Annotated in this window: 51 protein-coding genes and 2 pseudogenes; 30 read left to right on the top strand and 23 right to left on the bottom strand. The window is 72.9% G+C overall.

The genetic code is table 11. The annotated features are described in order from the left end of the window. Positions 1–28: 28 nt before the first annotated feature. The 8 genes from ACIOJE_RS09710 to ACIOJE_RS09675 form a co-directional block, all read right to left on the bottom strand. Complete coding sequence (locus ACIOJE_RS09710; protein WP_280681163.1) at positions 29–814, bottom strand: ABC transporter ATP-binding protein; 786 nt, start codon at positions 812–814, stop codon at positions 29–31. Between the two features lie 188 nt (positions 815–1,002). Then, a complete protein-coding gene (locus ACIOJE_RS09705; protein ID WP_280681161.1) occupies positions 1,003–1,722 on the bottom strand; it encodes a response regulator transcription factor in 720 nt (239 codons plus the stop codon). Further along, positions 1,719–3,443, bottom strand: a complete 1,725-nt coding sequence (locus ACIOJE_RS09700; protein WP_400774730.1) for a sensor histidine kinase — start codon at positions 3,441–3,443, stop codon at positions 1,719–1,721. The genes ACIOJE_RS09705 and ACIOJE_RS09700 overlap by 4 nt, the downstream gene beginning before the upstream one ends. 138 nt (positions 3,444–3,581) lie before the next feature. Beyond that, positions 3,582–3,971 (bottom strand): hypothetical protein, encoded by a 390-nt coding sequence (locus ACIOJE_RS09695; protein ID WP_280681157.1) that lies wholly within the window; start codon positions 3,969–3,971, stop codon positions 3,582–3,584. A gap of 44 nt (positions 3,972–4,015) precedes the next feature. Further along, positions 4,016–4,303, bottom strand: a complete 288-nt coding sequence (locus tag ACIOJE_RS09690; protein WP_400774727.1) for a glutaredoxin domain-containing protein — start codon at positions 4,301–4,303, stop codon at positions 4,016–4,018. Next, positions 4,300–6,459 (bottom strand): protein kinase, encoded by a 2,160-nt coding sequence (locus ACIOJE_RS09685; protein ID WP_400774725.1) that lies wholly within the window; start codon positions 6,457–6,459, stop codon positions 4,300–4,302. Before ACIOJE_RS09685 ends, ACIOJE_RS09690 begins: the two co-directional genes overlap by 4 nt. A gap of 115 nt (positions 6,460–6,574) precedes the next feature. Beyond that, positions 6,575–7,543 (bottom strand): alpha/beta fold hydrolase, encoded by a 969-nt coding sequence (locus ACIOJE_RS09680; RefSeq protein WP_400774723.1) that lies wholly within the window; start codon positions 7,541–7,543, stop codon positions 6,575–6,577. Between the two features lie 380 nt (positions 7,544–7,923). Beyond that, the gene (locus ACIOJE_RS09675; RefSeq protein ID WP_280681148.1) at positions 7,924–8,682 is read right to left on the bottom strand and encodes a dienelactone hydrolase family protein; all 759 of its coding nucleotides are present in this window, start codon (positions 8,680–8,682) and stop codon (positions 7,924–7,926) included. 105 nt (positions 8,683–8,787) lie between these two features. On the opposite strand from ACIOJE_RS09675, the gene ACIOJE_RS09670 reads away from it, so the two are divergent. After that, positions 8,788–9,159, top strand: a complete 372-nt coding sequence (locus tag ACIOJE_RS09670) for a DUF6191 domain-containing protein (protein ID WP_280681143.1) — start codon at positions 8,788–8,790, stop codon at positions 9,157–9,159. Here ACIOJE_RS09670 and ACIOJE_RS09665 read toward each other — a convergent pair. Both ACIOJE_RS09665 and ACIOJE_RS09660 read right to left on the bottom strand, forming a co-directional pair. Next, positions 9,120–9,521, bottom strand: a complete 402-nt coding sequence (locus ACIOJE_RS09665) for a VOC family protein (RefSeq protein WP_280681141.1) — start codon at positions 9,519–9,521, stop codon at positions 9,120–9,122. The genes ACIOJE_RS09670 and ACIOJE_RS09665 overlap by 40 nt on opposite strands. Before the next feature lie 116 nt (positions 9,522–9,637). Beyond that, positions 9,638–10,426 (bottom strand): (2Fe-2S)-binding protein, encoded by a 789-nt coding sequence (locus ACIOJE_RS09660; RefSeq protein ID WP_400774718.1) that lies wholly within the window; start codon positions 10,424–10,426, stop codon positions 9,638–9,640. Between the two features lie 155 nt (positions 10,427–10,581). Here ACIOJE_RS09660 and ACIOJE_RS09655 point away from each other — a divergent pair, with 155 nt between their 5' ends. The 10 genes from ACIOJE_RS09655 to ACIOJE_RS09610 all read left to right on the top strand — a co-directional run bounded on the left by ACIOJE_RS09655 (position 10,582) and on the right by ACIOJE_RS09610 (position 22,964). Further along, positions 10,582–11,625 carry a FecCD family ABC transporter permease gene (locus tag ACIOJE_RS09655; RefSeq protein ID WP_400774716.1) on the top strand — a complete coding sequence of 348 codons (1,044 nt, stop codon included), beginning with the start codon at positions 10,582–10,584 and terminating at the stop codon, positions 11,623–11,625. Next, on the top strand, positions 11,622–12,656 hold the full coding sequence (locus tag ACIOJE_RS09650) for a FecCD family ABC transporter permease (protein ID WP_400774713.1): 1,035 nt from the start codon (positions 11,622–11,624) through the stop codon (positions 12,654–12,656). The genes ACIOJE_RS09655 and ACIOJE_RS09650 overlap by 4 nt, the downstream gene beginning before the upstream one ends. Then, positions 12,656–13,498 carry an ABC transporter ATP-binding protein gene (locus ACIOJE_RS09645; RefSeq protein ID WP_280681138.1) on the top strand — a complete coding sequence of 281 codons (843 nt, stop codon included), beginning with the start codon at positions 12,656–12,658 and terminating at the stop codon, positions 13,496–13,498. Before ACIOJE_RS09650 ends, ACIOJE_RS09645 begins: the two co-directional genes overlap by 1 nt. Positions 13,499–13,569: 71 nt before the next feature. Further along, on the top strand, positions 13,570–14,571 hold the full coding sequence (locus ACIOJE_RS09640; RefSeq protein WP_400774711.1) for an ABC transporter substrate-binding protein: 1,002 nt from the start codon (positions 13,570–13,572) through the stop codon (positions 14,569–14,571). Positions 14,572–14,794: 223 nt separating this feature from the next. Further along, positions 14,795–16,003 carry an acetyl-CoA carboxylase biotin carboxylase subunit family protein gene (locus ACIOJE_RS09635; RefSeq protein WP_400774709.1) on the top strand — a complete coding sequence of 403 codons (1,209 nt, stop codon included), beginning with the start codon at positions 14,795–14,797 and terminating at the stop codon, positions 16,001–16,003. Beyond that, complete coding sequence (locus ACIOJE_RS09630) at positions 16,000–17,715, top strand: IucA/IucC family protein (RefSeq protein WP_280681132.1); 1,716 nt, start codon at positions 16,000–16,002, stop codon at positions 17,713–17,715. Before ACIOJE_RS09635 ends, ACIOJE_RS09630 begins: the two co-directional genes overlap by 4 nt. Then, positions 17,712–18,932 (top strand): MFS transporter, encoded by a 1,221-nt coding sequence (locus ACIOJE_RS09625; RefSeq protein WP_400774706.1) that lies wholly within the window; start codon positions 17,712–17,714, stop codon positions 18,930–18,932. Before ACIOJE_RS09630 ends, ACIOJE_RS09625 begins: the two co-directional genes overlap by 4 nt. Beyond that, on the top strand, positions 18,929–20,728 hold the full coding sequence (locus ACIOJE_RS09620) for an IucA/IucC family protein (protein WP_400774704.1): 1,800 nt from the start codon (positions 18,929–18,931) through the stop codon (positions 20,726–20,728). Before ACIOJE_RS09625 ends, ACIOJE_RS09620 begins: the two co-directional genes overlap by 4 nt. After that, on the top strand, positions 20,725–21,939 hold the full coding sequence (locus ACIOJE_RS09615) for a type III PLP-dependent enzyme (protein ID WP_400774702.1): 1,215 nt from the start codon (positions 20,725–20,727) through the stop codon (positions 21,937–21,939). Before ACIOJE_RS09620 ends, ACIOJE_RS09615 begins: the two co-directional genes overlap by 4 nt. A 227-nt stretch (positions 21,940–22,166) precedes the next feature. Beyond that, positions 22,167–22,964 carry an inositol monophosphatase family protein gene (locus tag ACIOJE_RS09610; RefSeq protein ID WP_400775116.1) on the top strand — a complete coding sequence of 266 codons (798 nt, stop codon included), beginning with the start codon at positions 22,167–22,169 and terminating at the stop codon, positions 22,962–22,964. An 82-nt stretch (positions 22,965–23,046) separates the two neighbouring features. Here ACIOJE_RS09610 and ACIOJE_RS09605 read toward each other — a convergent pair whose 3' ends face one another. From ACIOJE_RS09605 to ACIOJE_RS09590, 4 genes are all read right to left on the bottom strand, one after another. After that, a complete protein-coding gene (locus tag ACIOJE_RS09605) occupies positions 23,047–24,612 on the bottom strand; it encodes a pyridoxal phosphate-dependent decarboxylase family protein (RefSeq protein WP_400774700.1) in 1,566 nt (521 codons plus the stop codon). Next, positions 24,609–25,988 (bottom strand): diaminobutyrate--2-oxoglutarate transaminase family protein, encoded by a 1,380-nt coding sequence (locus ACIOJE_RS09600; RefSeq protein ID WP_400775114.1) that lies wholly within the window; start codon positions 25,986–25,988, stop codon positions 24,609–24,611. Before ACIOJE_RS09600 ends, ACIOJE_RS09605 begins: the two co-directional genes overlap by 4 nt. Positions 25,989–26,277: 289 nt before the next feature. Next, positions 26,278–27,027 (bottom strand): response regulator, encoded by a 750-nt coding sequence (locus ACIOJE_RS09595; RefSeq protein WP_400774698.1) that lies wholly within the window; start codon positions 27,025–27,027, stop codon positions 26,278–26,280. Then, positions 27,024–28,781, bottom strand: a complete 1,758-nt coding sequence (locus ACIOJE_RS09590) for an ATP-binding protein (protein WP_400774695.1) — start codon at positions 28,779–28,781, stop codon at positions 27,024–27,026. The genes ACIOJE_RS09595 and ACIOJE_RS09590 overlap by 4 nt, the downstream gene beginning before the upstream one ends. A gap of 124 nt (positions 28,782–28,905) precedes the next feature. Here ACIOJE_RS09590 and ACIOJE_RS09585 point away from each other — a divergent pair, with 124 nt between their 5' ends. Continuing rightward, positions 28,906–30,309: a cation:dicarboxylate symporter family transporter gene (locus tag ACIOJE_RS09585; RefSeq protein WP_400774693.1), complete on the top strand. Its 1,404-nt coding sequence runs from the start codon at positions 28,906–28,908 to the stop codon at positions 30,307–30,309. A 153-nt stretch (positions 30,310–30,462) separates the two neighbouring features. Here ACIOJE_RS09585 and ACIOJE_RS09580 read toward each other — a convergent pair whose 3' ends face one another. Beyond that, complete coding sequence (locus ACIOJE_RS09580) at positions 30,463–31,428, bottom strand: hypothetical protein (RefSeq protein WP_400774690.1); 966 nt, start codon at positions 31,426–31,428, stop codon at positions 30,463–30,465. A 45-nt stretch (positions 31,429–31,473) separates the two neighbouring features. Further along, positions 31,474–32,220, bottom strand: coding sequence for an RNA polymerase sigma factor (locus ACIOJE_RS09575; protein ID WP_400775112.1), 747 nt, complete (start codon positions 32,218–32,220; stop codon positions 31,474–31,476). 228 nt (positions 32,221–32,448) lie between these two features. On the opposite strand from ACIOJE_RS09575, the gene ACIOJE_RS09570 reads away from it, so the two are divergent. Then, entirely contained in the window at positions 32,449–32,814 is a 366-nt protein-coding gene (locus ACIOJE_RS09570; RefSeq protein WP_280681116.1) for a hypothetical protein, read from the top strand. Between the two features lie 217 nt (positions 32,815–33,031). Here ACIOJE_RS09570 and ACIOJE_RS09565 read toward each other — a convergent pair whose 3' ends face one another. Continuing rightward, positions 33,032–34,099: an RNA ligase (ATP) gene (locus tag ACIOJE_RS09565; protein WP_280681114.1), complete on the bottom strand. Its 1,068-nt coding sequence runs from the start codon at positions 34,097–34,099 to the stop codon at positions 33,032–33,034. 430 nt (positions 34,100–34,529) lie between these two features. Here ACIOJE_RS09565 and modA point away from each other — a divergent pair, with 430 nt between their 5' ends. From modA to ACIOJE_RS09550, 3 genes are all read left to right on the top strand, one after another. Then, positions 34,530–35,387: a molybdate ABC transporter substrate-binding protein gene (gene modA, locus ACIOJE_RS09560; RefSeq protein ID WP_400774687.1), complete on the top strand. Its 858-nt coding sequence runs from the start codon at positions 34,530–34,532 to the stop codon at positions 35,385–35,387. Positions 35,388–35,485: 98 nt separating this feature from the next. Next, positions 35,486–36,307, top strand: coding sequence for an ABC transporter permease (locus tag ACIOJE_RS09555; protein WP_280681218.1), 822 nt, complete (start codon positions 35,486–35,488; stop codon positions 36,305–36,307). Between the two features lie 73 nt (positions 36,308–36,380). Further along, positions 36,381–37,481 carry an ABC transporter ATP-binding protein gene (locus ACIOJE_RS09550; RefSeq protein WP_400774684.1) on the top strand — a complete coding sequence of 367 codons (1,101 nt, stop codon included), beginning with the start codon at positions 36,381–36,383 and terminating at the stop codon, positions 37,479–37,481. A gap of 74 nt (positions 37,482–37,555) precedes the next feature. On the opposite strand, the gene ACIOJE_RS09545 is transcribed toward ACIOJE_RS09550, so the two are convergent. Then, positions 37,556–38,215: a response regulator transcription factor gene (locus ACIOJE_RS09545; RefSeq protein ID WP_280681217.1), complete on the bottom strand. Its 660-nt coding sequence runs from the start codon at positions 38,213–38,215 to the stop codon at positions 37,556–37,558. Between the two features lie 44 nt (positions 38,216–38,259). Beyond that, entirely contained in the window at positions 38,260–39,516 is a 1,257-nt protein-coding gene (locus ACIOJE_RS09540) for a sensor histidine kinase (protein WP_400774682.1), read from the bottom strand. A 225-nt stretch (positions 39,517–39,741) separates the two neighbouring features. Here ACIOJE_RS09540 and ACIOJE_RS09535 point away from each other — a divergent pair, with 225 nt between their 5' ends. From ACIOJE_RS09535 to ACIOJE_RS09520, 4 genes and pseudogenes are all read left to right on the top strand, one after another. Next, positions 39,742–40,680, top strand: a complete 939-nt coding sequence (locus ACIOJE_RS09535; protein ID WP_400774680.1) for an ABC transporter ATP-binding protein — start codon at positions 39,742–39,744, stop codon at positions 40,678–40,680. Continuing rightward, positions 40,677–41,450, top strand: a complete 774-nt coding sequence (locus tag ACIOJE_RS09530; protein WP_400774678.1) for a hypothetical protein — start codon at positions 40,677–40,679, stop codon at positions 41,448–41,450. Before ACIOJE_RS09535 ends, ACIOJE_RS09530 begins: the two co-directional genes overlap by 4 nt. A 17-nt stretch (positions 41,451–41,467) precedes the next feature. Further along, positions 41,468–42,220, top strand: a complete 753-nt coding sequence (locus tag ACIOJE_RS09525; protein ID WP_280681100.1) for a hypothetical protein — start codon at positions 41,468–41,470, stop codon at positions 42,218–42,220. 63 nt (positions 42,221–42,283) lie between these two features. After that, a pseudogene (locus ACIOJE_RS09520) lies at positions 42,284–43,193 on the top strand (IS982 family transposase). Positions 43,194–43,249: 56 nt separating this feature from the next. Here ACIOJE_RS09520 and ACIOJE_RS09515 read toward each other — a convergent pair. Beyond that, positions 43,250–44,077 (bottom strand): MerR family transcriptional regulator, encoded by an 828-nt coding sequence (locus ACIOJE_RS09515; protein ID WP_280681098.1) that lies wholly within the window; start codon positions 44,075–44,077, stop codon positions 43,250–43,252. A 117-nt stretch (positions 44,078–44,194) separates the two neighbouring features. Here ACIOJE_RS09515 and ACIOJE_RS09510 point away from each other — a divergent pair, with 117 nt between their 5' ends. The 3 genes from ACIOJE_RS09510 to ACIOJE_RS09500 all read left to right on the top strand — a co-directional run bounded on the left by ACIOJE_RS09510 (position 44,195) and on the right by ACIOJE_RS09500 (position 47,056). Beyond that, on the top strand, positions 44,195–44,926 hold the full coding sequence (locus ACIOJE_RS09510; RefSeq protein WP_280681097.1) for an SDR family oxidoreductase: 732 nt from the start codon (positions 44,195–44,197) through the stop codon (positions 44,924–44,926). A 108-nt stretch (positions 44,927–45,034) separates the two neighbouring features. Next, positions 45,035–45,445, top strand: a complete 411-nt coding sequence (locus ACIOJE_RS09505; protein ID WP_400774674.1) for a VOC family protein — start codon at positions 45,035–45,037, stop codon at positions 45,443–45,445. 495 nt (positions 45,446–45,940) lie between these two features. Then, positions 45,941–47,056 carry a DNA alkylation repair protein gene (locus tag ACIOJE_RS09500; RefSeq protein ID WP_400774671.1) on the top strand — a complete coding sequence of 372 codons (1,116 nt, stop codon included), beginning with the start codon at positions 45,941–45,943 and terminating at the stop codon, positions 47,054–47,056. Positions 47,057–47,792: 736 nt separating this feature from the next. Here the strand turns inward: ACIOJE_RS09500 and ACIOJE_RS09495 are convergent. Further along, complete coding sequence (locus tag ACIOJE_RS09495) at positions 47,793–48,611, bottom strand: MerR family transcriptional regulator (protein ID WP_280681094.1); 819 nt, start codon at positions 48,609–48,611, stop codon at positions 47,793–47,795. 129 nt (positions 48,612–48,740) lie between these two features. Here ACIOJE_RS09495 and ACIOJE_RS09490 point away from each other — a divergent pair, with 129 nt between their 5' ends. The 5 genes and pseudogenes from ACIOJE_RS09490 to ACIOJE_RS09470 all read left to right on the top strand — a co-directional run bounded on the left by ACIOJE_RS09490 (position 48,741) and on the right by ACIOJE_RS09470 (position 52,233). Beyond that, a complete protein-coding gene (locus ACIOJE_RS09490) occupies positions 48,741–49,115 on the top strand; it encodes a nuclear transport factor 2 family protein (protein WP_280681093.1) in 375 nt (124 codons plus the stop codon). A 93-nt stretch (positions 49,116–49,208) separates the two neighbouring features. Further along, positions 49,209–49,535, top strand: a complete 327-nt coding sequence (locus tag ACIOJE_RS09485; protein WP_400774668.1) for a putative quinol monooxygenase — start codon at positions 49,209–49,211, stop codon at positions 49,533–49,535. A gap of 379 nt (positions 49,536–49,914) precedes the next feature. Beyond that, a pseudogene (locus tag ACIOJE_RS09480) lies at positions 49,915–50,466 on the top strand (IS5 family transposase); the annotation flags it as partial. Positions 50,467–50,621: 155 nt separating this feature from the next. Continuing rightward, positions 50,622–50,900: a hypothetical protein gene (locus ACIOJE_RS09475; protein ID WP_400774665.1), complete on the top strand. Its 279-nt coding sequence runs from the start codon at positions 50,622–50,624 to the stop codon at positions 50,898–50,900. Positions 50,901–50,976: 76 nt separating this feature from the next. Further along, complete coding sequence (locus tag ACIOJE_RS09470) at positions 50,977–52,233, top strand: MFS transporter (RefSeq protein ID WP_400774662.1); 1,257 nt, start codon at positions 50,977–50,979, stop codon at positions 52,231–52,233. Positions 52,234–52,355: 122 nt separating this feature from the next. On the opposite strand, the gene ACIOJE_RS09465 is transcribed toward ACIOJE_RS09470, so the two are convergent. After that, complete coding sequence (locus tag ACIOJE_RS09465) at positions 52,356–52,946, bottom strand: DUF6262 family protein (RefSeq protein ID WP_400774660.1); 591 nt, start codon at positions 52,944–52,946, stop codon at positions 52,356–52,358. Between the two features lie 428 nt (positions 52,947–53,374). Continuing rightward, a complete protein-coding gene (locus ACIOJE_RS09460) occupies positions 53,375–54,472 on the bottom strand; it encodes a MerR family transcriptional regulator (protein ID WP_400775109.1) in 1,098 nt (365 codons plus the stop codon). Between the two features lie 170 nt (positions 54,473–54,642). On the opposite strand from ACIOJE_RS09460, the gene ACIOJE_RS09455 reads away from it, so the two are divergent. Both ACIOJE_RS09455 and ACIOJE_RS09450 read left to right on the top strand, forming a co-directional pair. Next, positions 54,643–54,954, top strand: coding sequence for a transposase (locus tag ACIOJE_RS09455; RefSeq protein WP_400774657.1), 312 nt, complete (start codon positions 54,643–54,645; stop codon positions 54,952–54,954). Further along, the coding region (locus ACIOJE_RS09450) for an IS3 family transposase (protein ID WP_400774655.1) at positions 54,951–55,629 on the top strand (679 nt) is incomplete at its 3' end. The genes ACIOJE_RS09455 and ACIOJE_RS09450, both read left to right, overlap by 4 nt.

Here is a 55,629-nt window from a genome sequence, read left to right as displayed (position 1 = left end):
AGTCCGGTCGGGGAGCGGGCGAGCGGGGTCAGCTCGTGCGGGCCCTGGCGTCGAAGCGCCTCATCCGGTCCAGGACGCCCTCGGCGGTCGGTGCGAGCAACTCGTCGGTGAGCCGGCCGTCGGCGAGGAAGACCACGCGGTCGGCGTAGGCGGCGGCCGCCGGGTCGTGGGTGACCATCACGACGGTCTGGCCCAACTCCCTTACGGATTCCCGCAGGAAGCCCAGGATCTCGGAGCCGGCGCGGGAGTCCAGGTTGCCGGTCGGCTCGTCCGCGAAGATGATCTCCGGCCGGGACGCGAGGGCGCGCGCCACGGCGACACGCTGCTGCTGGCCGCCGGACAGCTGGGCGGGGCGGTGGTTCAGCCGTCCGGAGAGGCCGACGGTCGCCACGACCGTGTCCAGCCACTGCCGGTCCGGCCTGCGGCCCGCGATGTCCATCGGCAGCGTGATGTTCTCCAGCGCCGTCAGCGTGGGCAGCAGGTTGAACGCCTGGAAGACGAAACCGACGCTTTCCCGGCGCAGCCGGGTGAGCTGTCGGTCGTTCAGACTGGACAACTCGGTGTCGCCGATCTGCGCGGAGCCTTCGGAGACCGAGTCGAGACCCGCCATGCAGTGCATCAGGGTCGACTTGCCGGAGCCGGACGGCCCCATGATCGCGGTGAACCGGCCACGTCCGAACTCCACCGAGACCGCGTCCAGAGCGACCACCCGGGTCTCGCCCTGGCCGTAGAACTTGCTCAGCCCGGTGGCCCGGGCGGCGGCGGAGCCGGTGGAGGAGTGGGCGGGCACGGGGGCGGCTGCCTGCATTGACATGTCAGCTCCGGGAGTACGGGGAGGAGGATGTGCGGCTGCCTCTCATCCTCGATGTGCCGTACTGCCGAACCGTCGGCCTCAGGGCGTGAATGAGGCGTCTGTCAAAGGTCCGGCGCGAGGTCGCGCGTAGTCCTCGGGGCGGACGGCCGTCTCTGTCCTACGGCAGAGACGGTGTGCGGGGCCGCTGCTCAGGACAGCAGCCCCGTCCGGTAGGCGAGGACCGCCGCCTGGACCCGGCTGTCCGTGCCCGTCTTCACCAGCACGGCGCTGACGTGGGTCTTCACCGTGCCCACGCCGATGCCCAGATGACGGCCGATCTCCGCGTTGGCCAGGCCCCGGCCCAGCAGGGTCAGGACGTCGCGCTCCCGGCCGGTGAGCGCTGCCAGGCGCTGTTCGGGGACGGATTCGGCGGCCGGTGCTGACGCCCCTTCGGGTCCCGGCGCGCCGGCACCGGCAGCGCCGTCGAGCATGCGCTCGATGACGGTGCGGGTGACCTTGGGTGAGAGCACCGCGTCGCCCGTAGAGGCGGCCCGTACCGCGCTGATCAGCTCGTGCGGGCCCTCGTCCTTGAGGAGGAAGCCGGTGGCGCCGGAGCGCAGCGCGCGCGTGACGTTCTGCTCGTCGCCGAAGGTGGTGAGCATGACGACCTGCGGCCGGGGGCTGAGGGCGAGGAGCCGCTCGATCGTGGCGAGCCCGTCGAGCACGGGCATCCGGATGTCGATCAGGGCCACGTCGGGACGGGTCTCGGCGGCGACCCGCACGGCCTCCTCACCGTTCGTCGCCTCGCCGACCACCTCGATGCCCTCGGCATGGCGCAGGATCAGCCGGACGCCGTGCCGGATCAGCTCCTCGTCGTCGGCGAGCAGGACCCGGATCGGGCGGTGGTCGGAAGCGGGGAACTCGGTCATGGGGACTCCCACGGTGGCGTGCGCGACACCACCGGTACGGTGAAGCGGTCGATCGTGGCCAAGGTATCGCCACGGAAGCAGAACCGGGTGATCCTGAGGTGATCGGGGTCCTTCTCGGCGCCCGCGGCAGCGGCGTCCCCGGGGCCGGCGCCCTCGGCCGGCGGCGTGGAGTCCTCGAACTGAAACGTCGAGTACATGCAGCTCGTCACGGACTTCGGATGGGCCGGCTCCCGACCCGTCGCCGCCGCGCGCGCCGATGTGCTGTCCCCGTACAGGGCCTCCTCCACCATCTTGCGGGACATCCCGATCCGGGGCTGCTCGGGTTTGCGGGGGGCGGGGTCCGGGAACCCCTGGGCGACCAGGAAGAAGCCGCACATCATCATCACGCCCACGCCGATGAGGCCGAGGAGCCCGCTGAGGGCACTCACGACACGGCGTTGGACACCGGCGGGTGAGTCGTCGGAGCGCGGCTCGGACGGCGATTCACGCGGCGGGGCGCCCACGGCGGCCAGGCTCGCTCCCGGGTCCGGCTGCGCCGGGATCCGTGCCGTCACCGCGAAACCACCGGCCGGCGTCGGGCCCGCCTCCAGGGTGCCGCCGAGCAGTGCCACCCGTTCCCGCAGCCCGACGAGGCCACGCCCCGAGCCCAGGCCGGTCGCCGCTTCCGGGGCCACGGGCGGCAGTCCGTTGCGTACGAGCACCTCCACACGGCTGTCGGTGTGCGTGACCACCACGGTGACACGGGCTCCGGCGGCGTACCGGTGCACGTTGGTCAGCGACTCGCGCACCACCCGGTGCACCGCACGCCGCACCTGGGCCGCGCGGTCGGTCAGGTCGGGGCCGTCCCAGGTGAGATCGACGGGTATGCCGCCGCCGCGCGACTCCTCGGCCAGCGCCTCGACGTCGGATCGGGTGCCCGTGCTGCCGGTCAGGGCGTCGGTCCCGGTGTCCCGCCCCAACGGGCCCAGGACGCCGAGCACTTCACGCAGCTCGCGCATCGCGTCCCCGGTGGCCCGGCGCACCAGGACCGCCTCGTCGCGCAGTTCGGGCGACTCCTTCTGCAGTGCCATCTCCAGGCCGCCCGCGTGCAGCGAGATCAGGCTGAGCCGGTGGCCGACCAGGTCGTGCATCTCGGCGGCGATCCGGGACCGCTCATGCATCTTGGACTCGCTGTCCGCGAGCCGGCGGGCCGCCTCCGCGGCGTCGGCACGATCCCGGAGCGCCCGCAGCAGCCGCACCTCCTGTCCGCCCGACATTCCGAGCAGTCCCGGCACCACCAGCGTGGTGGCGGCGAGTACGGCGCCGAGCGCGAACCCGAACGGGTGGCTGCCGAGCCCGAGGCCCGGGGCGAAGGCGGCACAGGCCAGCGTCGACAGAACGGTCGGTGCCAGCAGCACGGCGCTCCGGCGCCGGGGGACCACCAGGTGCTTGGCCGTGGTGTACGCGGTCATGGCGGCCGGCAACCCGGCGGCGGGCAGCAGGCCAAGGACGGCGGAGATGCCCAGCAGGCTGATGACGGGGAAGCGGCGGCGGACGGCGAGCAGGGCGAGGGCGACGGCACCGAGGAGGAGCTGGACCTCTCCGGACGGGCCCCGGCCCCGTAGGACCTCCTGGGTGAGGAGCATCAGCCACGCGCCGCCGGTCACTTCCGCGAGCGCGCGCCACAGCCCCCGGCCCTGTTCGCCAGGGGCCGTGAACGGATTTCGGGAGGTGGGGGCCATCGGCCAATTGTCGGCGGCCGTGGTGCGTGTCTGCATACGACCTGGGGATGAGGTACTGCTCTGTCGAAAGCCAGAGGCGTGGGTCAGGCGTCAGCCTGGTCGCCGTGCTTCCTGCTTCCTGCTTCCTGCGATCGGCGATCAGCCCTTGACTCCACGACCACAGCCCAGGGCGAAAGGGTCCCAGCCCTCGGCGGTCAGCAGGAGGGCGACGTCCTGGAGCGGCTGCGGCTCGTCGAGCACGACCTGCAGGATCTCCCCCGCCGGGGACAGCCCGTCGGAGCGGTCGAGTACGCGGCGCCCGGGGATCGGCCCGCAGCGGCCGGCCCCCGCGTCCGGCAGGTCGGGGGCGAGCCCGCCGAAACGGTCCAGCAGAGCGAAGACGGCCTCGGTCGTGTCCGGGACGTGCCGGGCCGTCTCCTCCTCGGTGGCCTCGGGGTTGAGCTCCCGAAACGCCGCGCGGGCCGCGGCCAGGAAGCGCTCGGGGTCGACCACCACCACGTCCCTGCGGATCCGGAGGCTGATCGTCATCCCCGCCCGGGGGAGCCGGGGTTCGTCCGCCCCGCGCGGGCCCGTCAACGTGACTTCCCCGAGCCGGCTTCCGGCGCGTACTCCCGGACGGCCGCCAGCAGTTGGCGGACCGACGGGTTCACCATCGGGCGACCGGCCACGGTGACCGTCGGCACGGTCTCGTTGCCGTCCGCGACCGAGCGCACGAAGGCGGCGGCGTCCGGGTCCTTCCAGATGTTCACCATGGTGAACCGCCGGCTGTAGCGCAGGCGGGTGAAGAGCAGCCCCAGGCGCAGGTTCATGCAGTAGGTGCACAGCGGGCGCCAGTAGAGGACAACGGCGTCGCCCGTCACTGGAACCGCCATTCCTGGGCCGCGTTGCCGGGGGTGCAGGTGACCATGGTGACCGCGTTCCCCACGCCGTTGTCGGTCATGCAGCTCTGGTTCTGGTAGTCGGCCAGGGTGTAGGAGCCCTGGGCCGAGCCGTTGCGCACCGTCCAGTTCGTCAGGAAGCTGAAACCGCCGCTCAGGGTGACCTTGCCGTCCATGGTCTGGACGAGCTGCGGACCGCCGCTGTTGCAGGCGTTGAACAGGATCCAGGAGCCGGGGTTGGTCGCCCGCACCCAGCCGTACTGGGACGCGCCGCCCACCACGATCGGGTTGTCGCCGCTCAGGTCGTCGTGGGCCATCCCGATGGGGTGACCGTCCTTGACGCTGATGATGGTGCTCCAGGAGGTACCGCCGCAGGACGGGGGCCGGGCGGGGGTCTGCGGGGCCGGCGGGTTGCCGCCGCCCGAGGGCGGTCCGCCGCCGGACGGGGAGCCACCCCCGGCCGGGGAGCCACCGGCCGCGTTCTGGGCCGGGGGCTGCGGGTTGGAGTTGGCGGGCTGGTTGGCCGTGCCGCCGGCTCCGGCACCGGTGCCGGGCGGGTTGGCCTGACCGCCGGAGGCCCCGCCTGCGGACCCGCCGCCCGCCGCGTTGCCCCCGGCCGCCGCGCCCGCGCCGGCACCGGTGCCAGTGCCGGTGCCGGTGCCCGAACCCCGGCCCGCCGAGGCGCCGTTGCCGCCCTGCGCGGATCCCGGGACGGTGCCCGGTGCGGGTGCGCCCGGCTGGTTCGGGGCGCCCGTCTGCTGGTCGGCGGCCGGGACCTGGGTGGCGGCCGGGGTGTCGGTCGGTACGGGCGTGGCGGGCGGCGTCGTGGCCGAGGCCGACGGGGTGCCCGGGGCCGCCGGGGCCGTCACGACGACGGTCGTCTGGGCGGCGGGCGGCACGGCCGCGTCCGAGTGGTCGGGCGTCCGGTCCACGAGCAGGACGGTCGCCGTCCCCATCGAGATAACCAGGGGGACGATCACCGGTACCAGCAGCGTGCGCCGCGATCGGCGCTTGCCCGGCTCGGTCGCCGCCTGCGGCTCCACCTTCGCGACCTCGTCCGGCCCGGGCCGGTCGGCCACGTCCGCGACCGGCACCGACGCACCCGGCTTCTCCTCCCCGGCGCTCCCGGCTCCGCCACCCGCCGCCCCGCCTGCGACCACCGCTGGGCCGGGCGCTCCCCCGGCCCCCGCCCTGAGGTCGACCGTCCCGCTGTCGGCCGGTGTGCCGGCCGCGCCCGCCACGCCCGCCGCACCCGCCGAGCCGATCGCCGCCCGGGCCGCGGCCGCCATCTCGGCGGCGTCGGCGTACCGGTCCTCGGGCTTCTTGGCCAGCGCCTTCGCGACCAGCTCGCGGACCGCCGCCGGGAACGTCCCCGGCAGCTCCGGCACCGGCTGGCGGACGTGCTTGAGCGCGACCTCCAACACTCCCTCGCCGACGAACGGCGGCGTCCCGGTGAGCAGTTCGTAGCAGACCACGCCGATCGAGTAGAGGTCCGAGGCCGGTCCGGTGCCCGCGCCCTCGGCCTGCTCGGGGGCCATGTAGAGCGCGGTGCCGACGATCGCGTGCGAGGCGGTGATCTTGGTACTGGCGATCGCCCGGGCGATGCCGAAGTCGGTGATGACCATCCGGCCGTCGGAACGCACCATCAGGTTGGACGGTTTGAGGTCCCGGTGCACGATCTCCCGCCGGTGCGCGGCGTGCAGGCCGTCCAGGGCGGCGGCGACCAGGTCGAGGGCGCGCTCGGGGGGCATCGGCCCCTCCGCGGCGAGGACCCGGTCCAGCGGCCGGCCGTCGACCAGCTCCATGACGATGTAGGCGCAGCGCTCCCCGTCGTCGCCGCCGGCCTCGCCGCCCTTGTCGCTCGCGTCCCCTTCGCCGGCGTCGCCGCTGCCGCCGCTCTCGCCGTAGTCGTGGACGTCCACGACGGCGGGGTGGTCGATCGCGGCGACCAGTTGGGCCTCCCGCCGGAAGCGCTGGATGAAGGTGTCGTCCTCGAACAGCGCCGAGTGCAGGATCTTGACGGCGACCGATCGCGCCAGCACCGCGTCGTCCGCGCGCCAGACGGTGCCCATCCCCCCGCCGCCGATCCGCTCGACCAGCGTGTACCGCCCGCCGAGCACGGCACCCGGACCCCCCATACTCCCGCCCCCATGTGTCATGACCCTCCCCAGCGGGCCGTTCGGCCCCCAGTGTGCCAGAGGGGGCCGACGGCTCAGCAGGCGCTGTCCGGCCAGGGGTTGGGTGCCCGTGCGGTCAGGCCTCCCGGGCCTGCCGGGCGTGCTCGACGACCTCCAGGACGGCGGCGGCGACGGCCCCCGGCTGGTCGGCGTGGATGGCGTGGCCGGCGCCGTGCACCACGATGTGCGAACCCCTGACGGCCCCGGCGGCGATGCGCGACTGCAGGACGGTCCAGCGGGCGCGCATCGCTCCGGGCAGCCCGTCGGTCGCGCTCAGCACCGTCACCGGCACCTCGGGCAGCCGCGCGCCGCGGCGCCGCCGCCGGATCTCGGAGACCGCGAGGGTCGACAGCCGGTTCTCGTCGAGGACGGTCCGCCGCTGGTGGCGGTGGGCGCCGACGGCCGCCTCTGCCCTCGCGAGGAGTCCCCCGGCATCACGTGCGGCGGGTGCCACTGCCGCCCGGACCTGCCACAACCGCAACAGGACGGCCTCGGCGACGCGGATGGCCGGTGGCTGGAACTCCTCGTGCGCCGGATCCACCAGGACCAGGCCGGCCACCAGTTCCGGCCGCTTCCAGGCGAGGAGCTGGGCCAGCTGGCCGCCCCAGCTGTGCCCGACCAGGACGGTCGGTCCGGCGTCGAGGTGCTCCACCAGGGCGGCCAGGTCCCCGATCGGGGACTCCAGCGACGGGCCGGTGGCGCCGTCGGGGTCGCTGGCGCCGAGCCCGGCCCGGTCGTACGCCACGATCCGGCCGTGCGCGGCCAGTTCGGGCAGTACCGGCGCCCAGGTCAGCGACGAGGTGCCGTTGCCCGCGACCAGGACCACCGGCGGGCCGCCGTGCCCCGCCTCCACCCAGCGCAACACCCGTCCACCACGGTCGAGTTCGCCCTGCCTAACGCCGTCTGGGACGTGCTCGGCCAGCGCCTGCGCGATGGCGTCCCGCACCTCCCGCATGCCCCGGGCACCCCGGGCACCCCGGGCGCCCCGGGCACCCCGGGCGCCCCGGGCGCCCCGTAGTTCCCGCACGTACTGCTTGGTCTGCATGTTCGATTCCCCCTTGGATCCGCCCGCGTGGTCCCGGCCTGCGGCGCCGGGTGACGCGGGTCCACACTCACCGCCGCTACGAGTCCTGGGCGTCTCCCCGACGCCCTGGTGGGCCGGTCGTCGACCGGCCCGGACTCGCCGTCAGGCACCAGACCCTGGCCGCCCGGCGACACGGCAATCCGAATACTTCGTGTCCGTCACGTCACCGAAGGGCGAAGAGCAGGCGCTGTCGACCGTCCCGCCAACTCTGCCGCCCCGGGCCCGGATCGGACTCCCTACGCTCCGTCCGTATGCGCCTCCCCCACCCCAGGTCGACCGAGTATGCCCCCCGACCGGCCCCGACCGGTCCCCGACCGGCCCCCGACCGGCCCCCGACCGGCTCAGGCCGGCAGGGTCCGCTTGAACAGGTCGAGCAGCGCCTCCCAGTGCCGCTCGTCGGCGGCCGCGACGTAGCGGGTGGTGTCGGCCTGGGTGTAGCCGTGCGTGGCACCCGGGTAGACCTCCGCCCGGTGGCGGACTCCGGCGGCGGTGAGGGCCTCGGCGAGCCGGTCGATCTGCTCGGGAGGCAGGGACGGGTCCTGGTCGGCGTGGCCGAAGTACAGCTCGGCGGTGATCCGGCCGGCCCCCAGGTGCGGGCTGTCCGGCGCCTCGGTGGCGAGGTTGCCGCCGTGGAAGCCGGCCACGGCCGCGACCCGGTCCGGGTGACTGGCGGCCGTCCGCAGGGCGAGCAGGGCGCCGCGGCAGTAGCCGGTGAGACCGACCGGGCCGTTCTCGACCAGCGGGGACTCGGCGAGCCAGCGCAGGTAGGCGTCCGCGTCGCGGGTGGTCACCTCGGGGGTGAGGGTGGTGAGCAGCGGGACCAGCCGATCGAATATCGTCGGGTCGTTGTCCGGGTCGATGAGCTGCGGCAGCTCCACGACCGGCGCGCGGCCGTGCCGGTAGTAGGCGTTGGGGAGCAGCACGGTGTACCCGGCCTGGGCGAGCCGGTCGGCCTTCTCCTGCAGGTGGGGCCGGACCCCGAAGGCGTCCATGTAGAGGAGGACACCGGGGTGTGCCCGTCCGTCGTCGGGGTGGGTGAGGTAGGCGTCGGCGATGCCGTCCGCCGTCGGGATGTCCACGGTGGTTCCGCGCACGGTCATGGTGAGGGTTCTCCTTCGGTCCGCGCGGCAGGGTAACGGGTGCACGCCGCCTTCGGCGCGGCATTTTCCGGGAACGCCGCCACGGCCCCGCGGCGTTGGGTGTGCATGGGAGTGATCGTGGGGGTGGCGTCGGCGGTGGCGGCAGTGCTCGGGCTGGTGCTGCTGGCGGTGTGGCAGATCCAGGGCGAGTCGTCGGGGCGTCGGCGGCCGGACGGCGGGTCCACCGGGGTGGGCCTGGGCGGCGGCCTGGAGGAGCTGCACGCACTGTTCAGCCCGGGCAAGCAGGTGCAGATCGAGCAGCGCCGGGAGCAGTTGACGCTGCGGGACGACGCGCAGGCCGGGGCACCGCCACACTTCGGCGTGGACCTGGACCGGGGCGTGGCGGTGCTGCGCGGCGGCGGCGGGACGGCCGGGCCCGACCGGGAGCGGGAGAGCGCTCAGGCCCCCCAGCCACGGGAGCAGAGCACCAGCCGGTAGCCGTCCGGGTCGGATATCGTCACGCCGAACTCCTCCCAGTACGGGTTGTGGGCCCGGACCCGGGTGCCGCCTGCGGCCTCCAGGCGGGCGACCAAGGCCTCGTCCACGGGCGCGCCGAGGTAGACGACGAACAGGTCGTCGACCGTCGGGGTGGGCTTCAGCGGCTTCTCCGGGTCGTGGGTGAGCTCGAAGTGCCAGGCGCCGCCGGGCGGGCCGACCATGAGCAGGTCGTGCTCGCCGGACACCCGCTCGGTGGTGCGCCAGAGCACGTCCAGGCCGAGGCCGCCGACGTAGAAGCGCTCGGCCGCCGCGAGGTCGTGCGAGGGGCGGGCGATCCTGACCCGCGTCGTCGAATCGATCATGGCGCGACCCTAGCGGAGGCCACTGACACTGATACTGCCGACCGGTTCCCGGTGGTCGCGGCTCTGCCGCTGACCGACAACCGACCGTCCCGTGCGATCCGCGAGCGGACGCCGCCTCAGAACCGGCGCAGCCGCTCCTCGTCGCCGGTGCGCGGGCAGGTCAGACAGGCGACGGCCTCGGGCTTGACGGCGTAGTAGAGGCAGCAGCCGAGCCGGGTACGGGTGTGGTGGCCGCGCCCGTCGGGGGTGTGCAGGCGGCGGAAGTCGGCGGCCCCGGGCAACGGGAGGGTGCCGCCGGGCAGGAGCGCCTCGGCGGCGGCGACCGCGGCGTCCTCCTCGCCGAGCATCCGGCCGAGGTACCAGACGGCGGAGGCGAGGTCGTCCGTCACCATGCCCCAGAGCGCGCGGTCCCGGCGCCGGCTGGGGGCGGCGAACGCGGCGAGCACCGGTTCGACGTGGGTGACGACGGCGGCCCGCAGTTCGTCGTCGCCGGGGAGGCTGACGTGGCCGCGCGGGCGCAGCGCGAGGTCCCCGGTGGGGGCGTGCAGCCAGAGGTCGGCGGGGTCGATGACGGGGACTTTCCGGGCGAGGTACCAGGGCCCGGCGATGAGCAGGCCGGCCGACCAGACGTAGTGGTGCAGCAGTCGGGAGGCGGTGACGTGCGGGCGGGAGGCGCGACCGTGTTCGGCGGCGATGCGCTCCTCCTCGCCGGCCAGGGCGGCGGCCAGCGCCCGTTCGTCGGTGGCGAGTTCGGCCCCTGAGTACCAGCCGTCGGCGGCACGGGGGTCGGGTTCGGCGGCGTCGAGCAGGCGCAGCTTCAGCACCGGGCAGAGCGCCCGCAGGCGCCGGTAGTCGCCCGGCAGGGTGGACGTCGGCGCGACGGGCAGGGGTGTTCCGGGGATCATCGGCGCTCCGTAGATCGACTCCGCATGATCGAATAAGGTGAGGCTCACCTTACAATGCCTCAAGGGGTGCGTCACCCGGGGTCGAACCGGGGCAAGGTTCCGACATTCGGGGCAACCGGCTCGACATTGACGAACTTAGGGAAACCTAACCTAAGATGTCGACCGTGTTGAGAACCGACCCGCCGGCCACCACAGCCCCGGCGACACCTCGATCCTCGGCGCTCCGGCGGCCCCTGCTGCTGGTCGCCGGTGCGGGCGCGCTCGTGTTGTGTGCCGCGCTGAGCCTCGCGCTCGGCTCCCGATCCATCCCGCTGTCCACCGTGGCCGACGCGCTCACCGGGGCCGCCCACGGCGGCGACGCCGACGTGGTGACGGGCCTTCGCGTGCCGCGGACGGTGATCGGACTGGCCGTCGGGGCCGCGCTCGGCGTCGCCGGGGCGGTCGCCCAGGGCGTCACCCGCAACCCGCTGGCCTCCCCGGTCACCCTCGGCGTCAACGCCGGCGCGAGCCTCGCCGTGGTCGCCGCGATCTACGCGCTGGACCTCGGCCGGCCCGTCCAGTACGTCTGGTTCGCCTTCGCCGGGGCGGCCGTCGCCGCGGTCGCCGCGTACGCGATGTCCCGGCGCGGCGGCGACCTCGACCCGGTCCGGCTCGCGCTCGGCGGCACCGTGCTCACCGTGGTGCTCACCTCGTGGACCTCCGCGCTCATGCTGGCCAGTCACCGCACCCTGGACGAGGCCCGGTTCTGGCTGGCCGGCTCGATCGGCGGGCGGCAGCTGGACACCCTCACCCCCGTGCTGCCGTTCCTGGCGCTCGGCTTGCTGGGCGCGTTCGCGATCTCGCCCGCCCTCAACGCGCTGGCCCTCGGCGACGAGGCCGCCCAGTCGCTCGGCGTGCCGGTGGCCCGGATCCGGCTGGCCGGCGGGCTGGCCGTGGTCCTGCTCGCGGGCAGCGCGGTCGCCGTCGCCGGGCCGGTGGCGTTCATCGGACTGGCCGCGCCGCACCTGGTCCGCCCGCTGTTCGGCAACGACCACCGCTGGCTGCTGCCCGGCTGCCTGATCGCCGGTCCGCTGCTGCTGCTCGCCGCCGACGTGCTCGGACGGCTCGTGGTGCGCCCCTCCGAGATCGAGGTCGGCATCGTGACCGCCTTCCTCGGCGCGCCGCTGCTCGCGGTCCTGGCCCGGAAGGTGGCCCGGTGACCGCGCTCGCCGTGCCCGTCGGCACCCTCACCCGCCGCCGGGCCCGCACCGCCGCGTGGTCGGCACTGGCCGCCGCCCTCCTGGTGGTCCTGACCGCGGTCGCGCTCGGCACCGGGCAGGTGAGCCTGTCCGGGTGGGACGCGCTGCGTGCCCTCGTCGGACAGGGCGATCCCGGAAACGTCCTGGTGGTACAGCAGTTCCGGGCGCCCCGGGTGGTGTCGGCGCTGATCGCCGGGGCCGCGCTGGCGATGGCCGGCTCGATGCTCCAGCGGCTCTTCCGCAACCCGCTGGCCTCCCCCGACACCATCGGCGTCACCGGCGGCGCGTCCTTCGGCGCGGTGCTGATGCTCGCCACCGGCGCCTCCCAGCAGCTGATCCCGCTGGCCGCGCTCGGCGGCGGACTGCTGGCGGCGCTGCTGCTCGGCGGCCTCGCCTGGCGCTCGAAGATGGCCGTCACCCGGCTGGTGCTGGTCGGTCTGGCGGTACAGCAGGGCCTCGCCGCCGCCGTGAACCTGATGATCGTACGGTTTCCGGCCGAGCTGGCCGCCTCCGCGATGCAGTGGACCACCGGCTCGTTGTACGGCCGCAACTGGACCGAGGTGTGGATCGGCGGCACCGCCATCGCGCTGACCGCCCTCGCCGTGCTGCTCTGCCAGCGGCGGGTCGCGGTCCTCGACCTCGGCGACGACTCGGCCGGCGGCCTCGGCCTCAACCCCGGCCGGGACCGGCTGCGGCTGCTGCTGCTCGGCATCACCCTCGCCTCGCTGGCCGCCGCCCTCACCGGCCCGGTCGCGTTCGTCGCGCTCGCCGTGCCGCACCTGGTCCGGCTGCTCGCCGGACCGCCCACCCTCGGCACGCTCGGACTCACCGCGCTCACCGGCGCCGTCCTGCTGCTGTCCGCCGACCTCCTCGTACTCCATGTGATCCCCGTCCACGGCCTGCCGGTCGGTGCCGTCACCGCCACGCTCGGCGCGCCCTGGCTCCTGGCGCTGATGATCCGCCAGGGCCGGCCTCCTCAGAGGAGCACCTGATGACGTCCACGACGACGACCGTCGAGTCCGTCACCACCGCCAACCGGCTCGCCGCCCACGGCCTCGACCTGCGCTACGGCGACCGGACGATCGTCGACGGGCTCGACCTCGAACTGCCCGGCGGCGCCGTCACCGCCATCGTCGGGCCCAACGCCTGCGGCAAGTCGACGCTGCTGCGCGGACTGGTCCGACTGCTCGACCCGGCCGCCGGCACCGTCACCCTGGACGGCTCCGACGTCCACCGGATGCCCGCCCGGGCGCTCGCCAAGCGGATGGGCCTGCTGCCGCAACAGCCGGTCACCCCCGAGGCGATCACCGTCGAGGCGCTGGTACGGCTCGGCCGGTACCCGCACCAACGGATGCTCAGCCCGTGGTCCAAGACCGACCAGGCGGCCGTCGAGGAGGCGCTCGCCCGGACCGGCACCGCCGAACTGCGCGACCAGCAGGTCGACCGGCTCTCCGGCGGGCAGCGCCAGCGGGCCTGGATCGCGCTCGCGCTCGCCCAGGACACCGAACTGCTGCTGCTCGACGAGCCGACCACCTTCCTCGACCTGCGCCACCAGCTCGACGTCCTCGACCTGGTCGCCGACCTGCACGCCGAGGCCGGGCGCACCGTCGTCATGGTGCTGCACGACCTCGGGCAGGCAGCCCGGTACGCCGACCACCTGGTGGTGCTCAAGGACGGGCGGCTCGCCGCCGCCGGGCCGCCCACGGAGGTCCTCACCGCCGAGTTGGTCGAGGCCGTGTTCCAGGTGCCGTGCCGGGTGGTGCCCGACCCGGAGACCGGCACGCCGCTGGTCGTCCCCCGGTCGCGGACCCGGTCGCGTGCCACCGGCCGCTGACCAACCCCCTCCCCCGAATCCCCCTCCCTCGAATCCCCCGACGACCCGTTCGTCCCGATCCAAGGAACCCCATGAACCGCCGACTCCCCGTCGCCGTCCTCGCCGTCGCCCTCTCCACCACGCTGCTCGCCGCCTGCGGCAGCGACGGGGGCACCAAGCAGGGCGGGGACGCCGCCCAGTCCGGCGCCTCCGCGAGCACCGGCGCCTCCGCCGTCTTCCCGCGCAGCGTCACCCACGCCGCCGGGACGGCCCAGATCAAGGCCCAGCCCAAGCGCGTCGTGGTGCTGGACAGCGGCGAGCTCGACGACGTCACGTTGCTCGGCATCACGCCGGTCGGCGCGGTGTCGCCGCACATGAAGACCGAGGGCGGGTTCCCGAACTACCTCAAGGACAAGATCAAGGACACCAAGGACGTCGGCCCGATGAACGAGCCGAACCTGGAGCTGATCGCCTCCCTCAAGCCGGACCTGATCCTCTCCTCCAAGGTCCGCCACGCCAAGGTCTACGACCAGCTGAACGCGATCGCGCCGACCGTGCTCGCCGAGACCACCGGGTTCCCGTGGAAGGAGAACCTCGCCCTCTACGCGCAGGCGCTCGGCAAGGAGGACGAGGCGAAGAAGGCGCTCGCCGACTACCAGGCGCGGGCCGCCAAGCTCGGCGAGGAGATCAAGGCGAAGAACGGCGGCACCATGCCGACCGCCTCGGTGGTCCGCTTCGTGGCCGGACCGACCCGCCTCTACGCCAAGGCCTCCTACAGCGGTGTGGTGCTCAAGGACGTCGGCCTGGCCCGCCCGGCCGCCCAGGACGTCGACAAGAACATCATCGAGGTGAGTGCCGAGCAGGTGAACCAGGCCGACGCCGACCTGGTGTTCGTCACCACCGCCGACGACCCGTCCAAGACCAAGGAGAGCGAGGTCCAGCAGACCCCGGTCTGGCAGAGCCTGAACGCGGTCAAGAACGGCAAGGTCTTCACCGTCCCGGACGAGACCTGGATGTCCGGCATCGGTGTCCAGGCCGCCGACGCCATGCTCGGTGACATCGCCAAGGCCGCGGGCGTGGACGCGCCCAAGTAGCCGCTGACAGCTGACGGCGGGCGGGTGCGACGGCGAACAGATGTCAGCGAACAGATAACAGATAACAGATTTCGAAATCTGTTATCTGTCAGCTGTGATCCGTTCGCTGTTCGCACCGACCTTTCGCACCGACCCCTTCGCCCCGGTCCGTTCGCCGCGATCCCCCTTCACCGCGACCCGTCCGCCGTCACTCGCTCGCCACCACCTCAAGGACCACCAACCCATGCGGCTCTACCTGCTCGCCCTCAACCCCACCGACTCGGTCACCTCCGGCTTCCTGCCCGCCGCCGCCAGACTCGGGCTGGACGTCACCGTCCTGACCGACCACGCCGAGCCCCACCGGAAGGCCTACGCCGACCTCCCGTCCACCGCACCCGAGGTGCTGGAGTGCGACGTCCGGGACTTCCGCGCGGTGATCAGCCTGATCTCCCGGCACCACGCGCCCGCCGCGGTGTTCAGCAACAGCGACCACCTGCAGACCCAGACCGCCCTCGCCGCCGAGTACTTCGGCCTCCCGGCCAAGGACTGGAAGGCCGCGCTGCGGGCCAAGGACAAGGGCCAGCTGCGCCGCCACCTCGCCCTGACCGGCCAGGACGCCGTCTGGTCCGCCGAGTTGGCCCCCGGGCAGGACCCGGCCGAGCTGGACCCGCCCTTCCCGTGCGTGGTCAAGCCTCGCGAGGGGGTCGCCAGCGAGGACGTCACGCTGGTCGCCGACGCCGCCGAACTCGCCGCCCGCTGCCGGGAGATCCAGCACCGCCGGGCCGGCGCCACGCTCGTCGTCGAGGAGTTCCTGGCCGGCCAACTGTGCACCCTGGAGACGCTCGGCGACGGCCGCCGCCGGCACGTCCTCGGCGGCTTCCGCACCCGCCTCTCCCCGCCACCGGACTTCATCGAGGAGGTGCTGGAGTTCGTCCCCGCGCGCCCCGCCGCGGTGGTCGAGCAGGTGCTCGCCCAGCTCGACGCGCTCGGCGTCGGACTCGGCGCCTGCCACACCGAGTTCGTCGTCCAGCCGGACGGCCGCGCCCGGATCATCGAGGTCAACTACCGCGCCATCGGCGACCAGTGCGACCTGATGCTCGCCGAGATACTCGGCATCCCGCTCTTCGAGCACATCCTCGCGGCCCATCTCGGCCGCGAACTCCCCGGCGACCTCGGCACGCAGTGCGCCGCGACGCCCCGCCGGGCCCGCAACGAGGTGATCTGCGCCGACCGGGCCGGCGTCCTCACCGCCGCCCCCGGTCCGCACGACGAGGAGCGCGACGGCGTCCGGCTCGCCTACCGGCCGCTGCGCCCGCTCGGCGAACGGCACGAGCACTACCGCACCAACCGGGACTACCTGGGCGTGATGTGGGCCACCGGCACCGACCAGGGCGCCGTGGACGCCGCCGTCGCCCGGTTCCGCGCCGCCAACCGCTGGGAGATCACCCCGTGACCGCCGACGAGCAGCTCACCCTGCGGGTGCTCTCCGCCCTGCTGCGCGAGGACGTCCTCGGCCTGCGCACCCGCGGCGCCGTGAAGGACCGCGCCGACGGCCCCTGGTTCACCGTCGCGGACGCCGAACTCGCCCTGCCCGTCGCCGTCGAGGGCTTCCAGTGCGAGTACGCCGCCCGGCTGCCCCTGCTGGAGCTGGCCGGGCGCCGGCTCACCGGCCTGGACGCCATCGTGACGGCCCTGACCGACCTGGCCGAGGCCGAGGACCGGCCCGGCTGGGCCGCGTTCGCCGAGGAGTGCCGCCAGACCCTCGACACCATGGAGCTGCACGAGCGCGTGCGGCCCGAGGTGCACGCCCGGCTCACCGACCTGTACGGCGAGGACCCGGCCGACTGGACCGGCCTCGCCGCCGCCCTCGGCCACGACACCCTGGCCGCCTACCTCGACCACCCGGTCTACCCGACCGCACGCGGCCGGTCCGGCCTCACCGAGCCGCAACTGCGCGCCTACGCCCCCGAGTTCCACCCCGCTTTCGAACTGCGCTGGCTGGCCGTACCGGCCGGCGCCCTCACCACCCACGGCGAGCGCCCGCTCCCGAGCTGGTGGCCCACCCCGGCCTGGCTCGGCCTTGAGGCCGCCTGCCCCGGCGAGGGCTGGACCACCCTGCCCGTCCACCCGCTCACCGTCGGCGCCCCACTCGACGAGGCGCTGGAGGCGGCCGGCCTGGCCGGCCGCGCGGTGCTCGCCGAACGGCCGTACCTGACCGTCGTGCCGACGCTCTCCATGCGCACCGTCGCCGTCGCCGACGACCCCGCCTGCCACCTCAAACTCCCGCTCGCCACCGCCACCCTGGGCCGGCTCAACCGCCGCACCATCAAGCCCGGCACACTGCTCGACGGCGCCGCCGGCCAGCGCCTGATCGAGGCCGTGCTGGCCCGGGAGCCGCGCTTCGCCGACCGCGTCCTGCACGCCGACGAGCAGACCTGGGCGCACGCCGGGCACGAGCTGCTGGCCGTCCTGCTGCGCCGCTACCCGACCGGGCTGGAGCGGGCCGTCACCGCCCCGCTGGCCGCCCTGCTGGCCCCCGCGCCCGGCGGCCGCCTGCTGCTCGACCACCTCGCCGACCGATTCCACGACGGCGACCAACTCGCCTTCTACGACGCACTGCTGGAGCTTTTGCTGGACTGGCAGGCCACGCTGTTCGGGTACGGGATCGCGCTGGAATCGCACCAGCAGAACACCTCGCTGGTGCTCGACGCCAACGGGCTGCGCCTGCTCTACAAGGACGACGACGGCCCACGCGTGCACACCGCCCGGATGACCGCCGGCCTCGGCGAACTCGCCCTGGACCGCGCGGACTTCGACGACCCTCGGATCTTCGGCGACGACGACCGGGCGCTCACCGACCTGTTCACCACCATCACCGGCCACCTGTGCACCGCTTCCCTCGCCTTCGGCCTCGCCGACCACGGCCGCGCCGAACTCGACGAGGTGCTCGGCCTGTTGCGCAAGCGCCTGGCCGAGGCCGTGGACCGGATCGGTCCGGCCGGCGAACCGCTGCGGGCGAACCTCCTGGAGGCCGAACGCCTGCCGGTGAAGGCCATGGTCAGCGCCGGTACCCTGCTCAGCAAGCAGCGCTCGGGCGCCGCCGACATCAACAAGCACTACACCAGCGGCCCCAACTACCTGCTGGCGAACGGTATCGCCCGATGAGCACGGAGACCCTGCCGCAGCGGTCCAGCCGCGAGAGCGACGGCTCCGGCGGGCTCGGCCGCCGCCAGGTGCACGCCGTCGCGGCCTGCTACTTCGTCGCCTCCTTCGCCGCGCTGGGCCTGCCGCCGTACCTGACCGCGATCCTGCCCACGCTCGGCGACCCGCAGGCCCGGTGGGCCGGCGTGCTCTACATCGTCCCGACGGTGTTCAGCGCGCTCGGCGCACCGCTGTGGGGCCGGATGGCCGACCGCTTCGGCCGCAAGCGGCTGCTGCTGCGCGCCCAACTCGGTCTCACTGCCTCCTTCCTGCTGGCCGGGGCCGCCGGCAGCCTGCCCGCCTTCACCCTCGCGCTGGTCCTCCAGGGCTTCCTCGGCGGCACCTTCGCCGCCACCAACGGCTACCTCGCCGCCGCCCTCGACGGGCCCAGGCTGTCGCGCGCGCTCACCCTGATGCAGGGCAGTGCGCGGGCGGCCCTGGTCGCGGCACCGATCCTGGTCGGCGCGCTGTCCCCGTGGATCGACCCGCACCGCCAGTACCTGGTGATGGCCGTCCTCCCGCTCGCCGCCGCACTGCTCCTGTCGCGGCTGCCCGAGCCGGAGCGACCGGCGGCGGCGCCCGCGTCCGAGGGCCGCACCGAGCGGGCGCCGGGGGTCCCGCTACTGCCGCTCTACGTCTTCGAGTTCGTGTTCGTCTTCGCCACCGTCATCTCCTTCCCCTATCTCATCTCGCTCGCCGAGCAGCGGCTGCCCGGCGTCTCCGCCACCACCACCGGCGTCCTGTTCGCCCTGCCGCACCTGTGCTACCTGGTGTTCGCCGCGCGCACCCACACGCTGTTCCACGCCCGCCCGCACACCGGCATCGCACTCGGCTTCGGGTTCGTCGCGCTCGGCCTGGCCGGGCACGCCGTCGCGTACTCGCTGCCCGTCTTCGTCGCCGTCCGGCTGCTGCTCGGGGCCGGGCTCACGCTCGGCCTGGTCAGCCTCGCCGTGCTCGCCGCCGGAGCCGCCCAAGGACGCGCCCCCGGGCGGATGTTCGGCACCCTCGAACTCGTCTCCAAGGGCGGCGCCGTCGCCGCCGGCGCCGTCACCGCGCTGGCCAACGGTCGGTACGGCGCCGCCGCGCCCGTGGTGGCCGGCACCGCCGCCGCCCTGCTGGCCGCCGTCGCGGCCACCGCACTCTCCCTTCCGTCCCTCCGCAAGCGCTGGAGCCGCCGATGACCCGCGAGCCGATCACCCACGGCCCGATCACCGTCGAGTCGATCACCCCCGAGTCGATCACCCTCGACCGGATCGCCGACGAGCCGATCACCCACGAACTGCCCACCGCCGAAGAAGCAGTGGCCCACACCCTGCTGAACTGCCTGCTGCGCGAGGTCTCCGCCCCCGAACACCAGACCGCCGCGGCCGACGGCCGCCTGCTGCTGCGACTGCCCCGGCGCGGCACCCTGCTGCGGATCGCCCTGCGCCGCACCTCACTGCTCGGCGCGCACCGCTTCGCCGGCCCGGTCGAGATCGAACGAGACGGCGACTGGGTCGAGTTGGGCTGGCACGAGCTGGCCGAGCAGGTGCAGGACGAACTGGAGCTGCGCACCGGCACGGTGAACGAGGAGTTCCTGGGCCAGGTGGCCTCCAGCCACGACGGCCTCCGGCAGAGCATGGCCGGCCGCCCGCCCGCCGGAGCGGACCGCTACCTGGAGTCCGAGCAGGCCCTGCTGTTCGGCCACCGCTTCCATCCGGCGCCCAAGTCCCGCTCCGCCGCCCGGGGAGACTGGCGCCGGTACGCCCCGGAGTCCCGCGCCGCGTTCCCGCTGCGCCACCTCGCCGTCCGTGCCGAGCTGCTCGCCGAGCAGTCCCTGGACGAGAGCGCGACCGCCCTGCTGGACGGTCTGGGCGAGGTGCCGGACGGCTACCGGCTACTGCCCGCCCACCCGTGGCAGTACCAACTCATCGGCGACCACCCGCTGTTGCGCGATGCCCTGGCCCGTGGGGACGTCCTCGACCTGGGGCCGAGCGGCGAGGCGTTCACCGCCACCGCCTCGGTGCGCACGCTCCACGGAGCGGACGCCTTCCTCAAGTTCAGCCTCAACGTCCGCATCACCAACTGCCTGCGCAAGAACGCCGCGTACGAGCTCACCGGCGCCGTCGCGCTGACCCGACTGCTCGCCCCCGCGCTCGCCGACCTCGCCCGGCGCTTCCCCGATGCGGCGATGCTGCGCGAGCCGGCGTTCCGCACCCTGGCCCTGCCCGGCGACGGCGGCCGCCCCGACCAGGCGCTCTACGAGAGCTTCGGCCTGATCGTCCGCGAGGGTTTCGGCGGCGTGCTGCGGCCCGGCGTCACCCCACTGCTGGCCGCCGCCGTCGCCGACGAGCACCCGACCAGCTCCGCCCACATCTCCCGCCTGCTGGAAGGAAGTTCGGGCGCCTCGCGGGCCCTGGACTGGTGGCGCGCCTACCTGGGGCTACTCATCCCGCCCGTGCTCGCCGCCTACTTCGACCACGGCGTGGTGCTGGAACCGCACCTGCAGAACGTGCTCATCGGCGTCGACGCCACCGGGCACCCCACCCAGGTGCTCTTCCGTGACCTGGAGGGCACCAAGCTCGTCCCCCAGCACAACGCCGACATCCTGGCCGCCCTCCCGCCCGAGGTCGCCGGGCCGATGACGTACGACGCCGAGCGCGGCTGGGACCGGGTGATCTACTGCCTGCTGGTCAACCACGTCGCCGAACTGCTCGCCGCCCTGGCCGACCGCCACCCCGCACTGGAGGGCGCGCTGTGGCAAGCCGTCCGGGACACCCTGGAGACGTACGCGGCCGCCCACGGCCGTCCGCCCCGGCTGCGGGCGCTGCTCGCGGGCGTCCCGCTGCCGGCCAAGGCCAACCTGCTCACCCGCTGGGAGCGCAAGGCCGACCGCCAGGCCGGCTACGTCCGCCTGCCCTCGCCACTGGCCGGCTCCGTCCTCGCCGAGGCCGCCCGCACGCCCGTCCCCCTCTCCCTTGGGAGCGCCGCCCGATGACCGAGACCGTCCGCCGGCACATCGCCGCCCTCGCGCCGGACGCCCTGCCCGCCTACGTCTACGACCTGGCGGCGCTGCGCGCTCACGCCGCCGCCGTCCGGGCCGCGCTGCCCGAGCGGGTCGAGCTGTACTACGCCGCCAAGGCCAATCCCGAGGCGCCGGTGCTGGCCGCGCTGCGCGACGCGGTCGACGGCTACGAGGTATCCAGCGGTGGGGAGTTGGCGCACGTGCGAGCGGCCGTACCGGACGCGCCGCTGGCCTTCGGTGGACCGGGCAAGACACCGGCCGAGATCGCCGCCGCCGTGGACGCCGGGGTGCACCGCTGGCACGTCGAGAGCGAGCAGGAACTTCACCGGCTCGACGCCGTCCTCACGGACCGGCCGGGCACGGTCGTCGACGTACTGCTGCGGGTCAACCTGCCGGTCGCCACCGGCGCGCTCGACGCGGTGGCGCTCGCGATGGGCGGACGGCCGACGCCGTTCGGGCTCGACCCGGACCGCGCCGAGGAGTGCGTCCGCCTGCTCACCGGCGACGGCTCCGACCCCGGCCCGCTCGGACGGCGGCTGCGCCTGCGCGGCGTGCACGCCCACCTGGCCAGCGGACTCACGGCGGTGGAGCAACTGGCCGTCGCCGAGCAGATCGTGACCTGGTCGGTCGCGCTCGCCGAGCGGCACGGCTTCCCGCTGGCGGAGGTCAACGTCGGCGGCGGGATGGCCGTGGACTACGACGACCCGGCGAGCCGCTTCGACTGGACGGCCTTCGGCGAGGGTCTGACCAAGCTGCTGGACGCCCACCCGGGCCTGACCCTGCGGATCGAACCGGGCCGGGCGCTGACCGCCTACTGCGGCTGGTACGCGACCGAGGTGCTGGACGTGAAGCAGAGCCACGGCGAGGACTTCGCGGTGGTCCGCGGCGGCACCCATCACCTGCGCACCCCCGCCACCCGGGGGCACTCCCAGCCGTTCGAGGTGCTCCCGGTGGACGCCTGGCCGCACCCGTGGCCGCGTCCCGCCGTCGGCACCGGCCGCGCCACCCTGGCCGGCCAGCTCTGCACCCCGAAGGACGTCCTCGCCCGAGCCGCCTCCGGCGCCGACGGCCTGCGGGCGGCCGACCGCGTGCTGTTCGCGATGGCGGGCGCGTACGCGTGGAACATCTCGCACCACGAGTTCCTGATGCACCCTCGCCCGGGCTTCCACTACCTGGGCAGCTGACGGGGCGGCCAGGGCGGCCGGCGAGCGACGGATAGCAGGTGACAACTAACAGATGACAGATTTCGAAATCTGTTATCTGTTAGTTGTTAGTTGCTACCGCGCAGCGCCTCCCCCTGCTCCCGCCCCGCCGCGCCCCCACCAGCCCCTCCCGCACCAGGGGTCGCCGCAGGTCGCCTGCGGCCACTCGTGCGACAGTGGTAGGCAGCGAAGGGAGCGCGAACGTGCTGATGGACAAGGTGGCGGAGATACTCGCCGAGGCGTCGGCCGAGGTGGTGGAGCCGCGCTTCCGGGCGCTGGCCGCCGGCGAGGTGATGGAGAAGGCGCCCGGCGAGGTCGTGACGGTCGCCGACCGCGAGGCCGAGGCGATCATCGCCCGCCGTCTGCGCGAGCTGCTGCCCGTCCCCGTGGTCGGCGAGGAGGCGGTCTCCGCCGACCCCGCACTCGCCCAGGCCCTCCACGACGAGCCCGCCGCCTGGCTGGTCGACCCGGTCGACGGCACCGCCAACTTCGTCGCCGGCCGCCCCGAGTACGCCGTGATGTGCTCCCTCGTCCGCAGCGGACGGACCGTCGCCTCCTGGATCTGGCAGCCCGCCACCGCCACCGCCTACTGCGCCGAACTGGGCTCCGGAGCCTGGCGCGACGGCCTGCGTCTGACCCGTCCGCCGGCGCCGCACGACGCCGCGAAGCTGCGCGGATCCGTGAAGAGCCGCTACCTCGACCCGGAACACCGTCGGCGCCTGCAGGCCAACGAGTCGGCCTTCGGCGAGATCTCCCCCGGCCGGCACGCCGCCGGGATCGAGTACCCGGACCTCGTCGAGGGCCGCTTCGACTTCCTCCTCTACTGGCGCACCCTCCCCTGGGACCACGCCCCCGGCTCCCTGCTCGTCACCGAGGCCGGCGGCATCTCCGCCCGACTCGACGGCAGCCCCTACCGCCCCGAGGCGCCCGGCTGCGAGGACGGCCTGCTGGTCGCCGCCGATCCGCAGACCTGGGAGCTCACCCGCGCCGTCCTCCTGAGCGACTGACCTGAACCATCCAGGGCCCGTCCGAGCCGGGTTCCCTGCACCGGGTCGGGCGTTGAGGCAGCGAACGGCACCCGGGCAGGCTCTAACCCGCCCGGTCCCCCGCAGCCTTCCGGCCCGCGCTCACCACCTCGCGCACCAGCGCGCGCACCTCCCCCGCCGTGGCGTGCGGGTTGAGCAGGGTGAGCTTGAGCCGCACCCGGCCGGGCCCCTCGCCCGGCAGCTCGGTCCGCCCGACCACCGCCCGCCCGGTGCGCAGCAGCAACCGGCGCAGCCGGCCGTTGAGTTCGTCGACGGCCGCCTCGTCCGTCAGGCCCGGCGGCCGGTAGCGGAACAGTAAGGCGGTCAGCACGGGTTCGGCGTGGAGTTCGAGCGACGGTTCGGCGCGGACGGCCTCGGCGGCGGACCGGGCGAGTTCGTGGCAGGCGTCGACCAGCCGGCCGAGCCCGTCGCGGCCGAGGGTGCGCAGGGTGACGGCGAGCTTGAAGGCGTCGGCCCGCCTGGTGGTGCGCAGCGAGCGGCCGAGCAGGCTGGGGTAGCCGGCCTGCTCGTCGTCGACGGGGTTGAGGTACTCGGCGCGACGGGCGAGCGAGACGTAGGTCTCGGCGCGGCGGACCAGGAAGACGCCGGCGGCGGCGGGTTGCCAGCCGAGCTTGTGCCAGTCGAGGGAGACGGAGTCGGCGCGCTCGATGCCGTCGAGGAGCGGGGCCAGCCGGTCGGAGAGCAGCGCGCCGCCGCCGTACGCGGCGTCGACGTGCAGCCAGGCGCCGTAGCGGCCGGCCAGGTCGGCGGCGACGTGCAGCGGGTCGACGCCGCCGGTGTCGGTGGTGCCGGCGGTGGCGACGACGGCGATCGGGGTGCGTCCGGCCCAGCTGGCCGCAGCCAGGGTCCGTTCCAACTCCTTTGGTTCCATGCGGAGTTGCCGGTCGACCGGGACGGCGACCACGGCGCGCTCGCCGAGCCCGAGCAGGGCGGCGGAGCGCTGGACGGAGAAGTGCGCGGCCTCGGAGGCGACGATGCACGGCCGGACTCCGGTCGGGATGCCGTCCAACTCGACGATGCCGTCCAGCTTCCGGTCGCGGGCCAGCATCAGGCCCATGAGGTTGGACTCGGTGCCGCCCGAGGTGAGGACGCCGGCGGCGCGGGCCGGGTCGTAGCCGACCAGGGCGGCGAGCTCGGCGAGGAGGGCGGTCTCCAGGGCGGTGGCGGCGGGGGCCTGGTCCCAGGAGTCCTGGGAGGGGTTGAGGGCGCTGACCGCGAGGTCGGCGGCGACGGCCACGGCGAGCGGAGGGCAGTGCAGGTGGGCGGCGCAGGCGGGGTCGGCGGGGTCGGCGGCGCCGTAGGCGAGGAGTTCGGTGAGGCGGGCGAGCGCGCCGGGCCCGTGGGCGCCCGCCAGGCCGTCGGCGACCAGTGCGCCGATCTCGGCCGGGCTGCCTGCGGGCAACGGCCCGCCGCGCAGCGCGATGCCGTTGTCGAGCGCGTCCAGGACGGCGGCCAGCAGCGGCCCGAGCGCCCCGGGCCCGCCGACGCCGCCCGCGAGGGCGTCCAACGGGGCCGGGCCGCACGGCAGTTCGGAGGAAGCACCGGCCCCGGCGCCGACAGCCCCGGAACCGTCACCCGCGCCCGCACCCGCACCCGCCGCGGCGCTCATTCGGCACCCCGGACCGCGGGAGCGTCACGGTCACCGGCCACCGCCACCGCCACCGACGCCGCCGGATCCGCCGCGGCAGTCGCGATCGCGTCGGCGAGCCGGTCGAGGACGGCGGCGACCTGCTCGTCGGTGATGGTGAGCGGCGGGAGCAGTCGCAGCACCGCGTCGTGGCGGCCGCCGAGTTCGACGATCAGCCCGCGCGCCAGGCAGGCCTCCCGGACCCGGAGGGCGAGCGCCGGGTCGGCCGGGCGGGCCCCGCAGGCGTCCGGTTCGGCGGCGGGGTCGACGAGTTCGACGCCGAGCATCAGGCCCCGCCCGCGCACGTCGCCGATCACCGGCAGCTCGGCGGCGAGGTCGCGCAGCCGGGCGGCCATCCGCTCGCCGACGACGGCGGCGCGTTCGACCAGCCCGTGGGCGGCGACGTGGCGCAGGGTGGCGGCTCCGGCGGCCATGGCGAGGGTGTTGCCGCGGAAGGTGCCGGTGTGGGCGCCGGGCCGCCAGCCGTCGTAGTCCTCGCGGTAGACGACGACGGCGAGCGGCAGGCTGCCGCCGATGGCCTTGGAGAGCACCATCGCGTCCGGGACGATGCCGCTGTGCTCGACGGCCCACATCGCCCCGGTGCGGCCGACACCGGTCTGCACCTCGTCGACGATCAGCGGGATGCCCCGTTCGGCGGTGATCCGGCGCATCTCGCGCAGCCAGCCGTCGGGCGCGGGGACGACGCCGCCCTCGCCCTGCACGGCCTCCAGGATCATCGCGGCGGGCGGGACGACGCCGCCCGCGGGGTCGTCCAGCAGCCGCTCGACGTAGGTCGCGGCGAGGTCGGCGCCCGCCTCGCCGCCGACGCCGAACGGGCAACGGTAGCCGTACGGGTAGGGCAGCCGGACGACCTCGCCGCCGCTCGGCAGCGGTTCCTTGACGGCGACGTTGCCGGTGAGCGCCAGGGCTCCGGCGGTCATGCCGTGGTAGGCGCCGGTGAAGGCGAGCGCGCCGGACCGGCCGGTGGCGGTCTGCATCAGCTTGAGCGCGGCCTCGACGGCGTCCGTCCCGGCGGGGCCGCAGAAGTGGACGCGGGCGCCGGCGGCGAACTCGGCGGGCAGGCTCTCGAACAGCGCGCTGGTGAAGTCGTCCTTCTCGGCGGTGGCGAGGTCGAGCAGGTGCAGCGGGGCGCCGCTGTCGAGCGTGCGGCGGATCGCCTCCAGCACCACCGGGTGGTTGTGTCCGAGGGCGAGCGTCCCGGCGCCGGAGAGGCAGTCCAGGTAGCGCCGCCCGTCGGCGCCCTCGACGGTCATGCCGTTGGCCCGCACGGGGACGATCGGGAAGGACCGGGCGTACGTCCGGGCGGCGGACTCGCGTACGCGCTGGCGGCGCAGGATGGCCTCGCCGGAGGCCGGGACACCGGCGGCACCGGCGACACCCGAGGCTCCGACGGCACCCGCGACTCCGACGGCAGCGGCACCAGTGGCGCCGACGGCCCCGGCCGCTCCGGAGACGGAGGCGGGGGCCTGGGCGGGAACGGCGGCGAGCGACAAGGCGAACCCCCAGAAGAAGTTAGGTAAGCCTAACTTTATCGCCACCGACCTGGCGAGATACCCCGAGTCGCCCAGAACCACCCGAGCGGGTGAACCTCCCCCCGGTCCTGCCAACGAGCGACCGGCCAAAAGGTCACGCCCCCACACCCCGTCGGCCCGCAGGCGGCGCGTCCCCCCTCCACCGGTAGCAGAGCTCCGGCCGCCCGACGCTCCCGTACTGCGGCTCCCGCACCGCGCGCCCGGTGTCGACGAGGTGTTCGAGGTACCGGCGCGCGGTGATCCGGGAGACCCCGGCGGCGGCGCCCGCGGCGGCGGCGGACAGGCCCGTCGCCGCCTCGCGCAGCACGGAGGCGACGGCGTCCAGCGTGGGCGCGCTCAGCCCCTTGGGGAGGCTGCTGCGCTCGGGCGTGCGGAGCAGGGCGAACGCCTGGTCGACCTCGTCCTGGCCGGTCGCCTCGCCGGTGCGCCCGAGACTGTCGCGGTAACGGGCGTAGCGTTCCAGACGGTCGTGCAGGGCGGCGGCGCTGAAGGGTTTCAGCAGGTACTGGACCACGCCCGCCGACACGGCCTGCCGGACCATCGCGAGGTCGCGGGCCGAGGTCACCGCGATGACGTCGGTGGTGTGGCCGGCGGCGCGCAGCGAGCGGCAGAGCTGGAGGCCGTGGCCGTCCGGCAGGTAGAGGTCGAGCAGGGTGAGGTCGACGGGCGTCCCGGCGGCGCGGGCGCGCTCCAGGAAACGCAGCGCGTCGGCGCAGCTGTGGACCGTCCCGACGGCGCGGAAACCGGGTTCGCGCTCGACGTAGAGGGTGTGCGCGGCGGCGGCCACGGGGTCGTCCTCGACGACCAGCACCGAGATCCCCGGCAGGGCGGCCAGGTCGGTCACCTCGACGCTCCTTCCCGCTGCCCGGGCAGCCCGGCGAGCGGCAACCGGACGGTGAGCACCGCGCCCCGCTCGCGTCCGACCTCGACGGTGCCGCCGTTGCGCCGGGCGGCCTGGGCCACCAGGGCCAGCCCGAGGCCGTGCCCGTGCCCGTCCTGCTTGGTGCTCCAGCCGCGCCGGAAGACGTCCTCGACGGCGGCCGGGTCGATCCCCGCCCCGGTGTCGGCGACCCGCAGCAGCAGGCACCCGCCGCCACCGTCCCCGGCCCCGCCACCCCCGGCCCGACCGTCCCCGACCCCACCATCCGCGGCCCCATCCCCGACCTCGCCGCTCCCGACCCCGGCGTCGATCCGCGCGGTGACGGTCACCTCCGGCGGCACCGGGCTCTGCGCGGCCCCGGCGATGGCGGCGTCCACGGCGTTGTCGATCAGGTTTCCGAGGACGGTGATCAGATCCCGCGCGGAGAGCCCGGGCGGCAGCACCCCGTCGTCGATCCGACTGTCCTCGGTGAGGGTCAACTCCACGCCGCGCTCCGCCGCTTGGGCCGCCTTGCCGAGCAGAAGCGCGGCCAGCACCGGTTCGCCGACCGCCGCGACGACCCGGTCGGTGAGCTGCTGGGCGAGTTCGAGCTCGGCGGTGGCGAGCTCCACCGCCTGTTCGTGGCGGCCGAGTTCGACCAGGGAGACGACGGCGTGCAGCCGGTTGGCCGCCTCGTGCGCCTGCGCCCCGAGAGCCTCGGTGAAGCCGCGAACGGAGTCCAACTCGCCACTGAGCGACTGGAGTTCGGTGTGGTCGCGCAGGGTGACGACGCGGCCGAGCCCGGTGCCGATGGTGGAGGTGTTGAGCACCACCACCCGCTCGGCGGTCAGGTGCACCTCGTCGCGGACCGGCTCGTCCCCGAGCACGGCCGAGACCAGCGCCTGCGGAAGCCCCAGCTCCGCGACCGGTCGTCCGTCCACGTCGCCGTCCAGCCCGAGCAGTTCGCGGGCGGCGTCGTTGCACAGCACCACCCGGTGCGCGCGGTCCAGCAGGATCAGGCCCTCGCGCACCGAGCGCAGGGTCGCCTGGTGGTACTCGTAGAGGTGGCTGAGTTCGGCCGGCCCCATGCCGTGGGTGTGCCGCCGCAGGCGGGAGTTGGCGAGGTAGGTGCCGACGCCGCCGACCGCGAGCGCGATCACCGCCACCCCGACCAGGGCGAGCAGCGGGCCGCTCAGCTGCGCGGAGATGGACTCCACCGTGAGGCCCACACTGACCAGCGCGATCACCTGGTGCCGGTCGTCCAGCACCGGCGTGACCACCCGGACGGACGGGCCGAGCGTGCCGGTGTACGTCTCGCTGCGGGTCTGCCCCGCGAGCGCCCAGTCGATGTGCCCGAGGTAGCGCTTGCCGATCTGCTCGGCCAGCGGGTGGGTCCAGCGCACGCCGTCGGTGTCCATGACGGTGATGAACGAGACCCCGGTGTCCACGCGCACCTGCTCGACGTACGGCTGGAGCACCGCGGTCGGGTCCGGCCCGGTGACGGCGGCCCGGACGGACGGCGAGTCGGCGACGGCGTGGGCGACGGCGGTGACCTGACGGCGGGCCGCGTCCTCGGTGCGGCCGGCGGTGAAGAGGTACGCGAGCACCGCGCCGCCCGCCACCACGGCGGCGACGATGACCACCTGGACGACGAAGAGTTGCCCGGCCAGGCTGCGGACCAGCCCGCGGGGCACCGGGAGCCGTCGGCGCGAGGGTGCGGGGGCGGTGCGCTCGGACATGCCTGCCAGTGTGCACGACCGTGAACTCTATGAACGCAAACGTGACCTCCGTCACTCCCAGGCCCGATAGTCGGAGCGGCCCACCACCCGGGGCCGCCAGGACTGCACGGCGAAGGAGCCGCAGATGTCGATCGTTGGTGCCGCACCGGCGGGGGGATCCAGACGCAAGGATCGGACCCACTACCTCTATCTCGCCGTCATCGCCGCCGTGGTCGCGGGCGTGGTGGTCGGGCTGGCCGCCCCCGGCTTCGCCGTGGAGTTGAAGCCGGTCGGAACCGGCTTCGTCAACCTGATCAAGATGATGATCAGCCCGGTGATCTTCTGCACCATCGTGCTGGGTATCGGCTCCGTCACCAAGGCCGCCAAGGTCGGCAAGGTCGGCGGGCTCGCCCTCGGCTACTTCCTCGCCATGTCGACCGTCGCGCTGGCCATCGGCCTGGTCGTCGGCAACCTGCTGGAGCCCGGCGGCGGCCTGCACCTGACCGCCGCGCTCGCGAAGTCCGGCCACGCCCAGGCGACGGCCGGCGGCGCCCAGTCGACCGCCGACTTCCTGCTCGGCATGATCCCCACCACCATGTTCTCGGCCCTCACCGAGGGCAAGGTGCTGCAGACCCTGCTGGTCGCGCTGCTCGCCGGCTTCGCCCTGCAGGCGATGGGCCCGGTCGGCGCCCCGGTGCTGCGCGGGATCGAGCACGTGCAGCGGCTGGTCTTCCGGGTCATGTCGATGATCATGTGGGCGGCGCCGATCGGCGCCTTCGGGGCGATGGCCGCCGTCGTCGGGGCGACCGGCACGGCCGCGCTGAAGAGCCTCGCCGTCATCATGATCGGCTTCTACGCCACCTGCGCGCTGTTCGTCGTCGTGGTGCTGGGCGCCATGCTGCGGCTGATCGCCGGGGTCAACGTGTTCGCGCTGCTGCGCTACCTGGGCCGCGAGTTCCTGCTGATCGTCTCCACCTCCTCCTCCGAGAGCGCGCTGCCCCGCCTGATCGCCAAGATGGAGCACCTCGGAGTCAGCCGCCCGGTCGTCGGCATCACCGTGCCGACCGGCTACAGCTTCAACCTCGACGGCACCGCCATCTACCTCACCATGGCCTCGATCTTCATCTCCGAGGCGATGGACAAGCCGATGTCGATCAGCGAGCAGCTCTCACTGCTGGTGTTCATGGTGATCGCCAGCAAGGGCGCCGCCGGGGTCACCGGCGCCGGGCTGGCCACCCTGGCCGGCGGGCTGCAGTCGCACAAGCCCGCCCTGGTGGACGGCGTCGGCCTGATCGTCGGTATCGACCGCTTCATGTCCGAGGCCCGGGCGCTCACCAACTTCGCGGGCAACGCCGTCGCCACCGTCCTGATCGGGCACTGGACCGGCGAGCTCGACGCGGACCGCGCCCGTCGGGTGCTGGCCGGCGAGGTGCCGTTCGACGAGCGGACCCTGGTCGACACGCACGACGGTCCGAGTACGGCCCCCGAGGCCGCCCCGGCGCCGCCGGAGGCCGTCCCCGCCCAGGGCGGTGCGGGCACGGCCACCTGAGCGGCCCCCTCCACTCCCCCGGTCCGGCGCCACCACCTCCCCCGGAAACGGCGCCGGACCGGGGGTTCCGCACGTCCGGCGGCGCGTCCGGCGGCGCGTCCGGCAGCGTGTAGAGCCGACGCGCAATGCCGACGCGTGGAGCCGACGCCGCCGTCACAGCTCCTCGGAGCCGCTCACCGCCCAGGACAGGCCGCAGGCCGGATCCTCCAGCGCGACGTGCAGATGGCGCAGCCCGGCCGCCGGCTCGTGCCAGGTGAAGCAGCGCATCCGGGCCACCAGCGCGTCGACCTCGGCCCGGTCCGGACCGTTCGGGCCGTCCGCGCCGGCCATCGCGGTCAGCGCGCGCCAGAGCGCCAGCCGTCCGTGCGCCGTGCCGCTCTCGCGGTCCACGACGGCGGCCTGCACCAGCGCGGGGTAGGCGAGCGCGAACGGCAGGTACCCGCCGGTGACCCGGGCTCCGCGGGCCAGTTGGGCCGCCGCCTGCGGGGCCGGGCCCCGGACGCAGACCACCTCCGCCCAGTCCGCCAGCGCGGCCAGCGCCCGGGTGGCCTGCTGCCCGCCCAGCCGCACGCCCGGCTCGGGCAGCAGCACCTCGCCCAGGCCCTCCCGGCTGGTCGGCAGGGTCAGCAGCGCGCTGCGCGCTCCCCCGCAGGGCAGGTACTGACGCACCCGCGCCCCCTCCTCCCACCCCGCCGCCTCCCACGGTTCCAGCGACAGCGGCACGCCCTCCAGGTCCGGCTCGGCCCCGTACGAGAGGTCCTCGCCGAGCAGCACCCGGGTCTGCGCGACCAGTCGGCGCACCGGGGCCGGGACCAGCAGCGGGGCCAGCCGCAGCCAGGAGTGCCGGGTCGCCAGCACCTCCCAGAGCGGACCGGCGTCGTGGTCGGCGACCCCGGCCGCGGTCCCCGGACCGCCGTCCCGGTCGAACAGGCGGACGGCCAGCTCCGGCGGCGCCGAGTAGGCGATCAGGTGGCCGAGCGGCGCGGTCAACGCCGCCGCGGACTCCTCCCCGGCCCGCTCCACGGCTGCCGCCCGACCCTGCCGGTAGGCGGCCAGCAGTTCGGGCCAGCGACCGTCGTCGGCCAGGGCATGGAGGCGGTGGTCCTCGTACGTGATCACGATTTTCAGCGTACGGGCCTGGGTGGCACATCAGCTGACTTCCCGTCAGTCCGGTGCGTCGACCCCGGCCCCGGGCCGCGACTCGGGTCCCGACTCCCGCCCCACGCCCGCTCCCGCGTCACCCCCTGCCCCCGAGTCGCCCCCCGCTCCGGACGCGGACCCCTGCCCGGACGCGGACCCCGGCCCGCGCTCGCACCCGCGCTCGCGCTCGCGCTCCAGGACGGCGCGCAGCCTCCGGTGCGCGCGGCGCCGGGTGACGGCCAGGGTGCTGCGGTGCAGGCCCAGCAGCTCGGCGGCCTCGTCGACGGTGTAGCCGTCGAGGTCGACCAGCGCCACCACCCTGGCCTGCTTGGCGGTCAGACAGTCCAGCAGCCGCAGCACCTCCCAGCGCGCCTGCAACTCGGCCATCCCGCCGGACGGCTGGTCGGCCACCGCCCGCCCCTGCTCCCGCTCGATCACCCCGGGCGGATCCGGGAGCACCGCCCGCCGACGCTCCCGACGCCACTGGTCGCGCAGGAGGTTCGCCATCGTGGTGAAGACGTAGGCGTACGGCTGCGGATGGCTCAGGAACCGCTCCGGCTGGCGGGAGATCCGCAGGTACGCGTCGTGCACCACGTCCCCGGCGGCGAGCGCGCACCCGGTGAGCGACGCGGCCGCGAGGTGGAGTCTCGGCAGCAATTCCGTGAACACCCGGTTGAAATCGGCCGATTGACGATCGGCAGGCCCCAGGTCGAAGTCCTCACCGGAGTCGCCCCCGCGCCCGCCGCCACACCGACCGCCGCAATCCGCCATGCCGTTCTCCCCGGAAATCGGCACCCCTGACACCCAGTTGGGCAGGCCACGGCCCATCGGGACGGACTGTGACGCGGCTCACATCATAGTTCGTCGTCTCACCGTCCGCAGTCATTCGTGTGCAATACGTCATCGGCCGGACGGGATGGCGGAACTCACGCACACCCGTGCATCCGGACGGCCGTGGACGCACCGCCCGATCAGTACCGTTGAGCGAGGAGAACCGCCATGCGAGGTCGCATCTCCAGGAAGATCGCCACGTTCGGGGTGGCCGCCGCCGCCACTCTCGGCGTGCTCGGAACCACCACCCTGCCGGCCGCCGCCGCGCCCGCCGCCGACCAGACCATCACCGCCGGGGCCACCGGGGCCTCCGTCGCCGCCGCCTCCTACCACTGCGTCATCACCGCCGACTACGGGTGGCGCTGGGTGGGCCACTGCAACGTCTACTCGGGCGAGCTGCGCACCATCACCTACTGTGCGAACGGCTCGCACACCACCGGCCTGTGGATCGGCGCCCGGCCGCAGGCGTGGGACGTCTGGGGGAACTGCCCGGGCTCCAGCTGGACCAAGATCGTGTTCCAGACCCGGGGCTGAGCCACCGGCAAGGCCGATCAGGGGTGCCGTCCCGGCGGGGCGGCACCCCTGCCGCCTGCCCGCCGCGACCGGGCGGCCTCAGGCCGCCCGGTCGCGGCACTCGCCCTGTTCGAACGAGCCCGTCGTATGCCCATCGCATGCCCGTCGTATGCCCGTCGCATGCCCGGCGGCCGGCGAACCGGCGCGAGCCCGCGCCACACCCCCTCCCCCACGGGGATCACTCGTACTCGGTGCCGCCCTTGCGCGTCAGGTAGGCGTCGCCGACCACCTTGGCGATCGCCCGTCCGCCGAGCGCCAGGCTCCAGCGCTCGGTCACCGGCCGGACCACCACGCCCTCGCGCACGTGGAGTTCGCGTCCGGAGACGGTCTCCCTGCCCTGGGCGAACGCCAGCACGGTCTCCGCGTCGAACGGCCCCCGCCACAGCTCGGGCACCAACGGCAGTTCGCCGTCCAGCAGTTCGGCGGCGGAGTACCAGCCCAGCTGCCCGTCCACCACGGCCGACACGTCGAACGCGGCGTACCCGGGCAGTTCGGCGCGACCCGAGGCCCCGTACGTCAGGTCCTGCACCCCGGCGCCGAAGACCTCGCCGAAGACGCCGACCCGCTCGGCGCCGAGCCGCTCGGCCAGCCGGGCCGCCACCGCCGGGATGTCGTACGCGCGCACCGCCCGCCAGTACAGGTTGCGCTCGTCCTCGACCAGCGCGAACCCCTGCGCGCCGATGCCCTTGGACGACACCCGGACCTCGCCGGTCGCGGCGGTGTACGTCAGCAGGCAGCAACTGCCGTGCACCTTCTCGGTGATCACCACCGGCTCGCCGGGCTCGAAGACGTCGGGATAGCGCTTGAGGTTCTCGATGTCGACCCAGGGCAGCAGGTCGGGCGCGCCGACCACGTCCCCGTTCATCGACGTCGGTACCGGCGGCTGCCACTTGACGACTCCGAGCAGCTCGGCGAAGTCCTCGCCCCGCTCTGCGGCGTCCGCGAGGTCGGTGCCCGCGAGCGCGGCCGGCAGGCAGACGATGCCCTGGGACAGTTCCCCGCGCAGCCGGACGGCCCTCACCCGGTCGGCCCGGCTGCCGGCCAGCTTGCCCGTCAGGCCCAGCTCCTCGATCAACCCCGCCGGGAGGACGGACTGTTCGGGGATGTAGACGGCGTAGTCGCCGGTCCGGTACCGGCCCTTGGCGACCACCGCCCGGTAGAGACCGACCTGCGCGAGCTCCAGCGCGTCGGCGTTCGGGTGCTCCAGCACGACCAGCTTCTCGGCGGTGACGCGCAACGTGGACATGGACGGACCCCTCCCCCTCTTCCGGGCCGTTCGGCCCCGGTGGTGCGTACTGACTTGCGTGCGGACTGCTGTACGAACGGCCCCACTCTGTCCGCTCGGCCACCCCCGGCGCGACGTAATTTCCCTGGTGTGCCCCCGGCCCGCCCCCGGCCCACCCCCGGCCCGCCCCCGGCCCACCCCCGGCCCGCCCCCGGCCCACCCCTGGCCCGACCCGGTGCCGAGCGCGGCACCGCCCCCACCCCTCCCCGGCGCCGTCCGTGCACGTTTGAGCCTTCCCACAGCCGGGCGGACGCTCTCTCCGTACCGCCCCTGTGCAAAGCGACAGAGGATTTATCGCTCGCATTTGCGGCACTATGATCACCGTAATGGCCGCACCTGCGACCGCATCCCCGCGCCCCTTCCGGCGCGCGCCCTGGAGGGGAAGCACCCGATGAGCACCCGTACGACCACCACCCGCAGAGTCGCCGTCGCCGCCGTGGCGGCCCTCGCCCTCGGCCTCGGGGCCACTGCCTGCGGCAGCGACGGCGGCAGCAAGTCCGGCGCCGCCTCCCCGGCCTCGACCGCGGGTGCCTCGGCCTCGTCGGCGACCGGCGACGGGAGCGTCCCGAAGGCCGGTGGCAGCATCACCGTCTTCGCCGCCGCCTCACTCAAGGAGACCTTCACCGAGCTCGGCAAGAAGTTCGAGGCCGCGAACCCGGGCGCCAAGGTCACGTTCAACTTCGGCGGCAGCTCCAGCCTCGCCACCAGCATCAACTCGGGCGCCCCGGCGGACGTGTTCGCCGCCGCCAGCCCGGCCACCATGAAGACCGTCACCGACGCGGGCGGCGCGAGCGGCGACCCGAAGACCTTCGTCAGGAACACGCTCACCATCGCCGTGCCCAAGGGCAACCCCAAGCACATCGCGGGCCTGAGCGACCTCACCGCCTCCGGCGTGAAGGTCGCGCTGTGCGCGAAGGAGGTGCCGTGCGGCGCCGCCGCCCTGACCGCGCTCAAGGCCGCCAACCTCAACCTCACCCCGGTCACCCTGGAGCAGGACGTCAAGGGCGCGCTGACCAAGGTCGAACTCGGTGAGGTCGACGCCTCGCTGGTGTACAAGACCGACGTGAAGTCGGATGCTGCGAAGATCGACGGTGTGGACTTCCCCGAGGCCGACAAGGCCGTGAACGACTACCCGATCGCCGCGCTGGCCAAGGCGCCGAACAAGGATGGCGCCGCCGCCTTCGTCGCGTACGTCCAGTCGCCCGAGGCCAAGCAGGTGCTCACCGCGGCGGGCTTCCAGGCGCCGTGAGCGACCGCACCACCGACAGCGCTCCCGACAGCGGCCCCGACGGCGCCCCCGACGGCGCTGCCGGGAACGGCCCGGGGGGCGGGCCCGGCCCGACCGGCGTGGCAGGAGCGGCGAAGGCCCTGCCACGCCGGCGCCGGCGTACGCACCGCGTCCCGGTCACCCTGCTGCTCCCGGCGCTGCTCGGGCTGGCGTTCCTGATCCTCCCGCTGGTCGGCCTGCTGGTCCGGGCGCCCTGGAGCGGCCTGTCCGAGCAGCTCACCAGCACCGCCGTCTGGGACGCCCTGCGCCTGTCGCTGATCTGCGCGACGGCGGCCACGGCGGTCTCGCTGGTCCTCGGCGTCCCGCTGGCCTGGCTGCTCGCCCGCACCGAGCTGCCGGGCCGGCGGGTGATCCGGGCGCTGGTCACCCTGCCCCTGGTACTGCCGCCCGTGGTCGGCGGTGTGGCGCTGCTGCTGGTCCTCGGGCGGCGCGGCATCGTCGGCTCCTGGCTGGACTCGGCCTTCGGCATCACGCTGCCGTTCACCACCACCGGGGTCGTCATCGCCGAGGCGTTCGTGGCGATGCCGTTCCTGGTGATCAGCGTGGAAGGCGCGCTGCGCGCCGCCGACCCCCGCTACGAGGAGGCGGCCGCGACCCTGGGTGCTTCCCGGCTGACCGCGTTCCGCCGGGTGACCCTGCCGCTGATCGCCCCGGGGATCGCCGCCGGGGCCGTCCTCGCGTGGGCCCGGGCGCTCGGCGAGTTCGGTGCCACGATCACCTTCGCGGGTAACTTCCCGGGCCGTACCCAGACCATGCCGCTGGCCGTCTACCTCGCCATGGAGTCAGACCCGGAGGCGGCGATCGCGCTCTCTCTGGTCCTGCTGGTGGTCTCCGTCGCGGTCCTGGTCGGCCTGCGCGACCGCTGGATGTCGACCCCGTGACGGCCCGGCGCACCCCTGCGACGCCCGACCGGAACACGGCCACCGCCGCCCCGACCCCCTGGACGCCGCCCCGATGAGCACCGCCACCGCCTCCGACGCCGTCCCCGCCCCCGAGGCCGCCCCCGCCCTCGACGCCCGGCTACGGGTGGACCGCGCCGCGTTCACCCTCGACCTCGCCCTCACCGCCGCCCCCGGCGAGGTGATCGCGCTGCTCGGCCCGAACGGCGCCGGCAAGTCCACCGCCCTGCGCGCCCTCGCCGGACTGCTCCCGCTCACCGGCGGCCACCTGCGCCTGGACGGCCGGCTGCTGGAGGACCCCGGGCAGCGCGTGCACACCCCCGCCGAGGAGCGCCCGGTCGGCGTGGTGTTCCAGGACTACCTGCTCTTCCCGCACCTCAGCGCGCTCGACAACGTCGCCTTCGGCCCGCGCTGCCAGGGCCGCCCCAAGCGCGCCGCCCGGGCCGAGGCGGCCGCCTGGCTGGAGCGGATGGGCCTGGCCGACCACGCCTCCGCGCGCCCCGGCGGCCTCTCCGGCGGCCAGGCCCAGCGGGTGGCGCTGGCCCGGGCGCTGGCCGTCCGCCCCCGGCTGCTGCTGCTGGACGAGCCGCTGGCCGCCCTGGACGCCCGCACCCGGCTCGACGTACGCGCCCAACTGCGGCGCCATCTGGCCGAGTTCGAGGCCGTGGCGGTGCTGGTGACGCACGATCCGCTGGACGCGATGGTGCTGGCCGACCGGCTGGTGGTGATCGAGGACGGGCGCGAGGTGCAGTCCGGCGGCCCGGCGGAGGTCGCCCGGCGCCCGCGCACCGACTACATCGCCCGCCTGGTCGGGCTCAACCTGTACCAGGGCACCGCCGAGGGCCACCAGGTCACGCTCGCGAGCGGCACGGTGCTCGCCACCACCGAGGAGCTGACCGGCCCGGCGTTCGTCGCCTTCCCGCCGTCCGCCGTGACCCTGCACCGCGAACGGCCGCAGTCCAGCGCGCGCAACGTGTGGGAGGTCGAGGTCACCGGCCTGGACCTGCACGGCGACCAGGTGCGCGCCGACCTCGCGGGCGACCTGCCGATGGCCGCCGACCTCACCCCGGCCGCCGTCGCGGAGCTGGGCCTGGCGCCCGGATCCGCGGTCTGGGCCTCGGTCAAGGCCGCCCAGACCCACGCCTACCCGGCCTGAATCCGGCCGCGCCGCCTGGGGCGGTCCCGGGCCCGCCCTGGGCCCGACCCGGCCCGTCCCGGCCCGACCGGGCGCTACTCCGAGGGCTCGACGAAGCCGGACTCGTACGCGGCGATCACCGCCTGGGTGCGGTCCCGCGCGCCGAGCTTCGCCAGCACGCTGCTGACGTGGGTCTTCACCGTCTGCACGCCGAGGAACAGCCGCTCGGCGATCTCCCCGTTGCTGAGGCCGCGCGCGACCAGCCGCAGCACCTCCGCCTCGCGCTCGGTCAACGCCGCCCGGCTCATCGTCTCGCGGGCGGCCTGATTGCCGTGGCCGGCCGCGAGGCGGCGGATCGTGGTTGGGAACAGCAGCGACTCGCCCGCCGCCACCAGCCGTACCGCGTGGGCGATCTCGGCCGGGCGGGAGCGCTTCAGCAGGAAGCCGTCGGCGCCCGCGCGCAGCGCCTGGTAGACGTAGTCGTCGTTCTCGAAGGTGGTGACGACCAGGATCTTCGGCGGCCGCTCCCCCGGCGAGCCGGGCCGCAGGAGCTCGCGGGTCGCCGCCAGGCCGTCCAGGACCGGCATCCGGACGTCCATCAGCACGACGTGCGGGCGCAGCGCGCGGGCCAGCGCCACCGCGTCGGCGCCGTCGGCGGCCTCGCCGACCACCCGCAGGTCCCCCTGGGCCTCCAGGACGGCCCGCATCCCGGCCCGGACCAGTTCCTCGTCGTCGGCGAGCAGGATGTCGGTCATCCCGGCGGCGCCCCTCGTCGGACCGTCTCCCGCAAGATCGTTCGTCACGAGCCCAAGCGTAGGGGCAGCCGGACGGCGAGCACCCACTCCCCGTTCCCGTCGTCCGACGCCCCGGCCGTGGCCTCCCCGCCGAGCAGCGTGGCGCGTTCCCGGATGCCGCGCAGCCCCTTGCCGCCCTTGCGCGCCGAGCCGGCCGCGGGCCGGGCCGGGCCACCCGAGGGCCGCGCCGCGCCGCCCGTGTCGGGGGTGCCGGCCGCCGTCCGGTTGGCGCAGCGCAGCTCCAACCGCCCGTCCTGAACGGCGATCCGGACGCTGACCGGCTCGCCCGGCGCGTACTTGAGCGCGTTGGTGACGCCCTCCTGGACGATCCGGTAGGACTCGCGGGAGAGCACCCCGGGCAGCATCCCCGCCGACACCTCGATCCGCGCCTCGACCGGGCTCCCGGCCGCCCGGACGGTGTCGAAGAGCGCCGGCAACTGGTCCACGCCGGGCTGCTCGGTGGCCGCTCCGCCGCCGGTCACCGCGTTGCCACCGGTCGCTGCTCCCTCCGGCGTCTCGCGGAGCAGGATGAGGGTGCGTTCGAGGTCCTCCATGGCCCGGCGGCCGGTCTCCTCGATGACTTCGAGCGCTTTGGCGGTGAAGGCCTGGTCCCCGACCTCGCGCGCGGCGCCCGCCTGAAGGACCGTCACCGTCAGTGCGTGGCCGATGGAATCGTGCAGCTCACGGGCCAACCGGTTGCGTTCCAGCAGCCGTTCGGCCCGCAGCTCCGCCTCCGCCAGCCGATCCACCGGGGATGGCCCCAGCAGCCTTACGGCCATGCCGAGTTGAAGGCGCCCGGCGGACACCACCAGCCAGCCGTAGCCGAGCACCAGCAGCGGGGCGAGCGGGAGGTACCAGAACGCGTCCGGCCCGGTCAGCAGATCGAAGCCGCTGGTGAGGCCGAAGGACGTCGCGAACCCGACCGCCGAACCGAGCACGACCCGCCCGATCAGCCAGCCGGCGGTGCGCCGCCGGTCCGCCCAGGTGCGGGAGGGCTCCGCGGCGATGTCCTCCTCCCGGTCGGGCACCAGCAGCAGCCGCGCCTGCACGCCCTCGGCGCGGCGGGCCGCGGGGACGAGGGCGATCAGGGCGAGCAGGACGGCGTCCAGCGTGACGCTCGCGATCAGGATCTCGCCCAGGCCCTTCCGGTACGTCCCCGGGTAGATCATCAGGACGACGCCCGCGAAGATCCACCCGACCAGCAGGTGCAGCAGGCGCGCATACGTGGCGCCGGCCAGCAGTGGCGCGAGAATCCTGGGCATTGCGCCATCCTGCCAGGTCAGCACCCGCCCCGGGCTCCCCCGCCGGTCCGCGGTCCGCTCCCTCCCGGGAGGGAGGAGGCTCCCGACCCCGGCGGGATCCGCCGACCCGGCCCGCTCCGGTCGAATGTGACCACCGGCCGGGACCACCGAAACCGCCGGGACCACCGAGAGCACCGAGAGCACCGGGCCTCCGAGGCACCGGACCACCGAGAAGGGAGCGCGGCCGTGATCGAGATCCAGGGCCTCACCAAGGAGTACGCCGGCCGGCGCGTCGTCGACGACCTGTCCTTCGAGGTCCGGCCCGGCCTGGTGACCGGCTTCCTCGGCCCGAACGGCGCCGGCAAGAGCACCACCATGCGCCTGATCCTCGGCCTGGACCGCCCCACCGCCGGACGCGCCCTGGTCGGCGGCCGCCCGTACACCGAACTCGCCCAACCGCTGAGGCAGGTGGGCGCGCTGCTGGACGCCCACGCCCTGCACGGCGGCCGCACGGCCGGCGGCCACCTGCGCTGGCTCGCCGCGAGCAACGGCCTGCCGCAGCGCCGGGTGGACGAGGTGCTCGCCCAGGTCGGCCTGGCGGACGCGACCGGTCGGCGGATCCGCGGCTTCTCCCTCGGCATGCGCCAGCGTCTCGGAGTGGCCGCCGCACTGCTCGGCGACCCGCCGGTACTGCTGCTGGACGAACCGGTGAACGGCCTCGACCCGGAGGGCATCCGCTGGATCCGCAACCTGCTGCGCGAACTCGCCGCCGAGGGCCGGGCGGTGCTGGTGTCGTCCCATCTGATGACCGAAATGGCGCTCACCGCCGACCACTTGGTGGTCATCGGCCGCGGCCGGCTGCTCGCGGACGCCACCACCGCCGAATTCATCGAGCGACACGGCCGGACCAGGATCCGCGTCCGGGCCGTGAACCCGACCAAGCTGGCCGCCCTGCTCGGCAGCGACCTGCTCCGGCAGTCGGACCCCGACGCCGACCTCGCCGCGACCCAGGTGGACGACGGCGCCTGGGAGGTGACCAGCGCCGAACCCGAGCAGATCGCCGCGCTCGCCGCCGCGCACGGCGTGGTGCTGTACGAGATCGCGGTCCAACAGGACTCGCTGGAGGAGGCGTTCATGCGGATGACCGCCGACAGCGTCGAGTACCGGGCGGAGGCCGCCGCATGAGCCCCGACCCCGACCCCGACCCCGGCTCCGACTCCGTCCCCATCTTCACCGCCCTCAACGCGGAGCGGATCAAGCTCACCACCCTCCGCTCGCTCTGGATCACCCCGCTGCTGTCCTTCGTGCTCACCGCGGGCGGGACCACCGCGGTCACCGCGGCGCTCGGCGGCAAGGACCACACCATCACCGACGACCCGGGCGTGGGCGTCTTCTACGGGCTCAACTTCGGTCAGGCCGCGCTGGCCTGCTTCGCCATCCTGCTGATCGGCCAGGAGTTCAACACCCGCATGATCGACGTGTCGCTCACCGCCGTCCCCCGGCGCGGGCGGCTGTACGGCGCCAAGCTCACGCTCGGCGCGCTGGTCGGCCTCGGCGTCGGCGCGGCCGGCACCGCGGGCTCCTTCGCCGGGTACGCGGCCACCGTGCCCGGCACCTGGGACGGCCCCGGCTTCGCCCGCAGCGCCACCGCCGGCGTGCTCTACCCGGTGCTGCTGGTGGTGTTCTGCCTCGGGGTGACCACGCTGCTCGGCAACCTCACTGCCGCCATGGGCCTGCTGGTGCCGGTCGTGTTCCTGCTCTCGCCGCTGCTCGGCGGTGTGCCCGGGGTGCGGCGGGTGGTCCAGTTCCTGCCCGACCGGGCCGGCCAGTACGCGCTGCACTACGCCGACGACCCGCGGGTCTCGTACGGGCACTGGACCGGACTGCTGATCATGGCCCTGTGGACCGGCGCCGCGGCCTACGGCGGCCTGCTCGCCCTGCGGCGCGCCAAGTGACCTCACCAGAAGGGAAGATGACGATGAGCGCGGCCCACGCCCTGCGCGCCGAACGGATCAAGTTCACCACCCTGCCCTCCCAGTGGGCGGCCCCGCTGGTCGCCCTGGCGCTGACCGTCGGAGTCACCGCGGCCGTCAGCGCCGCCTCCGGCCCGAAGGACCGGACCAGCGGCGTGGACCCGGCCAACGGGATCTACTACGGGCTGCTCTTCGGCCACGTGGCCGTGGCCTGCCTCGGGATCCTGCTGATCGGGCAGGAGTTCAACACCCGCATGATCAGCACCTCGCTCATCGCCGTCCCCCGGCGCGGGCGGCTGTACGGCGCCAAACTCACGCTCGGCGCCGGGCTGGGTCTGCTGCTCGGGCTGGCGTCGACGGCGGGCTCGTTCCTGGCCGTCGACGCCACGGTAGGACTGGACCTGTCCACCCCCGGCCTGGCCCGCAGCTTCCTGGCCGGCGTGCTCTACCACCCGCTGCTGGTGCTGCTCTGCCTCGGACTGACCGCGATGCTGGGCAACTTCAGCGCCGCACTCGGCCTGCTCGCCCCGATGGTGTTCCTCGGCACCACCTGGCTGGCGGCCATCCCCGGCGTCCGCGAGGTCGGACAGTTCCTGCCCGACCGGGCCGGCCTGTACGCGATGCGCACCCGGACGGAGTCCGGCATCCACTACGGGCACTGGACCGGGCTGCTGATCATGGCCCTCTGGACGGCCGCAGCCGCTTACGGCGGCCTGCGGGCGATCCGGCGGCACCAGGCCTCCGGCGACTAGATGATTGATGCCAAGGGCTCATTGACACGCATGAGATGAAGCGAGGGAGTCCAAAGGTCGGTTGTGACGCCAGACATGGACTCCCTCGCGACCGCACTCTACGTCAAGACCGGCGACCTGCTGATCGGTTCGACGCAGTTCGCCCCGTGGCGGCCGGTGGTCGGCATAGCACCGCAGCTCAGCGATGCCGAACTGGTGACGCTGTCGATGATGCAGGCCATGCTCGGCTACACCTCTGAGGCCCGTTGGCTGCGGCATGCCCGGGCCCACCTGCGGCACCTGTTCCCGTACCTGCCGAAGCAGCCCGGCTACAACAAGAGGCTGCGGAAGGCGGCCGGGCTCATCCGGCACGTCATGCGCGAGCTGGCTACGGACACCGCACTGTGGACCGACGACGTGTGGGTGGTGGACTCTACTCCGGTCGAGTGCGGCCGCTCCGGGGAGACCGCCAAGCGCTCCGACCTGGCCGGATGGGCGCAGTACAGCTACTGCGCCAGCCACACGCGCTACTTCTGGGGACTTCGGCTGCACCTGCTGTGCACGCTGGGCGGGCTACCGATCGCGTTCGCGCTGACCGGGGCAAAGGCCGACGAACGCGAGACGCTCCTCGACATCCTCGCCACCGAACCGACGCGCATCACCGACCGGCCACCCGGACAGACGCTGATCGGCGACAAGAACTACTTCGGCCGCGAGTTCGAGTCGCAGCTGGAACATCGAACTGCTACGCCCGGCCCGTAAGGGTGAGGCCGGGCGGGCCGGATCGCAGCTGTTCAAGCCGTTGCGGCAGGTCATCGAGTCGATCAACGAGACCTTTAAGGGTCAGCTCGACCTCGAACGGCACCGCGGCCGGACCCCCAACGGTGTGATCGTCCGCGTGCTTCAGCGGCTCCTCGCGCTGACCGCCGCCATCTGGCACAACGAGCACACAGGCCGGCAGATCATGCGGTCACTGACCGCCAACGATCACTGAGCCCTTGGACTTGATCATCTAGACGCGCCGGACCGTTCCACGTGTGGCGTAGTTATCTAAGGCCTGGGCCGGGTTTGGAAGATCGGCCATCCAATTTCGGTCTGCCACAACGACTCATTCGGGGTATCGGAGGGGCCGACGAGGTAGTACTCGCGAATCGGCCCGTCGACCGCCAGGGCGTGTCGGGTCACGTAGTCGGCGAGGGCGCCATACGTTCGGTCGACTTCGGTGCTGGAACCGAGATGGACGATCGTGGCGAGCTCTGCCGACGGGATCACGGTGGTGCTGACGCGTCCGACCGGCTGTGGCAGGGGGTCGGACGGAAGGAAGATCGTGACCCGCCCCCGGCCCTCGGTGAACAGCTCTGTGTCGTAGATGCCCCCCAGGGGGCCGGCCGGGTTGATGCCCTGGGCGGACAGGGTGGCAGCCACTTCGCCCATGGCTCCCCGATACCAGGCCACAACGTCGGCCTGGTCAACGGTGTCGGTGATGGCAGCGGCGGGCGCGGCGGCGACATGGCGGTGATCAATCGCGACGGTGCTGTCCTGGGGGCGGTCCAGCAGACCCCGGAGGGATGCGACCGTCTCCTGGGTTCGGGCCAGGCTGGACTCGAGACGCGTCAGATGGTTGGCGATCACCCGATTGCGGGTCTCGACGTCAGGAGCCTGAAGCACGATCTGGATGTCATCGAGCGGCATCTCCAGATCGCGGAAACGGCGGATGATCTGTGCCTTTACGATCTGCTCCGCGGCATAACGCCGGTACCCGCTGTCCACGGCCACCTCGACCGGCTCCAACAGTCCGACCTCGTGATAGTGGCGAAGCATCTTCACGCTCAGGTGCGTGGCCCGGGAGAAGTCGCCGATGGGCATCGTCGAGTTCACGAGCCCAGCGTGACTCTCCCCCCGTAGGAGAGTCAAACAGAAACTCCGCTCTTGACCCTCCCCCAGCGGGAGCACAAACGCTGGCATCCGATCGTGACGCACAGAAACGAGGATGTCATGAGTACCACCGCTGGAACTGTTGGAACCGCCCTGGTCACCGGGGCCACCCACGGCATCGGCCGGGCGGCTGCACTGCGCCTGGTCCGAGACGGATGGGAGGTCATCGTCCACGGCCGCAACGCGGAGCGAGGCGCCGAGGTCGTCGCTGCCATCCAGGCCGAGGGAGGCCGAGCCCGCTTCGTGGCAGCCGACCTGACGGACATCAGCGAGGTGCGCCGCCTGGCCGAGGAGGCCGGCGAAGTCGACGCGCTGGTCAACAACGTCGGCACATCGTGGTTCGGCCCGACCGCCGATCTCGACGGTCCCGGGTACGACGCGCTCTTCGACGGCAACGTCCGCTCCGCTTACTTCCTCGTCGCCGCTCTGGCCCCGGCCATGGCCGCTCGAGGCCGAGGCAGCATCGTCAACCTGGGGAGCATGGCCGGCACGATCGGCCTGGACGGCGCCGCCGCCTACGGTGCCACCAAGGCAGCCATGGCCTCGATGACCCGCTCGTGGGCGGCCGAGTTCAGCCCGAAGGGGGTTCGGGTCAACGCCGTCGCGCCCGGGGCGGTGCACAGCATCCCGGAGCTGTACGACGTCACCGAGGCTTTCGCCAAGACCTCACTGATGGGACGGGGCGCCCAGGTCGACGAGATCGCCGAGGTCATCGCCTTCCTCGCCTCCGACAAGGCCAGCTACGTGACCGGCGCGGTCCTGGCCGCCGACGGCGGCCGCGCCGCTGTCTAACGCCGTGACGTGGCTCGACATGAGCACCAGCGTCGGTCACAGCCTGAACACGGGCATCTCGATCGACAGCAAAAGACAACAGCAAGAGAACAAGGAGGACTGAGGGCCATGAAGCTCCTCGGGTTGGATCACATCGGAATCGTCGTGCGCGATATGGACGAAACCATCGCGCGGGCGGGCGAGACCGTTGATGGCAGCGCTCTCGGCAAGCGCATTCTCACCGACGACCTCGACCTGCAGTTTCTGCTCTTCGGTGAAACGCGCCTGGAACTGATTGAGCTCCGCGCCGCCGGTTTCGGCATGCCGATGCTCAAGGATGGCGAGACTGCGGTCATCGGCCATCTCGGATATGAAGTCGACGACCTCGAAGACACCAAGGCCGAACTGGCACACCGAGGGGTCGCCTTCCAAGGCGAGTTCAAGACCGACGAGGTCCACTCCATCTTCACGGTGCCGGAGACGACGTTCGGGCTGACCCTGCAGTTCACGCAGTACCTCGGCCGCGAGACGGGCGCGTGAGCGCCGAGGGATCCAAGAGGGTGATGGCGCGGTAATCCCGCCGACCGCGACCACCCCACCTGCGGTCACGGGCAGGCGGCGACACCGCTCGGTACGGCGCGCTGCCGCCTGCTGCTCCGCGATCTTCGCGCGGACCGCCCGGCGGTCCGCGCGTTCCTCGCTCGTGGGCATCGCTGCTTCTGGTGGGTGGCGGCAGTGGGCCCGGTTCCCGTTCCAGGATGGTCATCGCAGCTCGCGAGGACGCCACCGCACCACCCCGTGGCGCGAGCGGAGCAAGACCAGCGCCCCTATGGCCTGCACCGCTCCCGCCTCTCGGCGCCCTGGTCTTCCTTGGAACTGACCGGCGTCTGTAAAGCCGCTGAGCACGGAAACGGCCGGCCGATGTGCGTGCCCGCCGGACCGGGTGACCTGCCTGCGGCTTTGACTCTCCCGTAGGGGGACACACCCTAGGGTGAGCGTGCCCGCACTGCCAGCAACGAAGGAGATGAGGACGGCGTGCCGTTCGCCGATCAGTTGATCAGCGTGGACTGTGTCGAAGCGCTGGCCGAGGTCTTGAGCAGCGTCGCACCGCGGCGTCAGTGGACGGCCACCCGAGCGGTCGCTGCGAGCCTGCCGGGTATGGCGCTGTCCGAGCGCGCCCGGGCGGTACGTGACGCGCTGATCAACGACCTGCCGAGCAAGTGGTCGGCCAGTGAGAAGATCATCTCCCGGGCGCTGACTGATCCGGCGTTCACTAGCTGGATGATCTGGCCGGTGACGGAGGCCGTGGCCAGCCTCGCGACCGGTGACGGCTCGGCGGTCGTCTTCGACGCGGGCCTGGTGCTGCTGGCACGGTTGACGCCCCGCCTGACCGGTGAGTTCGCTTTGCGCACCTTCCTCAATACCGACCTGGATCGCACCCTCGTGATGGCACAAATCTGGGCGCAGGACGATGACGCGCATGTGCGCCGTCTGGCCAGTGAGGGCACTCGGCCCCGCCTGCCCTGGGCCAAACGGGTACCCGCGCTGCTGGCCCGACCCGCCGCCACCGAGGCGATCCTGGACGCCCTGCACGCCGACCCGTCGGACTACGTCCGGCGTTCCGTGGCCAATCACCTCAACGACCTCAGCCGCTCCGACCCCGCTGTGGCCGTTGCCACTGCCCGCCGCTGGACCGAGACCGCGACGCCGGGCACGGCCGGCAGGGTGGTCGGTGTGGTGCGCCACGGGCTGCGCACCCTGATCAAGCAAGCGGATCCGGGTGCCCTCGCGCTGCTGGGCTACGGCACGGCGGACGACCTGAGCGTGGACAGCCCCCACCTGCACAGCGACACGGTCACGGTCGGCGAGACACTGACCTTCGACGTGACGATCACGAACACCGGGGCCGAGCCGGTCAAGACCGCCGTTGACTACGTGGTGCACTACCGCAAGGCCAACGGCGCGCTGGCGCCCAGGGTGTACAAGCTCACCACGCGCATTCTCGCCCCCGGACAGAAGCTGGCTCTGACCCGCGGCCAGAAGTTCGTGCCGTTGAGCACGCGCCGGTTCTATCCGGGCGGCCAGGCCCTGGAGTTGCAGGTCAACGGCGCCCGCTACGGCTACGTCCCCTTCCTCCTGCGCGAGACATAACCCGTGCCTGCGGAACGGGCTCCCGCTCAGGCTCGACGAACTGCTCCACGGAGAGCCGCCAGCCGTCGGCCTCCATCAACGCCCGGATCTGTTCCGCCATCTCCCCGGACAAGGCCCTGAGCTCGTAGTACGGCTGGTCATCGCGGACACCGCGAAGGGTCCCGTGGTCCCGCCAGCGCAACGGCTCCGATTCCTGGATCACGATCAACGCCGTCGGCCGTGTGGCCCCCAACACGTGTCAGCGGCGGCCGCCGGTTCCGGCTTCGACAAGGCTTCGGCACCGAGGCCGGGCCGCCCTGACCCTCCGGACGGGACTTGGCCGGCCTTCGTGGCCGTCGCCATGTGTCCCGACGGTGCGTGGACCCGGGCCGCCCGGCGGGCGTCTTTTCCCCGCGCCGCAGCAACGCCGGTACACAGCAGGATCAGCTCCACGCAGCCGAGGAGCGGCACCGAGGGATACCACAACCCCACGGTCAGGACGATGAGGCCGACCAACGATGCGACGACCAGGAAAACAGCTCATCCGCTCTTCTGTCACCGGCTTCGGTCGGGACCGACGCTGACGCCGACCTGGCGTGCACGCACGTCGTAGGCCATGGCGCGGCTCCCTTCCGAGCTTCAACCGTGGGGGCGTCCTCGACCAGGCATACGCCGCGCGGCTGCGAGCGGTTCAGGGCCTGCTGGGGCGGGTTTCGGTCCAGTCGACCATGAGGCGTCGCTCGGCGCGGCCCAGTCACTAGCCGTTCGCGCGGAAGATGGGCCAGCCGACCTCGGTGACCCACTGGTCATCCTCGGCCGCATCGAGGGGGCTGCGCAGGTAGAACTCGCGTAGCGGGCCGTCGACGCCGATCTCGTGCCGTGCGGCGTAGGTACCCAGGTCACCGTAGGTGAGGTCGATGGTCTGCAGGGGCCCGCGGTGGACCGCGACCGCGAGTTCCGCGCCGGGCACCACCACCGCGTCGATCCGGCCGACCGGGCGAACCTCGCCGTCGACCGGGATGAACACGAGTGCCTCACCGCGTTCGTCCTGGAGCAGTTCATTCGCGAACAGCCCGCCGATCGGGCCGGTCGTGCGCAGTCCCCGGGCTGTGGTGAAGCCGTGCAGCTCGCCAAGAGCGCCCTGCCACCAGCCCGCCAGGTCCTGGTGGTCGACGACCGCGCGGATCCCGATCGCCGCCTGCTCACGGACTGTGCGGTACTCGATGGCCGGCCTGCGCACGGGCCGGACCAACAGGTCGCGCAGCGATTCGACGGCGCTCTGCGCCTGCGCGAGCCGGTCCTCCAGGCGGGCGAGATGCACGGCGATCAGCTCGTTGCGGGTGCTCACATCCTCGGCGGCCAGCACCGCCTTCACGTCCGCCACCGGCATGTCCAGGTTCCGCAGGCGCACGATCACCTGAGCGGTGGGCACCTGGTCCAGGGAGTAGTACCGGTAGCCGGTGCCCTGGTCGACATCGGCCGGCGCGAGCAGCCCGACGTCGTGGTAGTGCCGCAGCGTCTTGATGCTCAGATGGGTCACGCGGGAGAACTCGCCGACCGTCAGGCCTGTGTGCATGGCACCAGTGTCAACCCTCCCCCTGCCGGAGGGTCCAGCGCAGGGCCGCCGGTTGACTCTCCGGTGCGGGCAGGGCCCACCGTTTGAGCAGGCACCGCACCAGTGCCGAGGTCATCGAAGGAGCTCCCCATGAACACCAACATCCAGGCCGCGGTTCTGCCCGACGTCGTCGCCGCCTACATCGAGGCGGTCAACGCCTTCGACGTGGACGCCGTCATGGCGACCTTCGCCGACGACGCCGTGGTCAACGACGTGCGCCGCGAGTTCGCCGACCTCACCTCGATCCGCGCCTGGGTGCGCCGCGAGATCGTCGGCGACAAGGTCACCATGGAGGTGGCCGAGGTCGTGAACCACCGCGCCCTGACGATCGTGCGGGCGCGCTACGACGGTGAGTACGACAAGACGGACCTGCCCGAAGAGCTGGTGCTCACCAGCTATCTCACGGTTGCCGACGGCAAGATCACGTCTCTGATCATCGTCCACAACCAGCCCTCTCCCTACTGACCGCGAGCAAGGTCGACCAGACCGCACCGCCCCCGCCGCCGACGCCTCGCCCGGCCGCCGCGGAATGGAACCGGACCCGGAAGGAACATCCCCATGAGCGCACAAGTCACTGCCGAGTTCTTCGCCCAACCTGGCCGTGGCGAAGAAGTCGCGAAGCCGCTGCTGGACGTCCTGGGCGAGAGCCTCACCTTCGAGGGCTGCGAGGACATCCGCATTCTGCGCGACCAGAATGACCCCGACCACGTGACGGGCCTGACCCAGTGGACCGAGGCGCACAACTACACCGACTACCTCGCCTGGCGCGCCGAACACGGCTCCACCGCTACCTTCGAGGGCATGCTCACCCGCCCTCTGGTGATCCACTACTACGACGAGATCTACCACGGACAGGGCATCGCAACGCCCAGAGACCAGGCCTGAGTGGGCGTTTAGGGATGGTTTGCGACGAGTATTTTGATCGGCTTTGTCGCATTCGTCGCCAAGGTGCATGGAGCGAAATGTCCGGAAGCTCCGCACTGGAAGGAACATTTCCCTCTATTGCTAAACCAGACGGGATCCAGCGTCGAGAAGCGGATCAAACGGTCACGCAGGTTGGCGCCCGGAAGGCGGCGAAGGTGAACGTAAGGTGCGAATCATGTCGAAGATGTTGGCTATCGAGGCGACTTAGCACCGCAAACCATCCCTAAATGCCCACTGAGAGGGCGTTAAGTCCCTTTTCCCTCGGTTCGGGATCGCTCATTCGTGGTACTGATCGTCGTACGGGCTGGATGTTCGGCATGTGCATGTTGAGATCTGGGATATGGAGCGAGAGCCGTACCCCAGCGACTTATCGGATGAACAGTGGGTGTTGATCGAGCCGATGATCACGACCTGGAAGCAGGATCGTGTGAGGCGGTCGGCGACTGGAGACCCCGGGACCTGTGACCTCCGGGAAGTCGTGAACGCGATCTTCTACCAGAACCGGACGGGCTGTCAGTGGCGCTACCTGCCTCATGACCTGCCAGCCTGGTCGGCGGTGTTCTACTACTTCACCCTGTGGCGCCAGGACGGGCTCGACCAGCGGATCCAGGAACTTCTGCGCTGCCAGGTGAGGGAGAAGGCCCGCCGATTAGAGGACCCGTCCCTCGTGGTCATCGACACCCAGTCCGTGCGCGCGGCCGCGGGCGTCCCGAAGACCACGACGGGACTGGACGCGAACAAGAGGACGCCGGGGCGCAAGCGAGGGCTGGCCGTCGACGTGCTCGGGCTGATCATCGGCGTCGTCGTCCCGGCCGCGTCGGCACACGACAACAGTGCCGGCACGGCCCTGCTCGACCAGGCGGCCGAGCGGTGCGGGAACCGCCTGGAGAAGACCGGCAAACGCGAACCCACGCTCGAAGCCCACCTCGCCAAGATCGCAGCGGCAGCTTAAAAGTCAAGCTGAGCTTCCAGCTGCTGACAGAGTCCCTGACCGTCTTGGCAGCTGACGCAGCAGATCAATCTGCCTGGCCCGATCGGAACGGTGTCATGACGGACGAGCTCGCCTTGGACTACGACCATGCTTTCCGCGTGGTCGGTCATCTTGTGGGGGCGGGGCGCCTTGACTACGAGGTCGTTGCGGAACTGCGGGCGATTGACGCAGTGCTGTGCCGGATGGGCGGCCGTGAGAACGCTGAACGTTGGTCGAAAGATGCGCTTTCTACCGATCCGGGTTGGAACGAGGTTCGGGAGAAAGCTCGCCGGGTTCTGGTCTGTCTGATCGGCGGTTGGCGGCTTCCGATGCCGGAGATCCGCGTGGTGCGGTGACGGGCGCGTCGTCTGGCGGTTGCTGATGGTCCGTCACTAGCCCTCGACCAACTTGAGGGTCCTATGGTCAGCGGTCATGGCATCACTTGGCACCACGGAATCCGTTGTCTCCCCTCCCTCACGAACCGTTCTTCCCCGGTCGTATCTGTGCTGGCTCGCGGGGACCCGGGTCTCTCTGGTCGGTGACGCAGCCCTCTACTTCGCTCTCGGCTGGGCGGCCAGTGCTCACGGCGGTCAGATGGCCGCGTTGGTGCTGACCGCGATCACGCTGCCGCGGACCGTGCTCCTGTTGCTGGGCGGGGCAGTAGGTGACCGCTTCGGCGCCCGCCGCGTGATGATCACCGGCGATGTGGCGATGCTCGCGGCTGTACTCGCCCTGGCCGTGGCGTCCCGGATCTGGGGGACGCCACCGTGGATGCTGCTCGGGTTCGCCGCTGTGGTCGGGACCGTCGATGCGTTCTATCTCCCCGCGACGGGATCCATGCCGCGCCGCTTGGTGAGCAAGGAACAACTCCCCCGGGCGATGGCCCTGCGGCAGGCCGGCGGCCAGGTGGCCTCCCTGCTCGGAGCCCCGCTGGGGGCGGTGCTGGTGGCGATGGCGGGCCTGAGCGGGACGGCCCTGGTCGACGCGGGCAGCTTCGCTGCCGTCCTGGCCGTCATGTTGTGGGTGCGGCCGGCGGCCGAGGCGGAGCGGTCCCCTCGCGCGGAGAGCCTGCTTGCGGGGATCGCCGACGGGGTGAAGATCGCTGTGACGGATCCCGTCCTTCGAACCGCGCTGCTGCTGACGGCAGCGGCTGCGGCGGGGCTGCTGCCGGCGGTTGCCCTACTCAGTCCGCTGCTGGCCCGTTCCAACGGCTGGGGGCCGGGATCGGCGGGCCTGGTCGCCGCAGGGCAGGGAGCCGGAATACTCCTGGCCGCGCTGCTGGCTGCCCGCCTGGGTCCTATGCGCCGGATCGGCATGGGCACGAGCCTGGGCCTGGCGCTCGCCGTGGTGGGACTGGCCGGACTCGCGGCGGCTCCAGCCACTGCCGCAGCCACTGCCGCAGCCATTGCCGCGGCAGTGGTCGTCGGTGCGGGGTCGGGCATGTTCGCGTGTCACATGGGCCCGCTGGTCCTGGCCGGTGCCCCGGACACGCACGTGTCCCGGGTCCAGTCGCTGCTGACGCTTGTGCAGAGCCTGGCGCTGGTGGTGGCGAACAACGTGCTGGGCTGGCTCGCGAACGCGGCCGGTGCCAGGAGTGCGATCGCGCTGTGCGCTGTTCTCGGCTGCGTGGCCGGGGTCACCGGTTTGGCCTCACCCTCGCTGCGGGGTCTGCGTCAAGCCAAGTCATAGAACGGACGTCGAGGACGACCGGGCCGGCGTTCCCCTCTCCAGTGACCGGGAGGGAAACGCCGGGACTCGCCGCTGGTGGCACCGTGGTTAGCGGCGGGAGTGCGGTGATCAGCGGGACGTGATCATTCGCGGGGGCCGGGCTGCGTGATCTGGGCTTCGAGGTCGGCGACGCGACGGTCCTGGAAGCGCAGGTTTGAGCGGGCGGCCTTGAGGCGTTCGTCGAGGGTGCGGTTGTCGGTGGTGAGTTGGCGGACGCGTTGTTTGAGGGTGGTGTTCTCGGTGGTGATCCGCTGGACGGCTTCCTGGGTCCATTCAGCTTCCAAGTCTCGGATCTGGCCGAGGAGTTCACCGATGCGGGTGCGTTGAGCGAGGATCTCGGTGTGGGCGGCCTTGAGGGCGTCCTCGGCGTTCATGGCCCGCTTGCGCCAGGTCGCCTCGTGTGCCTCGTCCTGGTCGGCGAGCAACTGGGCCCGTCGCTCGCCGGCCTCGGCCATGGCGGTGGCGACCGCGACCCTGGCGTTGGGGTGGTCGTAGAGGAAGGTGCGGGAGACGTTCGCGCGGCGGGCGACGGCAGCGACGCTCACCTTGGCCTTCTCCCGTCGGAGCCGGGCGATGGCCTCGTGGACGCGTCGAAGGGCGGCGTCGGTGCTGCGTTGGCGGGCCGCCAGAGCGGCGGTCGTGCGGGGTTGGGGGACGGTGGCGGTTACGCGCATGCCTCCTCGTCGGTTGTGTCTTCGTGCCGGTTCTGATCGTCGTGCCCGGCTTCGGCGAGGTCTGCGGCGCGGAAGGCGGTGGACCATATGCGGTGGAAGTAGTCCTGGGGTTTGCGCAGGTCCGAGGCGAGTGCGTCGTCGAGGAGGCCGAGTCCGGCGAGGGCCTTCTCCAGGCCGTCGATGGCACGTGCGGTGGGTTCGAAGTACCGGTGGAGGTAGTCGTCGGGGGCGCCTTCGGCCAGCAGTCGCCATTCTCCGAACTATGCGAACCTGCAGGACAGTTGCCCCTTCATGCGCATCTGTTCTTGAAGCCCTGGGTCGCGCCGCCGGTCCCGTCCTGCCCTGTCCACAGCGCCATGCCCGCTCAGCACCGCACATGACCGGCGGGCCGTCCAGGAGCCGCCATGACACTGACGCTGCGACGCGGTTCAAGCTATGAGCAGGCGGAGGCCGAGATCTGCCGCGTCGAGGTCGGCGAGGTCACTGTTGCGCTCGGCCCACCGGCCGGAGTTGAGGTCGTCGCTGAGGCTTCGCACCGCCCGCTGCTCGGTCTCCGGCCCGACCCTCGTCCACACGGACATCGCACGGCGCACGTGATCCTCCAGATACGCCGCCGGTCGGCGCCAGTACGCCTCGAACAGGCCGTCAGCGCAGTCCCACGGAATGGGTACCGGCTCCGCGCGGGCGCCGATCGCATCGGCCATCCCAGCAAGCGAGGGAAATTCTGCCAGGACGGCGGCGAACTCGGGCAGGTAGTCGCGGGTAAGCCAGAACCGGTCCTGCCATCCGGGCTCGTCGGTGTCGAACGTGAGCACCACCACGCGGCGGGCCACGCGCCGCATCTCGCGCAGCCCCGCTATCGGGTCCCCCCAGTGGTGAACGGTGGATACGGCCATCGCGACGTCGAAGGACTGGCCCTCGAACGGCAGGCTCTCCGCGGCGGCAGCCACGCACGGCGCCGAGCCGGCAGGCCGCTGCCCCCGCATGACCGCCGATGGCTCCACCGCGGTCACGTCGCGATCAGCAGGCTCGTAGGAGCCGGTGCCGGCCCCGACGTTCAGCACCGTCTGTGCGTCCCCGAGCGCGTCCCAGATCTGCGTGGCGATCCGCGGCTCGGTACGCCGTGTCGCGGTGTAGGCGCCGCCGATAGCGTCGTACAGCCGTGCACCGAGCATCTCCAGTTGCTCCTCCGGTGTCACCTTCAGTCCCTTCGCCCGTGCCTCAAGTTCCCTGTCGATGGCCGCCACCATGGCGTCAGCGCGATCACGCCGCTCCAGCAGCAGGCCGCGCAGTCGGCGCAGGTGCGCGACCGCGTCGGTGGACGGGTCGCCGACCAGTTCCGCAACCTCCCGCAGCCCGAAGCCCAACCGCCGATAGGCCAGCACCTCCCGCAGCCGCTCCACGTCGCCCGCCGAATAGGCCCGGTACCCGGCCTCGGTCCGCGCCGACGGCCGAACGAGCCTGATCTCGTCATAGTGATGCAGCGTGCGGACGCTCACGCCGGCCAGCTCGGCCACACGTCCCACGGTCCAGTGATCCTCCACGGCACCGACTATGCAGCCTGACGCCACGTGAGGGTCAAGAGCCACACTCGCGGCAGCAAGAGCCGAACGCGAAGCAGTGAGCTGCTCTGGCCTTCTTGGAGTCCCTGATGTCTGGGTTTGTTACGATCCAGGCGTAAGGAGAACCACGAGCAGTGCCAGCACCAGGCAAGTACCCCGATGAACTCCGCGAGCGCGCCGTACGCGAGGTCCGCTCGACCGGCCGCCCCGTCGCCCATGTGGCCCGCGACCTCGGCATCCACAAGGAAGCCCTCAGGTCCTGGGTCCGTCAGGCCGAGGTCGACGCCGGCGAGCGCGACGACCGCCTCACCACCGTCGAGCGCGACGAGCTGAAGGAACTCCGCAAGGAAGTCGCCGAGTTGAGGCGGGCCAACGAGATCCTCAAGGCCGCCAGCGTGTTTTTTGCCCAGGAGATCGACCGTCCCCGGACGAGGCCGAGCAGGTGATCGACCACCTGCGCGACGGCTTCGGGGTCGATCCCGTCTGCCGGGTGCTGGAGCTGTCGCCGTCGACGTACTTCGCGCGCAAGCAGCGACCGAAGTCGGCCCGCCGGCTCCGCGACGAAGAACTGATTCCGCTGGTCACAGCGGTGTGGGAGGAATCCGGCCGCACCTACGGGGCCCGCCGGATCACCCGCGCCCTGGTCCGCGCCGGCCACCAGGTCGCGCGGTGCGCCGTCGAGCGGCTGATGCGCGAGCTCGACATCGAGGGCGTGATCCGCGGACAGCGCCGCCGCACCACCGTCCCGGAGCCGATGGCGCCGCGTCCGCCGGACCTGGTCAACCGCCGGTTCACCGCCCAGCGCCCGAACCAGCTGTGGCTGGCCGACCCGACCTACGTCCGGACCTGGTCGGGCCGGGTCTACGTGGCGTTCGTCCTGGACGCGTACTCCCGCCGGATCGTGGGCTGGCAGGGCGCCACCCACATGCGGACCGACCTGCCGCTGGACGCGCTGGAGATGGCGCTGTGGCGGCAGAAGATCAAGAAGGACGCCGACCTCATTCATCACAGCGACCGCGGGTCGCCATACGTATCCATTCGCTACACAGAGCGATTGGTCGAGGTCGGCGCCTCGGCATCCGTCGGGTCCGTCGCGGACTCGTACGACAACGCGATGGCCG

The sequence above is a fragment of the Kitasatospora sp. NPDC087861 genome (genome assembly GCF_044742585.1).
Classification (GTDB): Bacteria; Actinomycetota; Actinomycetes; order Streptomycetales; family Streptomycetaceae; genus Kitasatospora.
The sequence above is the reverse complement of the archived record's forward strand: the minus strand, read 5'-3'. Positions and strand labels throughout refer to the sequence as shown.

Bases quoted from the DNA above. Each gene is read 5' to 3' on its own strand.
- ACIOJE_RS09710 (WP_280681163.1), bottom strand. From the start codon at position 814: ATGTCAATGCAGGCAGCCGCCCCCGTGCCCGCCCACTCCTCCACCGGC.
- ACIOJE_RS09705 (WP_280681161.1), bottom strand. From the start codon at position 1,722: ATGACCGAGTTCCCCGCTTCCGACCACCGCCCGATCCGGGTCCTGCTC.
- ACIOJE_RS09700 (WP_400774730.1), bottom strand. From the start codon at position 3,443: ATGGCCCCCACCTCCCGAAATCCGTTCACGGCCCCTGGCGAACAGGGC.
- ACIOJE_RS09695 (WP_280681157.1), bottom strand. From the start codon at position 3,971: ATGACGATCAGCCTCCGGATCCGCAGGGACGTGGTGGTGGTCGACCCC.
- ACIOJE_RS09685 (WP_400774725.1), bottom strand. From the start codon at position 6,459: ATGGGGGGTCCGGGTGCCGTGCTCGGCGGGCGGTACACGCTGGTCGAG.
- ACIOJE_RS09680 (WP_400774723.1), bottom strand. From the start codon at position 7,543: ATGCAGACCAAGCAGTACGTGCGGGAACTACGGGGCGCCCGGGGCGCC.
- ACIOJE_RS09675 (WP_280681148.1), bottom strand. From the start codon at position 8,682: ATGACCGTGCGCGGAACCACCGTGGACATCCCGACGGCGGACGGCATC.
- ACIOJE_RS09670 (WP_280681143.1), top strand. From the start codon at position 8,788: ATGGGAGTGATCGTGGGGGTGGCGTCGGCGGTGGCGGCAGTGCTCGGG.
- ACIOJE_RS09665 (WP_280681141.1), bottom strand. From the start codon at position 9,521: ATGATCGATTCGACGACGCGGGTCAGGATCGCCCGCCCCTCGCACGAC.
- ACIOJE_RS09660 (WP_400774718.1), bottom strand. From the start codon at position 10,426: ATGATCCCCGGAACACCCCTGCCCGTCGCGCCGACGTCCACCCTGCCG.
- ACIOJE_RS09655 (WP_400774716.1), top strand. From the start codon at position 10,582: ATGTCGACCGTGTTGAGAACCGACCCGCCGGCCACCACAGCCCCGGCG.
- ACIOJE_RS09645 (WP_280681138.1), top strand. From the start codon at position 12,656: ATGACGTCCACGACGACGACCGTCGAGTCCGTCACCACCGCCAACCGG.
- ACIOJE_RS09640 (WP_400774711.1), top strand. From the start codon at position 13,570: ATGAACCGCCGACTCCCCGTCGCCGTCCTCGCCGTCGCCCTCTCCACC.
- ACIOJE_RS09635 (WP_400774709.1), top strand. From the start codon at position 14,795: ATGCGGCTCTACCTGCTCGCCCTCAACCCCACCGACTCGGTCACCTCC.
- ACIOJE_RS09625 (WP_400774706.1), top strand. From the start codon at position 17,712: ATGAGCACGGAGACCCTGCCGCAGCGGTCCAGCCGCGAGAGCGACGGC.
- ACIOJE_RS09620 (WP_400774704.1), top strand. From the start codon at position 18,929: ATGACCCGCGAGCCGATCACCCACGGCCCGATCACCGTCGAGTCGATC.
- ACIOJE_RS09615 (WP_400774702.1), top strand. From the start codon at position 20,725: ATGACCGAGACCGTCCGCCGGCACATCGCCGCCCTCGCGCCGGACGCC.
- ACIOJE_RS09610 (WP_400775116.1), top strand. From the start codon at position 22,167: ATGGACAAGGTGGCGGAGATACTCGCCGAGGCGTCGGCCGAGGTGGTG.
- ACIOJE_RS09605 (WP_400774700.1), bottom strand. From the start codon at position 24,612: ATGAGCGCCGCGGCGGGTGCGGGTGCGGGCGCGGGTGACGGTTCCGGG.
- ACIOJE_RS09590 (WP_400774695.1), bottom strand. From the start codon at position 28,781: ATGTCCGAGCGCACCGCCCCCGCACCCTCGCGCCGACGGCTCCCGGTG.
- ACIOJE_RS09585 (WP_400774693.1), top strand. From the start codon at position 28,906: ATGTCGATCGTTGGTGCCGCACCGGCGGGGGGATCCAGACGCAAGGAT.
- ACIOJE_RS09575 (WP_400775112.1), bottom strand. From the start codon at position 32,220: ATGGCGGATTGCGGCGGTCGGTGTGGCGGCGGGCGCGGGGGCGACTCC.
- ACIOJE_RS09570 (WP_280681116.1), top strand. From the start codon at position 32,449: ATGCGAGGTCGCATCTCCAGGAAGATCGCCACGTTCGGGGTGGCCGCC.
- ACIOJE_RS09565 (WP_280681114.1), bottom strand. From the start codon at position 34,099: ATGTCCACGTTGCGCGTCACCGCCGAGAAGCTGGTCGTGCTGGAGCAC.
- modA (WP_400774687.1), top strand. From the start codon at position 34,530: ATGAGCACCCGTACGACCACCACCCGCAGAGTCGCCGTCGCCGCCGTG.
- ACIOJE_RS09550 (WP_400774684.1), top strand. From the start codon at position 36,381: ATGAGCACCGCCACCGCCTCCGACGCCGTCCCCGCCCCCGAGGCCGCC.
- ACIOJE_RS09545 (WP_280681217.1), bottom strand. From the start codon at position 38,215: ATGACCGACATCCTGCTCGCCGACGACGAGGAACTGGTCCGGGCCGGG.
- ACIOJE_RS09540 (WP_400774682.1), bottom strand. From the start codon at position 39,516: ATGCCCAGGATTCTCGCGCCACTGCTGGCCGGCGCCACGTATGCGCGC.
- ACIOJE_RS09530 (WP_400774678.1), top strand. From the start codon at position 40,677: ATGAGCCCCGACCCCGACCCCGACCCCGGCTCCGACTCCGTCCCCATC.
- ACIOJE_RS09525 (WP_280681100.1), top strand. From the start codon at position 41,468: ATGACGATGAGCGCGGCCCACGCCCTGCGCGCCGAACGGATCAAGTTC.
- ACIOJE_RS09510 (WP_280681097.1), top strand. From the start codon at position 44,195: ATGAGTACCACCGCTGGAACTGTTGGAACCGCCCTGGTCACCGGGGCC.
- ACIOJE_RS09505 (WP_400774674.1), top strand. From the start codon at position 45,035: ATGAAGCTCCTCGGGTTGGATCACATCGGAATCGTCGTGCGCGATATG.
- ACIOJE_RS09495 (WP_280681094.1), bottom strand. From the start codon at position 48,611: ATGCACACAGGCCTGACGGTCGGCGAGTTCTCCCGCGTGACCCATCTG.
- ACIOJE_RS09490 (WP_280681093.1), top strand. From the start codon at position 48,741: ATGAACACCAACATCCAGGCCGCGGTTCTGCCCGACGTCGTCGCCGCC.
- ACIOJE_RS09485 (WP_400774668.1), top strand. From the start codon at position 49,209: ATGAGCGCACAAGTCACTGCCGAGTTCTTCGCCCAACCTGGCCGTGGC.
- ACIOJE_RS09475 (WP_400774665.1), top strand. From the start codon at position 50,622: ATGACGGACGAGCTCGCCTTGGACTACGACCATGCTTTCCGCGTGGTC.
- ACIOJE_RS09470 (WP_400774662.1), top strand. From the start codon at position 50,977: ATGGCATCACTTGGCACCACGGAATCCGTTGTCTCCCCTCCCTCACGA.
- ACIOJE_RS09465 (WP_400774660.1), bottom strand. From the start codon at position 52,946: ATGCGCGTAACCGCCACCGTCCCCCAACCCCGCACGACCGCCGCTCTG.